General features: G+C 45.6%; 54 protein-coding genes and 2 riboswitches (2 of these 56 running past the window's edge). Of the genes, 40 read left to right on the top strand and 14 right to left on the bottom strand.

All coding sequences use genetic code 11. The features are described 5' to 3' along the window. The 3 genes from KAI37_RS21105 to KAI37_RS21095 all read left to right on the top strand — a co-directional run. A protein-coding gene (locus KAI37_RS21105) for a Cof-type HAD-IIB family hydrolase (protein ID WP_076294241.1) crosses the window boundary here: on the top strand, positions 1–361 show its 3' portion. 389 nt of this gene lie to the left of the window's left edge; only the last 361 of its 750 coding nucleotides appear in the window; its start codon lies off the left edge, out of view; its stop codon occupies positions 359–361. Positions 362–412: 51 nt separating this feature from the next. After that, entirely contained in the window at positions 413–892 is a 480-nt protein-coding gene (locus KAI37_RS21100) for a DUF456 domain-containing protein (RefSeq protein ID WP_023990190.1), read from the top strand. Between the two features lie 138 nt (positions 893–1,030). Continuing rightward, the gene (locus KAI37_RS21095) at positions 1,031–2,665 is read left to right on the top strand and encodes a putative polysaccharide biosynthesis protein (RefSeq protein ID WP_076294240.1); all 1,635 of its coding nucleotides are present in this window, start codon (positions 1,031–1,033) and stop codon (positions 2,663–2,665) included. Positions 2,666–2,682: 17 nt separating this feature from the next. Here the strand turns inward: KAI37_RS21095 and KAI37_RS21090 are convergent, their stop codons facing one another. After that, positions 2,683–3,972 (bottom strand): DUF2515 family protein, encoded by a 1,290-nt coding sequence (locus tag KAI37_RS21090; protein ID WP_220030165.1) that lies wholly within the window; start codon positions 3,970–3,972, stop codon positions 2,683–2,685. 239 nt (positions 3,973–4,211) lie between these two features. On the opposite strand from KAI37_RS21090, the gene KAI37_RS21085 reads away from it, so the two are divergent. The 8 genes from KAI37_RS21085 to KAI37_RS21050 all read left to right on the top strand — a co-directional run bounded on the left by KAI37_RS21085 (position 4,212) and on the right by KAI37_RS21050 (position 12,246). After that, positions 4,212–4,556 (top strand): thioredoxin family protein, encoded by a 345-nt coding sequence (locus KAI37_RS21085; RefSeq protein WP_023990187.1) that lies wholly within the window; start codon positions 4,212–4,214, stop codon positions 4,554–4,556. A gap of 173 nt (positions 4,557–4,729) precedes the next feature. Continuing rightward, a complete protein-coding gene (locus tag KAI37_RS21080) occupies positions 4,730–5,659 on the top strand; it encodes a COX15/CtaA family protein (protein ID WP_220030164.1) in 930 nt (309 codons plus the stop codon). Positions 5,660–5,788: 129 nt separating this feature from the next. Further along, on the top strand, positions 5,789–7,555 hold the full coding sequence (locus KAI37_RS21075; RefSeq protein WP_220030163.1) for a UbiD family decarboxylase: 1,767 nt from the start codon (positions 5,789–5,791) through the stop codon (positions 7,553–7,555). A 51-nt stretch (positions 7,556–7,606) separates the two neighbouring features. Next, complete coding sequence (locus KAI37_RS21070; RefSeq protein WP_220030162.1) at positions 7,607–8,335, top strand: Cthe_2314 family HEPN domain-containing protein; 729 nt, start codon at positions 7,607–7,609, stop codon at positions 8,333–8,335. A 122-nt stretch (positions 8,336–8,457) separates the two neighbouring features. Then, a riboswitch (SAM riboswitch) is annotated at positions 8,458–8,597 on the top strand. 136 nt (positions 8,598–8,733) lie between these two features. Continuing rightward, positions 8,734–9,756: a methionine ABC transporter ATP-binding protein gene (locus KAI37_RS21065; RefSeq protein ID WP_220030161.1), complete on the top strand. Its 1,023-nt coding sequence runs from the start codon at positions 8,734–8,736 to the stop codon at positions 9,754–9,756. Continuing rightward, positions 9,753–10,421, top strand: a complete 669-nt coding sequence (locus tag KAI37_RS21060; protein ID WP_025723588.1) for a methionine ABC transporter permease — start codon at positions 9,753–9,755, stop codon at positions 10,419–10,421. The genes KAI37_RS21065 and KAI37_RS21060 overlap by 4 nt, the downstream gene beginning before the upstream one ends. 74 nt (positions 10,422–10,495) lie before the next feature. Further along, a complete protein-coding gene (locus tag KAI37_RS21055; RefSeq protein ID WP_023990181.1) occupies positions 10,496–11,338 on the top strand; it encodes a MetQ/NlpA family ABC transporter substrate-binding protein in 843 nt (280 codons plus the stop codon). 143 nt (positions 11,339–11,481) lie between these two features. Further along, a complete protein-coding gene (locus KAI37_RS21050; protein WP_220030160.1) occupies positions 11,482–12,246 on the top strand; it encodes an SDR family oxidoreductase in 765 nt (254 codons plus the stop codon). Positions 12,247–12,338: 92 nt separating this feature from the next. Here KAI37_RS21050 and KAI37_RS21045 read toward each other — a convergent pair whose 3' ends face one another. Beyond that, positions 12,339–12,584: a NifU family protein gene (locus tag KAI37_RS21045; protein WP_013311836.1), complete on the bottom strand. Its 246-nt coding sequence runs from the start codon at positions 12,582–12,584 to the stop codon at positions 12,339–12,341. Between the two features lie 87 nt (positions 12,585–12,671). Between KAI37_RS21045 and KAI37_RS21040 the strand changes: the two genes are divergently transcribed. Continuing rightward, complete coding sequence (locus tag KAI37_RS21040) at positions 12,672–12,929, top strand: YuzB family protein (RefSeq protein WP_023990179.1); 258 nt, start codon at positions 12,672–12,674, stop codon at positions 12,927–12,929. A 116-nt stretch (positions 12,930–13,045) separates the two neighbouring features. On the opposite strand, the gene KAI37_RS21035 is transcribed toward KAI37_RS21040, so the two are convergent. After that, the gene (locus tag KAI37_RS21035; protein WP_071642830.1) at positions 13,046–14,113 is read right to left on the bottom strand and encodes an NAD(P)/FAD-dependent oxidoreductase; all 1,068 of its coding nucleotides are present in this window, start codon (positions 14,111–14,113) and stop codon (positions 13,046–13,048) included. Positions 14,114–14,317: 204 nt separating this feature from the next. Further along, positions 14,318–15,424: an aminofutalosine synthase MqnE gene (gene mqnE / locus KAI37_RS21030; RefSeq protein ID WP_023990177.1), complete on the bottom strand. Its 1,107-nt coding sequence runs from the start codon at positions 15,422–15,424 to the stop codon at positions 14,318–14,320. Positions 15,425–15,796: 372 nt separating this feature from the next. Between mqnE and KAI37_RS21025 the strand changes: the two genes are divergently transcribed. The 6 genes from KAI37_RS21025 to KAI37_RS21000 all read left to right on the top strand — a co-directional run bounded on the left by KAI37_RS21025 (position 15,797) and on the right by KAI37_RS21000 (position 23,565). Then, entirely contained in the window at positions 15,797–16,156 is a 360-nt protein-coding gene (locus KAI37_RS21025; RefSeq protein ID WP_013311832.1) for a HesB/IscA family protein, read from the top strand. Positions 16,157–16,651: 495 nt separating this feature from the next. Then, a complete protein-coding gene (locus tag KAI37_RS21020) occupies positions 16,652–17,956 on the top strand; it encodes a radical SAM/SPASM domain-containing protein (protein ID WP_220030159.1) in 1,305 nt (434 codons plus the stop codon). Positions 17,957–18,214: 258 nt separating this feature from the next. Then, positions 18,215–18,823 (top strand): response regulator transcription factor, encoded by a 609-nt coding sequence (locus KAI37_RS21015; protein WP_071642824.1) that lies wholly within the window; start codon positions 18,215–18,217, stop codon positions 18,821–18,823. A 76-nt stretch (positions 18,824–18,899) separates the two neighbouring features. Continuing rightward, the gene (locus KAI37_RS21010; RefSeq protein WP_220030158.1) at positions 18,900–20,636 is read left to right on the top strand and encodes an ABC transporter ATP-binding protein; all 1,737 of its coding nucleotides are present in this window, start codon (positions 18,900–18,902) and stop codon (positions 20,634–20,636) included. 408 nt (positions 20,637–21,044) lie between these two features. Further along, on the top strand, positions 21,045–22,619 hold the full coding sequence (locus KAI37_RS21005) for a sigma-70 family RNA polymerase sigma factor (protein ID WP_220030157.1): 1,575 nt from the start codon (positions 21,045–21,047) through the stop codon (positions 22,617–22,619). Positions 22,620–23,121: 502 nt separating this feature from the next. Further along, positions 23,122–23,565, top strand: a complete 444-nt coding sequence (locus KAI37_RS21000; RefSeq protein ID WP_048481564.1) for a ferritin-like domain-containing protein — start codon at positions 23,122–23,124, stop codon at positions 23,563–23,565. Between the two features lie 20 nt (positions 23,566–23,585). Here the strand turns inward: KAI37_RS21000 and KAI37_RS20995 are convergent, their stop codons facing one another. Then, positions 23,586–24,293 carry a DUF421 domain-containing protein gene (locus KAI37_RS20995; RefSeq protein ID WP_071642818.1) on the bottom strand — a complete coding sequence of 236 codons (708 nt, stop codon included), beginning with the start codon at positions 24,291–24,293 and terminating at the stop codon, positions 23,586–23,588. A 325-nt stretch (positions 24,294–24,618) separates the two neighbouring features. After that, entirely contained in the window at positions 24,619–25,497 is an 879-nt protein-coding gene (locus tag KAI37_RS20990) for a LysR family transcriptional regulator (protein WP_220030156.1), read from the bottom strand. A 148-nt stretch (positions 25,498–25,645) separates the two neighbouring features. On the opposite strand from KAI37_RS20990, the gene KAI37_RS20985 reads away from it, so the two are divergent. The 6 genes from KAI37_RS20985 (at position 25,646) to KAI37_RS20960 (ending at position 28,928) form a co-directional block, all read left to right on the top strand. Continuing rightward, positions 25,646–26,575 carry a DMT family transporter gene (locus KAI37_RS20985; protein WP_220030155.1) on the top strand — a complete coding sequence of 310 codons (930 nt, stop codon included), beginning with the start codon at positions 25,646–25,648 and terminating at the stop codon, positions 26,573–26,575. Positions 26,576–26,659: 84 nt separating this feature from the next. After that, positions 26,660–27,274 carry a hypothetical protein gene (locus KAI37_RS20980; RefSeq protein WP_076294229.1) on the top strand — a complete coding sequence of 205 codons (615 nt, stop codon included), beginning with the start codon at positions 26,660–26,662 and terminating at the stop codon, positions 27,272–27,274. A 9-nt stretch (positions 27,275–27,283) separates the two neighbouring features. Then, entirely contained in the window at positions 27,284–27,628 is a 345-nt protein-coding gene (locus KAI37_RS20975; protein ID WP_013311822.1) for a YkvA family protein, read from the top strand. Between the two features lie 30 nt (positions 27,629–27,658). Then, positions 27,659–27,985, top strand: a complete 327-nt coding sequence (locus KAI37_RS20970; protein WP_023990166.1) for a hypothetical protein — start codon at positions 27,659–27,661, stop codon at positions 27,983–27,985. 18 nt (positions 27,986–28,003) lie between these two features. Next, positions 28,004–28,294 carry a hypothetical protein gene (locus tag KAI37_RS20965; protein ID WP_071642810.1) on the top strand — a complete coding sequence of 97 codons (291 nt, stop codon included), beginning with the start codon at positions 28,004–28,006 and terminating at the stop codon, positions 28,292–28,294. Positions 28,295–28,607: 313 nt separating this feature from the next. Then, a complete protein-coding gene (locus KAI37_RS20960) occupies positions 28,608–28,928 on the top strand; it encodes a hypothetical protein (protein ID WP_023990165.1) in 321 nt (106 codons plus the stop codon). Positions 28,929–29,086: 158 nt separating this feature from the next. Here the strand turns inward: KAI37_RS20960 and KAI37_RS20955 are convergent, their stop codons facing one another. The 3 genes from KAI37_RS20955 to KAI37_RS20945 form a co-directional block, all read right to left on the bottom strand. Continuing rightward, complete coding sequence (locus KAI37_RS20955) at positions 29,087–29,944, bottom strand: 1,4-dihydroxy-6-naphtoate synthase (protein ID WP_220030154.1); 858 nt, start codon at positions 29,942–29,944, stop codon at positions 29,087–29,089. After that, on the bottom strand, positions 29,945–30,607 hold the full coding sequence (locus KAI37_RS20950; RefSeq protein ID WP_071642806.1) for a futalosine hydrolase: 663 nt from the start codon (positions 30,605–30,607) through the stop codon (positions 29,945–29,947). A 200-nt stretch (positions 30,608–30,807) separates the two neighbouring features. Further along, positions 30,808–31,053, bottom strand: coding sequence for a hypothetical protein (locus KAI37_RS20945; protein ID WP_007431922.1), 246 nt, complete (start codon positions 31,051–31,053; stop codon positions 30,808–30,810). 307 nt (positions 31,054–31,360) lie between these two features. On the opposite strand from KAI37_RS20945, the gene ppk1 reads away from it, so the two are divergent. Beyond that, positions 31,361–33,469, top strand: coding sequence for a polyphosphate kinase 1 (gene ppk1, locus KAI37_RS20940; protein ID WP_023990162.1), 2,109 nt, complete (start codon positions 31,361–31,363; stop codon positions 33,467–33,469). Here ppk1 and KAI37_RS20935 read toward each other — a convergent pair. After that, positions 33,429–34,964: a Ppx/GppA phosphatase family protein gene (locus KAI37_RS20935; RefSeq protein WP_220030153.1), complete on the bottom strand. Its 1,536-nt coding sequence runs from the start codon at positions 34,962–34,964 to the stop codon at positions 33,429–33,431. The genes ppk1 and KAI37_RS20935 overlap by 41 nt on opposite strands. 217 nt (positions 34,965–35,181) lie before the next feature. Between KAI37_RS20935 and KAI37_RS20930 the strand changes: the two genes are divergently transcribed. Continuing rightward, on the top strand, positions 35,182–35,838 hold the full coding sequence (locus tag KAI37_RS20930; RefSeq protein WP_076294225.1) for a YheC/YheD family protein: 657 nt from the start codon (positions 35,182–35,184) through the stop codon (positions 35,836–35,838). 281 nt (positions 35,839–36,119) lie between these two features. After that, positions 36,120–36,263, top strand: a complete 144-nt coding sequence (gene sda / locus KAI37_RS20925) for a sporulation histidine kinase inhibitor Sda (RefSeq protein WP_007431918.1) — start codon at positions 36,120–36,122, stop codon at positions 36,261–36,263. Between the two features lie 160 nt (positions 36,264–36,423). Here sda and KAI37_RS20920 read toward each other — a convergent pair whose 3' ends face one another. Then, complete coding sequence (locus KAI37_RS20920) at positions 36,424–37,428, bottom strand: NAD(P)/FAD-dependent oxidoreductase (RefSeq protein ID WP_068941838.1); 1,005 nt, start codon at positions 37,426–37,428, stop codon at positions 36,424–36,426. A gap of 236 nt (positions 37,429–37,664) precedes the next feature. Here KAI37_RS20920 and KAI37_RS20915 point away from each other — a divergent pair, with 236 nt between their 5' ends. The 4 genes from KAI37_RS20915 to KAI37_RS20900 all read left to right on the top strand — a co-directional run bounded on the left by KAI37_RS20915 (position 37,665) and on the right by KAI37_RS20900 (position 42,072). Continuing rightward, complete coding sequence (locus KAI37_RS20915) at positions 37,665–38,855, top strand: NAD(P)/FAD-dependent oxidoreductase (protein WP_025724040.1); 1,191 nt, start codon at positions 37,665–37,667, stop codon at positions 38,853–38,855. A gap of 135 nt (positions 38,856–38,990) precedes the next feature. Next, positions 38,991–39,497: a MarR family winged helix-turn-helix transcriptional regulator gene (locus tag KAI37_RS20910; protein ID WP_076294223.1), complete on the top strand. Its 507-nt coding sequence runs from the start codon at positions 38,991–38,993 to the stop codon at positions 39,495–39,497. Between the two features lie 113 nt (positions 39,498–39,610). Next, the gene (locus KAI37_RS20905) at positions 39,611–40,948 is read left to right on the top strand and encodes an HlyD family secretion protein (RefSeq protein WP_076294222.1); all 1,338 of its coding nucleotides are present in this window, start codon (positions 39,611–39,613) and stop codon (positions 40,946–40,948) included. Then, on the top strand, positions 40,945–42,072 hold the full coding sequence (locus KAI37_RS20900) for an ABC transporter permease (RefSeq protein ID WP_220030152.1): 1,128 nt from the start codon (positions 40,945–40,947) through the stop codon (positions 42,070–42,072). The genes KAI37_RS20905 and KAI37_RS20900 overlap by 4 nt, the downstream gene beginning before the upstream one ends. A gap of 87 nt (positions 42,073–42,159) precedes the next feature. On the opposite strand, the gene hemQ is transcribed toward KAI37_RS20900, so the two are convergent. Continuing rightward, positions 42,160–42,939, bottom strand: a complete 780-nt coding sequence (gene hemQ, locus KAI37_RS20895; RefSeq protein ID WP_023990152.1) for a hydrogen peroxide-dependent heme synthase — start codon at positions 42,937–42,939, stop codon at positions 42,160–42,162. Positions 42,940–43,283: 344 nt separating this feature from the next. Between hemQ and KAI37_RS20890 the strand changes: the two genes are divergently transcribed. The 4 genes from KAI37_RS20890 to uvrC all read left to right on the top strand — a co-directional run bounded on the left by KAI37_RS20890 (position 43,284) and on the right by uvrC (position 48,681). Then, the gene (locus KAI37_RS20890) at positions 43,284–44,801 is read left to right on the top strand and encodes a replication initiation and membrane attachment family protein (RefSeq protein WP_025724036.1); all 1,518 of its coding nucleotides are present in this window, start codon (positions 43,284–43,286) and stop codon (positions 44,799–44,801) included. Positions 44,802–45,046: 245 nt separating this feature from the next. Then, positions 45,047–45,994, top strand: a complete 948-nt coding sequence (dnaI, locus tag KAI37_RS20885) for a primosomal protein DnaI (protein WP_025724035.1) — start codon at positions 45,047–45,049, stop codon at positions 45,992–45,994. Positions 45,995–46,118: 124 nt separating this feature from the next. Then, entirely contained in the window at positions 46,119–46,436 is a 318-nt protein-coding gene (trxA, locus tag KAI37_RS20880; RefSeq protein ID WP_010347861.1) for a thioredoxin, read from the top strand. Positions 46,437–46,596: 160 nt separating this feature from the next. Then, positions 46,597–48,681, top strand: a complete 2,085-nt coding sequence (gene uvrC, locus KAI37_RS20875) for an excinuclease ABC subunit UvrC (RefSeq protein WP_220030151.1) — start codon at positions 46,597–46,599, stop codon at positions 48,679–48,681. Here uvrC and KAI37_RS20870 read toward each other — a convergent pair. Further along, complete coding sequence (locus tag KAI37_RS20870) at positions 48,650–50,380, bottom strand: CPBP family intramembrane glutamic endopeptidase (protein ID WP_076294219.1); 1,731 nt, start codon at positions 50,378–50,380, stop codon at positions 48,650–48,652. The two genes, uvrC and KAI37_RS20870, sit on opposite strands and share 32 nt — an antisense overlap. A gap of 261 nt (positions 50,381–50,641) precedes the next feature. Then, positions 50,642–50,794, top strand: a riboswitch (cyclic di-AMP (ydaO/yuaA leader). Between the two features lie 517 nt (positions 50,795–51,311). Between KAI37_RS20870 and KAI37_RS20865 the strand changes: the two genes are divergently transcribed. Together KAI37_RS20865 and KAI37_RS20860 are read left to right on the top strand one after the other, a co-directional pair. Further along, positions 51,312–52,652 (top strand): TrkH family potassium uptake protein, encoded by a 1,341-nt coding sequence (locus KAI37_RS20865; protein WP_025724032.1) that lies wholly within the window; start codon positions 51,312–51,314, stop codon positions 52,650–52,652. A gap of 165 nt (positions 52,653–52,817) precedes the next feature. Beyond that, positions 52,818–53,495, top strand: a complete 678-nt coding sequence (locus tag KAI37_RS20860; protein WP_023990146.1) for a potassium channel family protein — start codon at positions 52,818–52,820, stop codon at positions 53,493–53,495. A 4-nt stretch (positions 53,496–53,499) separates the two neighbouring features. Here KAI37_RS20860 and KAI37_RS20855 read toward each other — a convergent pair whose 3' ends face one another. Next, positions 53,500–54,405, bottom strand: coding sequence for a LysR family transcriptional regulator (locus KAI37_RS20855; RefSeq protein WP_220030150.1), 906 nt, complete (start codon positions 54,403–54,405; stop codon positions 53,500–53,502). Between the two features lie 226 nt (positions 54,406–54,631). On the opposite strand from KAI37_RS20855, the gene KAI37_RS20850 reads away from it, so the two are divergent. From KAI37_RS20850 to sdhB, 3 genes are all read left to right on the top strand, one after another. Next, positions 54,632–55,306, top strand: coding sequence for a succinate dehydrogenase cytochrome b558 subunit (locus KAI37_RS20850; protein ID WP_023990144.1), 675 nt, complete (start codon positions 54,632–54,634; stop codon positions 55,304–55,306). A gap of 93 nt (positions 55,307–55,399) precedes the next feature. Then, on the top strand, positions 55,400–57,145 hold the full coding sequence (gene sdhA / locus KAI37_RS20845) for a succinate dehydrogenase flavoprotein subunit (protein WP_013311796.1): 1,746 nt from the start codon (positions 55,400–55,402) through the stop codon (positions 57,143–57,145). A gap of 19 nt (positions 57,146–57,164) precedes the next feature. Continuing rightward, a protein-coding gene (sdhB, locus tag KAI37_RS20840; RefSeq protein WP_023990143.1) for a succinate dehydrogenase iron-sulfur subunit crosses the window boundary here: on the top strand, positions 57,165–57,671 show its 5' portion. It continues 261 nt past the right edge of the window; the window shows 507 of its 768 coding nt (coding positions 1–507); its start codon is at positions 57,165–57,167; the stop codon falls past the right edge of the window.

Below are 57,671 nucleotides of genomic sequence, written 5' to 3'. Positions count from 1 at the left end.
ATGGCTCAAATTCGGTTATAATACGGAAAATGACGAAATTCGCCACCAAATTTTGCTTAAGCTTCAGGACATGGGTGGACTTGAAATTTCCAATTCTTCAATGACAAATCTGGAAATTAACCCAGCTGGTATATCCAAAGCCAGTGGAATCGCTGAAGTGTGCGACCTGCTTGGCATTACTCTGGAGCAGGTGGTTGCCGTTGGCGACAGTCTGAATGACCTGGCTGTGATTCAAGCGGTTGGACTGGGCGTGGCAATGGGGAATGCTCAGGATACGGTTAAAGAAGCCGCTGATTTGGTCGTGGCTTCGAACAATGACGACGGCATTGTAGAAGTGATCCGTGATTATGTGCTTGTGTAATAAAATGAATAATGCAGCAGGCAGGATGAATGGACGAGAAGGAGGAGGCCCATGGACGTTGTAGGCTGGATTGTTGTTATTGTGCTGTTCATTGTGGGCATGGCCGGGGCGGTATATCCCGTATTGCCGGGGGCGCTCGCCATCTATTTTGCATTTTTTGTATACGGCTGGTTTTTCTCATTTGCTCCATACAATGCATTGTTTTGGATTATACAAACACTAATCGTCGTTGCCCTTTTTGTTGCGGATTATGCTGTGAATGCGTGGGGAGTCAAGCGATTTGGCGGCTCGCGTCTGTCGGCGATACTGAGTACCATCGGTATTATTATCGGCCCCTTCGTTATTCCGGCATTTGGCCTGATTTTGGGACCATTTATTGGCGCTGTGCTAGGTGAGCTGATAAGCAAAGCTCCGCTGGATCGAGCTATAAAAGTGGGCTTTGGCTCTGTATTGGGCCTTTTTACCAGCACCGTGATGAAAGTGATTTTGCAGCTTGCCATGATTATTGTATTCTTAATTTGGGTGTTATGACCCAAGATTCATTTTGGTTTATTATGATTTGCAGAGACAGAATCGACATGCGGCTCCGCACCGGTGATGGCTCAGGCCATGACTGTTTGTGCGGGGCTTTTGCATGCGTGTGAACAGCAAGAAAGAAGGGAACGCATTTTGTCCAATAAAGAAACATTCCTTAAAGGTACGCTTATTTTAGCCGCTGCCGCCTTGGTAGCCAGAGTACTTGGTCTGGTACAGCGTGTTCCATTGGAGCATCTGCTCGGTTCCGTCGGGAACGCCTCGTTTACCATTGCGAACAACGCTTATTTGATGCTGCTCACGGTCGCTACGGCCGGCATTCCAAGCACGTTGAGCAAAATGGTTTCAGAACGTTATGCACTGGATCGGCCTTCGGAAGCGCGACGTGTGTATCGTGCGGCTTTGATATTCGCGGCTGCGGCAGGCATTATCATTACAGCGCTGCTGTATTTTGGAGCGCCTTACTTTGCCGAGCATGTAGCGGGGGTTCCGCAATCCGCTTTGGCCATTCAGGCTTTGGCACCAGCATTACTGCTGTTCCCTGCCATTGCCATGATGCGTGGATACTTCCAAGGGCGCGGTAATATGACCGCAGGCGGTATTTCACAAATTGTGGAGCAGGTTGCACGGGTAGCGACCGCTATTGTACTCGCTTTTATTATTTTGAAGCTAGGTTATGGAGATCGCGAGGTTGCGGCTGGGGCCTCCTTTGGAGGTGTCATGGGAAGTCTTGGCGCTCTAGCGGTCATGTTGTACTACACGGTGAAATTGCGTCGCCAGGATCGACAGGATCGTCAAGATCAATTCCAAGAGGAAAGCTCCGCGCTACCGATGATGCGCATTTACAAAGATATTTTCAAGCTTTCCATTCCCATTGTATTGTCGTCTCTGACGGTTCCGGCGGTCAACTTTATTGATACGTCGATTGTGGTGAGATTATTGTCTGGTCAAGTGGGATTGGATCAGGCGACTACTCAGTTGGGTTATCTAGGCTCTCGGGCACAGAGTGTGGCGGGAATTCCGCCGATATTGGCCATTGCGCTCAGCCAATCGCTTATTCCAATCATTTCAGCGGCATTTGCCCGTAAGGATGAGCAGCATTTACAAAATCAGATGACGCTGGCTTTGCGTATCTCTATTTTGACTGGGATGCCGATTGTGCTGGCTTTATGTGTAACCGCCTATTCTATTAATGGTTTACTTTTTAGCTCGCTTGGAGGCAGTGGTATCATCGCTGTTCTGACACTCGGAACGATATTCCAGATTACGATGATGACTTCTAATTCGATACTGATCGGTATGGGCAAGCCGCGTATTTCAATGGTTAATGTCATGGTCGGTATCGTCGTCAAGTTTGCAGCGAGCTGGCTGCTGGCTGGTTGGATTGGGATTTATGGGATCATTGCCGCAACCGGATTATGTTTCCTCGTGATCACGTTGCTGAATTTGCGTGTGCTTAAAGGGATCGTCTCCTTTTCCATCATGGGCCGTCGCTGGGCAGGGTTCTTAACCGCGGTCGTCGTCTCGGGAGCTATCGGATACGGTGTAAATGAAGCCTGTATTCTGCTGGTGCATCTGATGCCTGCGCGTGTGGCCTTCTTGATCGCGTGCTGCATTGCCGGGGCAGCTGTACTGGTATGCTACTTGTTGTTGCTGGTTGTACTGCGCGTATTGCGTAGGGACGAGCTTGGCAACTATCCGCGTATGTTGCAAAAGGTACTGCGCCCGTTAATGCGTCTACAGCGTGAGTCCACAGGACAACGAGGCTAAAAGAGTCCCCCAGTCTTTCAGTGGAAAGGTTGCAAGCTGTTATGGGCAACGTGGGCCATTGCTGTTTTTTGAATGCCATGACGATGCTCATGGCGCATGGCAAATAACAGCGGTCGCCTTGGTTCGCTGAGATGTCCAAGTGTGGAGCCGTCCTGAAACCAATCATAACGGGGGATTGGATCATAAGCTGTATCGGACCAGACGGCGTTCAGCTCCGGACTGTACAGACGTTGTCCTGGCGGTAGCCATTCATGTGCTAAAAGCGTTGCACTTTCATCTGGAGAGTGCAGCGCTTTTTGTTCATTCTGGGTGAACAATCCGGGCCAATAGTCGCTGCGTGAACCTGTATGCGGCACACTGTTAGCGAATGCTGATACCTGGTCCAGCACCTGCTGATGGCCGAAGAGCATAGCATAGAGACTTTTGCCAAAGCCGATCCGCTCGTCCAAATGGCCGAAACGCTCCATCACTAGTCCAGCAAGTCCACCGTTCAGCCCAAGTGGAAATATAACCTGATTAAGCTGGAGCCAGTCATGCAAATAAAAGCCCGGCTTGTGTGTCACAAATTTTTGGAAATACGGATCTTTTACCACACGTCCTTCAATATAGTTTTGTTCATTAATGATGAGCGCCACAGTCAACAGAGAGCTATCCCGCCAAGCCCAGAAGCGTTCCCAAAAGGGCTTCATGAATGGCGAAACGTGAAAATAAGGCAACAAGTGAAAGCAACTCCGACCCAAATGACGGCTGTGCATGTAAAGTTGCAACTGCGGATAAGCGTCTTGAAAAATAAGGGCGTTACAACGCTCCAGTAGCCGATACAGCCATTCCTTTTCCTGTTCGCCGAACAAGTTGCCAATCAGTCCCCCTTTCAGATCGGTCATATTATAGCCGCCATTACGAGAAACCAGGTGGGCCAGTAATGCCCAGTGTAACTCCGGGTAGCCACGATAGCATTCAAGGTAAGCGGCAGTGCGGGTGACGTTGCTGCGATTCTCCTGTGCTGTATCGTTCTTGATCCGTTCCAGTAGCTCACAGTCTGTTTCACATAAGGGCATATTCAGAGTAGAGGGACGAGTAGCGGGTCCGTTCACCAGCATTATCGCTTCAGCTTCATTCATAGCGGCCTGTGCCGTATGATAATCCCACGCTAGTTCACGCAAGGGGTAGCGTAATTTGCGGGATTCGGTCCAAGCCGCCCGTTTGCCCTCCCAAGCTTCCTCTGCAACACGGGGAACGGAACCCAGTAACTTTAGTCCTCCTTGAAGCTGTCGAGATGCTGTATGGAGCCATTCGGTAAGAGACATGACTAAAAATAACCCTCCTTTCCAACTGCAAGCATCCCCGTATCCTGCCAAGTATGTTGGGTATGCTGTTAGGATGTCGTCGCTTATGTTGATTCTTAAGTATATCTTTAGTATGCCTCAATGAGAGGGCTTCCAATCGGCATGTGAGCAGAATGGGGGAGTGTGCAAAAGCTTCACTTGGCGTTACAATAGAAAGTGCAATCTTTTCAGCACAAAAAGAATTTAAGGAGGAATCATCCATGCAAAAAATCGTCTCTCATGAAGACTTTAATAAGGCAATATCTACTCCGGGCGTAACGGTGGCGGTGTTTAAGGCGGACTGGTGTAAGGATTGTCATTTCATCGATCCGTTCATGCCTGATGTGGAACATCAATATGCAGATAAGCTTACATTAATTGAGATTGATGTAGAACAGGCCGAAAGCGTCAGTCAAGAGCAAAATGTATTGGGGATTCCTAGCTTTATCGCTTACAGTGAAGGGCGAGAACTGGTACGTCTGGTGAACAGACTGCGCAAATCCCGCGAGGAGATTGAGCAATTTTTGGATCGGGCTGTTGAAGTCCACGCGAGCTTGGCAAAATAACATCAAGACATTCAGAAAGCCGCTTCCTTCTAAGGGGGCGGCTTTCTCACGGACACGTTCACATTTTGTCAACAAAGCTCGTATGTCAAGGAACGATATATCAGTTATAATTAATTTAAGTGATCATTTCACAACATATAAAGTGAATAAATATTATATTTGGAAGGATACGGGTGAATTTGAATAACAAAATTAGAATATTAAAATGGCTGGCACTCGTAACATGTATTGTCATGTTTTTGGCTACCTTCGGTGGAGGTGTCGTGACGCGGACGGATTCGGGTCTCGGCTGTGGTCGGGAATTCCCGCTGTGCAATGGCAAGCTGGTTCCGGCACATACGATTGCATCCCTTATTGAGTTCTCTCATCGCTCCGTCAGTGCCATGGCCGGGATTCTTTCTATCGCCTCATTTGTTGGCTTTTTGCTGTTTATGAAGCATCGGAAGGATTTGCAGCTATTCTCGCTGCTCACGCTCATGTTTGTCATCATACAAGGTGCAATGGGGGCGTTGGCTGTCGTCTTCTCCCAATCGGCTGCAGTCATGGGACTGCATTTTGGCTTTGCGCTTATCGCCTTTGCCAGTGCGACTATGATGACGCTGGGGGCCTGGCAGGAGCATGCAGATTCACGCCACACCCCGCGTCTGATTCCTGGGCCTGTCAGTCGGGGCTTTCGTAACTTTATATGGTTATCGACGGTCTATACCTATATTGCTGTCTATTCAGGGGCGTTGCTTAGTCACTCGGTCATCCAGAAGGTTGTAAATATTGGGGGCTTCATATCTCCACTGCTGCTTCATCAGATTTCAGCTGGTCTGCTGTTCGTCATTATCTTGGCTGTGGGTCATTACTCATACCGTTATCACCCGAATCACCGGGATATCCGTATATTGGGTGTCGTATCGGTCTTGTTAATCTTGCTTCAAGTAGTGATTGGAATTATCTTGTTGTACGTCAACAAACCTGAAATCTACATGTTTATCGTGCTGGGACATATGCTGGTGATTGCATCGTTATTCTCGATTTTGGCTTATCTGAGCTACCGTGTATGGCAATTGTCACCGGACCGCAAGTTTGTTTCGACCCAAGCACAACGTACCTAAGCATTTCATGAATCGTAGTGAAGCGGATTTTTGCCCAAGAGGCGTTTAAACACGTATAATAGCATATAAGAAACAAACCAGGCCCACGAGTTTCTCGAGGGCTTGATTTGCTTAGGAGGAGTCGTCCAGTTGATCTACCAGAATTTGCGCCAATTTATTGAAGCGCTGCGTAAAGAAAATCATCTTAAAATTATAGAGGCACCTGTCGATCCTTACCTGGAGCTGGCTGAGATTCATCGAAGAGTCATTGAGGAAGAAGGGCCGGCACTGCTGTTCACGAATGTAAAAGGAACCCCGTTTCCTGTAGCCAGTAATCTGTTTGGAACGAATCGCCGTGTGGACATGGCTTTTGGTCCGCGACCAGAGCAGCTGATGAATGCGATTGTAGGAGCGACCAAAACATTGTTTCCACCTACACCCAAAGCATTGTGGAATGAACGTGGCCTGATTAAGGACATGCTAAAAGTAGGGCTAAAAACAGTATCTCATAGCGAGGCCCCGGTATTGGGAGTTCGCCGTACAGAGGCTCCGCTGGCACCACTGCCTAAAGTGACCAGTTGGCATGAGGATGGAGGGCCGTTTATTACGCTTCCACTCGTGTATACCGAGAAGCCAGGTCAACCCAAGGATCATAATCTGGGGATGTACCGCATTCAGATTTATGATGATCAGACGACGGGCATTCACTGGCAAATTCATAAAGGCGGCGGTTTCCATTATCATGAAGCGGAGCAGCGTAATGAGCCGTTGCCTACAACGATTATTATTGGTGGCCCGCCTGCCCTGATTGCGTCTGCCATTGCGCCAGCACCGGAAAACTTGCCTGAGCTGTTGCTGGCTTCCCTTATTATGGGAGGCAAGCTGCCCATGACAGAAGACCCGCTTGGGGGTCACCGGATTCCAGCAGAAGCAGAATTTGCAATCAGCGGTTATGTACCGCCACATGAACGCCGTCCGGAAGGCCCGTTTGGTGATCATTTTGGATATTATTCATTACAGCATGATTTCCCTGTATTTCATGTCAAACATATGCATCACCGCAAGGATGCCATTTATCCGGCAACCATAGTGGGTAAGCCTCGGCAAGAAGACTACTATCTCGGTGAGTTTTTGCAACGTTTGCTGTCGCCTGCCTATCCGCTTGTGATGCCTTCCGTCAAGTCCCTGTGGGCGTATGCGGAAACGGGCGTACATGCGCTGGCAGCGGCAGTGGTGCGTGAAAGCTACTCCCGTGAAGCACTTGTATCCGGTTTTACCATTTTGGGTCAAGGTCAATTGTCGTTGACCAAGTTCCTGATGCTGACGGATCGAGTAATTGATTTATCGGACTTTAACCTGCTGTTGGAAACTATTCTGGAGCGATTTAATCCAGCAAGGGATTTATTTATTTTCAATCACACGTCACACGATACACTCGATTACACAGGCCGCAAGCTGAATCATGGCAGTAAGGCCATCCTGATGGGGATAGGTGAGCCTGTACGTGAATTGCCTCGTGCTTATGAGGGAGGCGATCTGCCGGGAATTCGTGAAATTGAGCCATATTGCGGAGGTTGCCTCGTCGTATCGGGTGCGTCCTTTGAGCAGGAGCCTGAGCTGGCCGCACGTGTTTTGGAGCGATTAGCAGCGGGTGAGCAAGAGTGGCCGCTCGTTTTCATTGTGGATGATGCCAAAGAAGTCGTTCGTTCTCAAGCCTCGTTCCTGTGGACGGTATTCACACGCTTTAACCCTGCTACGGATATGTACGCGGACAGCGAAGTGCGTTTGCATCATCTGAACTATAAGCTGCCGATTGTAGTGGATGCGCGTATGAAGCCGGGGTATCCGGATGAGGTGTTACCGCGTGAGGATATTGTTAAGCTTGTAGATCAACGATGGACGAGTTATTTCGCTTGACGCCCTAATTAAACCTACAGCCGGATTTTACATTTATAAGGAGGCGTAAGCATGATACGCAAGCTACTGGGTGAGCCACCACGTGTGAACAAAGGTATCCTGCTAGATGCCATGAATAGCATGTCAGCTATGTTGAACCTGCTGGAGCGGCAAATTCAGGCTGGTGGAGATCCGACCCACGATTTTCGGAAGGCGGATATTTTAACACGCGGTCTAATGTCATCTCTGGATGAACTGGAGCAGAGCCATCATGCTTCCGCCTTTTTTCGTATGAAAGTGAAAGCCGGATATGCTGAAGATATGAGTGAGGATGAAAAATCCGATTATGCATTATATGTTTTCTTTTATAAAGATGGGTTTGTTCGGGTTTTCTCTATTTTGGATAAGCTGGGTAACTGGCTGAATGATCTGTATGATTTAAAAACAGGGCAGTATAAGGCGCATTATTCGTATTTTACCGTGTTGCGACAGCTCAAGTATCTCAAAATGCATCCTGTATTGACCGATAATTTAAATGATATCAAGGACACTTACAACGATGCCATCAATCGGCTGCGTAAGCGTCGGAATACGGAGATACACTATATGAATACGGAAATGCAGGATGATCTCTGGCAACGACACCGAGCTTTGTATGGAAAAATCCAACTGGAGGATCTCGATCACCATTTGGAAGATTTGCAACAGGGCTTGGAAATGGTATGTCGGTCGCTGTCAAACGCCTTTACTTATACTGCGAAACAATGGGAGAACCGTGCAGTACGCCCAAAAATACGATAGAAAATATCCTTTGACAAAGCAAAGTAAACTATCTATACTGAAACCTAGTTTCAGAAAAATGCTTGAATTATGTTTTTTTATATAAACTTAACGGACAGCTAAAGCTGGAGTTTAACATATTTTTCTTATCCAGAGAGGTGGAGGGACTGGCCCGATGAAGCCCGGCAACCCGTTCTTTCCCGGTGTATTACACTGGGAGGGAACATGATGGTGCTAATTCCTACAAAACCGCTAGAGTTATAGCGATTTTGGCAGATGAGAAAAGGTTCGCAAGGTGGGGCCCTTTTCATTCTGTGAAAGGGGCTCTTTTTTGTATAAATAAATAGCGGTTTTATACAATCCTGAGAGATGACAACTGGTTAAAAGGGTAAGGAAGAAGTGAAGGGGGTCGCAGCACGTTGATAGAGCTTAAGCAGTTAACCAAGCATTATGGCAAAGGCAACCGACGCGTTAATGCGCTGTCTGGGTTGAATCTTTCTATAAAGCGTGGAGAAATATTCGGAGTGATTGGTCACTCCGGTGCGGGGAAAAGTACATTGATCCGCTGTATCAATTTATTGGAACGCCCTACTTCAGGTGAAGTATGGGTAGATGGGGTAAACCTCGCTACTGTGAGTCAATCCCAGTTACAGAAGCAACGTCGAAAAATCGGAATGATTTTTCAGCATTTTAATTTGTTGTCTTCGGCGACGGTGTATGACAATATTGCATTTCCTTTGCGGTTGGTAAACACCCCCAGGGAAAAGCTGGACATAAAAGTTCGTGAGCTGCTGGAACTGGTGGGTCTGGAAGAACACAGTGGAAAGTATCCGTCACAGCTCTCAGGTGGACAGAAGCAGCGGGTAGGAATTGCACGGGCGCTGGCTAGTGATCCTCATGTATTGCTATGTGACGAAGCGACTTCTGCGCTTGATCCGCAGACGACGGGGTCTATCCTGAAATTGCTGTTGGATATTAATCAGCGCTTTAATTTAACCATCGTGCTGATTACACATGAAATGCATGTCATTCAAAGCATTTGTGATCGAGTTGGCGTCATTCATCAAGGCGACATCGTGGAGCAAGGCCCAGTGGCGGAAGTGTTTTTGAAGCCACAGCACCAGGTAACCAAGGACTTTATCCAACGGGAGTCAGAACATCCCGAGGAGTTGCAAGCAGCGATTGCGGCAGCGGGTGGCGGCGAGTCGGCGCAGGTGGTACGTATCTCCTTCTTGGGCAGTAAAACATATGATGCGATTCTGTCGCGTACGGCTCGAAGCACTGGTGTTGATTTTGCGATCTTGCAGGGAACCATATCTACGATTAAAAATGTACCCTATGGACAGCTGATCGTTCGTTTTGAAGGAAACCATGAAGATATAGAGCATACGTTGCGCGAAGTGTCTGGGCAAGGACTTGATGTGGAGGTGATCGGACAATGAGCGAACTTGATTTTTCACAAGTGAGCTGGGAAGAGCTGGGAAATTCTACTCTGGAAACCCTTCAGATGCTCGGGGCGTCCGCATTGTTCACCCTCATTATTGGTTTACCGCTCGGTATATTATTGTTTCTGGCGAGCCGCTCCTCGTTGACTCTGATGAAGGTGATATACATTGTATTATCATTCATCGTTAACATTTTACGTTCCGTACCATTTATCATTTTGATCGTTGCACTTATTCCTTTTACACGATCGCTGGTAGGTACCTCGACCGGGGTGCTGGGAACTATCCCACCATTAGTTATCGGGGCTGCCCCATTCTTCGCACGTCTTGTCGAAACGTCTCTGCGTGAAGTGGACAAGGGCGTCATTGAAGCAGCACAAGCGATGGGTGCCTCGACAGGACAAATTATCCGGCGTGTGCTGTTACGTGAGGCACTTCCGGGTCTGCTCGCTGCATTAACCATTACCGTCGTTACACTCGTATCCTACACGGCAATGTCCGGGATGATCGGGGGCGGTGGACTGGGTACACTGGCTATCAACTACGGCTATTATCGTTATGAAACGGCTGTCATGATCGTTGCGGTCGTGCTGATGGTCGTATTGGTACAATTGCTGCAAATGGCGGGAGATCGTCTCGTGCGGCATTATACTCGAAAATAGGGAAAACATATAGATATCCTTATTGATCAGGACGTCTGCTCCTGAATATTACAAATTATTGGAGGGGTAATAACATGAAGAAATGGGTATTGGCTGTACTAAGCTTGACATTAATTGCGGTGCTGGCGGCTTGCGGTACAAAGAGCACAACATCGGATACAAACAATGCGACCGAAAATACAGGCGGATCACCACGTGAAGTGGAGCTGAAAATTGGAGCTTCTCCTGTGCCGCATGCGGAAATTTTGGAAGCGATCAAGCCTCAGTTGGAAAAAGAAGGGGTTCGTCTCCAAGTCGTTCAGTTTAACGACTATGTACAGCCGAACGTACAATTGTTTGACAAGCAACTGGATGCTAACTTCTTTCAACATGTACCTTACTTGGATGTGATGAACAAAGAGCGCAAAATGGATCTGGTTTCTGTGGGCGCAGTTCATTTGGAGCCATTCGGTATCTACTCCCAAAAATATAAAAAGCTTGATGAAATCCCAGATGGCGCAACTGTAGCCATTCCGAACGATGCGACAAACGGAGGCCGCGCATTGCTGTTGTTGGAAAAACAAGGTCTGATCAAGCTGAAAGACGCAAGCAACATTGAAGCTACGGTAAAAGATATTACTGAAAATAAGAAAAACTTGAAATTCAAGGAGCTGGAAGCGGCTATGCTGCCACGTCAGTTGCCTGAAGTGGATATTGCGTTGATCAACACAAACTACGCTCTGGAAGCGAAGCTGAACCCAACGAAGGATGCACTGGCACTGGAAGATAAAGATTCTCCTTATGCTAACGTTCTGGTAGCACGTCCTGATAATAAAGATTCCGAAGCGATTCAGAAGTTGATCAAAGCTTTGCAATCTCCAGAAACTAAAAAATTCATCGAAGATAAATACCAAGGCGCGATTATCCCGGCATTTTAAGTAGGGAACGAGAACGCATTGCACGCAAACCCCAGATTCTCTTAAACAAGAGGACTGGGGTTTCTTTTTGGATGGAGTTGTAGGGGAAGCTTAAATATTTTATACTTGGGGGTGACCGTTCTCTGTGAACAGGAGGAAAATTGTTGAGAGATAAAGTCGCATTCATAACGGGCAGTGCCAAAGGTTTAGGTAAAACGACCGCTTTGCGTCTGGCGGATGAAGGCTGTAATATTGCGCTAAATTATGTGCATAGCCAAGCAGAATCCGAAGCGCTTAAGCGAGTAATTGAGTCTAAGGGAGTACGCTGCTTGTCTTTACAAGGGGATATCTCTGTTCAGGAAGATATCACGAGGCTGATTGGTGAAGTACAGGATCGGCTGGGCGGAGTCGATATTATGGTGAACAATGCCGGACCGTTCATCCGCGAACGCCGTCTGTTTGCGGATTACAGTGTAACTGAGATTCATGCCATGATACAAGGGAATCTGGTCGGTACCATGTTGCTGGATCATTTGGTATTGCCCCACATGCGTAGCCAGCAATGGGGACGTATTATTCATTTTGGCTTTGGTCATGCTGGAGAAGCAAGGGCTTGGCCGCATCGCGCCGTCTACGCAGCCGCCAAGGTGGGGCTGGTGTCTTTTACGAAGTCACTGGCTGTAGAGGAAGCTCCTTATGGCATTACGGTCAATATGATCTGTCCAGGGGATATCCGAGGAGCAAATAAGGAAATGTCAATCGCCGATGTCATCGGCATGCAGGATAAAGAGACACCGCGTGGACGTCCGGGGAGCGGAGAGGACATTGCGCGAGTGATCGCCTATTTATGTGAGGAGCACTCGGATTTTATAACAGGCAATATTATGGATGTATCGGGAGGTTTAGACCCCATTCGGCCAACCATATAAGCTTAAGTGATCCTTCAGACGCTGTAACACAAAAAAGAGTCTTGAGCTTCGTTACCGAAGTCAAGACTCTCATGATCATTATGCATCAAGCATTAGAATACTTGTACCACTTCTTGGACGCCGTCGACTTCTTCGAGAAGAGCGCGTTCAATCCCTGCTTTCAGCGTAATTGTGGAACTTGGGCAACTGCCGCAAGCGCCTACCAGCTTCAGCTTAACGATGCCGTCTTCAACGTCAACCAGCTCAACGTCGCCACCATCGCGTTGCAGGAACGGACGGAGCTTATCCAGTACATCTGCTACTTCATCATACATTTGAACGCTTTGTGTTTCGCTCATTAGAATTCAACTCCTTTCCTATACCTTTATTATTATATTACAAAGCGGGCCAAATTAAAATGCCCGTAATCCAAAGCAGGTGAAAAAATGTTAAGACCTATTATTGAGTTTTGCACCAGTAATATGCATTGGGGTACCGATGAAATCATGTCCAAACTGGAGCAGAATCCAGATTATGATGTGATTGAATACGGATGCCTAAGCAATTGTGGTCAGTGCAACGCCGAACCCTATGCGATGGTCAACGGTGAGATTGTATCCGCAGATTCAGCAGAGCTTCTGTACGAAGTGATTATGAACAAAATTAAGGAAGCTGAAGCATGGGATAACCTAGATTTGGATTGAAATAGAATGATCCGTTTAGCCAGCTTCCTTTGTATAGGGAATATATACTCCATTCATGCAAGAAACAAAGAAGGCCTGCTCTGGGAGCGGGCCTTCTTTGTTTGTTTAGCATGTGATCAGCCAAAATGGCGTTTGGACTTCCAGAGCACACCGCTTTTAAGCAGGCGTGGTACTCGTCCGCGCAATGAGGTACTGCCCATAAAGCCATAGCCGAACCCGGCCTTCTTGCCAAGTGCGCCTAATGTACCGCGTAGCTTTAAAGGATGCGGGTGAGGCGTTTGGCCCTTCCACAGGTCGCGTACAATGTGTGCGATTTGCTCCCCTTGCACTTCTGCCGCTTGAGCGCTTGGAGAGTAGGGAAGGCTCGCACAGTCTCCGACCACATACACCTCAGGATGGTCCGGTATTTGATAATACTCGTTGAGCACGATGCGGCCCTGAGGGTCTTTAGGGACGGCTAAATCCTGCACAATTTTTACTGGCTGAATCCCAGCCGTCCATACCACTGCATCCGTTACAATTTGCTCGTCACGGTTATAAATAGCCCCCGGCTCAATACGGGAAACCGCAACATGGTTCAGGGCATTAACCTGATGCTCCTTGAACCAAGCATGTACATAGGCAGACAAACGTTGCGGGAATGCCGACAGCACCCGCTCGCCCCGATCCATAATGGTAATATTCAAATCCGTGCGGCTTTCACGTAACTCCGCAGCAATCTCAACACCGCTAAGACCGCCGCCTACAATATGAACATGTCCATATGGCTTGATTTCGTTCAAGCGCAGATAGGTTTGGCGGGTATGGTTAAACGACTGGATCGTACAGCTGTGTTCTTCAGCTCCTGGTGTATTGTGAAAGCGGTCGGTACAACCCAAAGCAATGACAAGCTGGTCATAGGGCAACGGTTCACCATCTAGAAAATGGACAATCTTATTCTCCAGATCCATCGAGGTGACCTCTCCATATTTACGAATAAGACGTTGCTCATCTGGAAAATGCACCCGCAAATCAAAATCAGAAACCGTACCTGCCGCGAGGGCATAATACTCTGTTTTCAACCCCTGAAAGGGCATTCGATCCACTAAAATAACTTGAACATCGTCGGGAATGTGCTTCTCCAACAATTCTTTGGCAATGGTAAGGCCGCCATAGCCGCCCCCCAGAATAACGAAATTTTTCATCAAAATCCGCCTTCCTTTCGCTACCGTGTCCCCGGCAAATGGTCTGGTGTCTCGTTGAGCTAACACAAGTTTTTGTTGTTATAAAACCCGTGAATCGGGCCTGCCTTTGGCAGGCAGACCAGCGTGTTCCGGGGCAGCATGATGCTGCATGGTGTGAGTAGTGGGGATGAAATGCTCGCGGGAAATCCGAATCCGATATTACATTTATTCGAAAACTTCGATTTCGTTATAGAAGGTGTCCCGTTCTACAGGTATGCGTCCGGCACCTTTGACCAGCCAGATTAGCTCTTTACGGGTCAATCCGGCAGGGGTCAACGCACCTGCGGCATGGCTGATCTGCTCACGCACAATCGTGCCATGCACGTCTGATGCGCCAAAAGTGAGAGCGACTTGCGTCAATTGCGGGCCAATATTAATGAAGTAAGCTTTGACATGGTCGATATTGTCCAGCATCAGGCGGCTGATCGCAATGGTTTTGAGATCCTCGTAAGCGGAGTTACGGCGCATGATGTTGGCGTTTTTGCTTTTCGGCTGCATGGACAGTGGAATAAATACCATAAATCCGTTCGTTTCGTCCTGCAATTCGCGAATTTGCAGCATATGTTCAATACGATCCTGATACGATTCGACCGAACCGTACAGCATAGTCGTATGAGTTTTCATGCCGAGATTGTGGGCCGTGCGATGTACTTCGAGATAGCGGTCCACGTTGGCTTTCGTAACACGCATCTTCTTCCGATATTCGTCGGACAAGATTTCCGCGCCACCACCAGTCAGAGATTGAAGTCCAGCCTTTTGCAGCTCCTGAAGCACTTCTTTAATACTCAAGCCGCTTATGCGTGTGAAAAAGTCAATCTCCGCTGCAGTGTAAGCTTTCAGTGTAACGTGGGGATACTTTTCATTCAGTGCCTTCAATGAGTCTACATAGTATTGGAAAGGCACATGATTATTATGACCACCGACGATATGGAATTCTCTTACTCCCGGATGGATGTGTTGCTCTACATAATCAATCATTTCCTGCCCGGACAACGTATAAGAGCCGTCCTCCCCCTGATCCTTGCGGAAATTGCAGAACGCGCAGCGCGCTTCGCATACATTGGTGAAGTACAGGCTCATGTTTTCGATAAAATAAACCTTTTTTCCGTTCTTGCGTAAATTAGCTTCGTTAGCCAACTGACCCAGTGTGAGGATATCGTCAGTTTCATACAAATATATACCGTCTTCAAGGTTCAAACGAATACCGTTCTGTACCTTTTCTACAATTTCCGCCATTCTGCGGTCTGTAAAAGGTGTAACTAATGTGGACATGCCTATTCCTCCTTCAAGTTGCTCTGTGCGAGGCTGTCCGCCAAATCAGCGGCACAAGCGCTAGATGCGCACAGGATGTCCCGTTCCGTCGGTAAGAATCCGGCAGCGCGGATATACGATATGTGAAAAATGTTACAATGCCAGGCTACAATGATGAATGTCTCAAAATATCGCCTTTGAAATGACAAATTTCCGACAGTTTCTTTTACACACTCTTCACCTATTATAAACCTCACACCACCGGTGTTCAATACAAACGAATAGAAAAACAGGTCTTTAAGCCTGTAAGGGAAGGACATTACATGACTTGAGCACCTGCAAATAGTGGAGTATACTGAAGGAGAACATGAAGTAAAAGAGGAGGATGGAGCTATGATTAACATCACCGATTCCGCTGCTGAGCGTTTGAAAGATATGCTGGAGCAGCAGGAAACGCCGAATATGTTTTTACGTCTAGGTGTTACGCCGGGCGGTTGCACCGGATTTTCGTATGCAATGGGCTTTGACGACAACGAGACGGATCAGGATATATATATGAACGTACAGGATATGAAGATTGTAGTGGAAAAGGAAAGCATCCGCTACCTGGACGGTCTGGAAATCGACTTTGAAGAGTCCGGAATGTCAGGCGGCTTCACGATTCATAACCCGAATGCTGTAGCTACATGCGGTTGTGGTTCAAGCTTCCGTACGGCTACGGATGCTGGGAAACCGAACGAAGAGCCTTGTTAATTAATTCGGATTTTTCGAGTGGTGGTATGAAAATAAATCTGAACGATAATTAATACAAAGAATTGCAGATTATGTGTGGTTATTGAGTGTGCTTGAGCGCGTACAATCTTGCATGATGAATGCTAACAATTACGAAATGTAAATATTTATTTTAGTTTGTGAGTTAAGACCTCCAGCGGTATAGCGCGTACTATATCGTTATGGAGGTTTTTGTGTTTTTGTTTCTGCCAGTGGTTAGAAACAGGGGAAACTAGGGGGCCACTTTTGTTAAATAGTCTGTCTTACACTCTATGATTTTATCTTTGCTTTATTTATATTTTGCGGTTAATTTGCGGTGATTTTTAAGAAAGATAATGGTAAAATATAATTAAATAGATGAATGAATGGTTATTGATTATCCACATGTAAAATGATCTAATAAATAGTTATTTGGTTTAGTTCATTGTGGAATTAGATCAATCTAGTACTTAATAATAAATGATAGAAGGGGTACACATGAAAATTTCTTCTTACAACGAGTACTTGAAACTAGATGAGGAAGGAGATGGGAAATACTTAATATATAACAGTCTGACTAACGGGTTAGGAGAAATAAAAAAGGATTTATACGATGCCCTCGTTAATGAAGATTTTTCCTATCTAACGAGTTGTGAAGAGTTAGAACATTTGATACAAGGACGATTTTTATATCTGAATCCTGTTAATGAATTAGAGATAATGGAGAATTCATTCACTACAACTAGATATCAAAAAAGCACATTACACCTTACCATTTTACCTACGTTTAATTGTAATTTCAGATGCTCTTATTGTTATGAGAATTTAACTGAGAAAACAGGTAATCATTCTTTTACTGACCAAGTTCAGCAAGATATTTTGAACTATATAGAAACTGCAATGGAAGATACAAATTTGAAACATATTACTGTCAATTGGACAGGCGGAGAACCATTGCTTGAATTTAAAAAAGTTACTCGGCTCATGGATCAAATGAATACTATGGCAGCCCTAAAACATATTGAAATAGCGCATTACATGGTTAGCAACGGATATTTACTAACTAAAAGTCGTGCTGTTATTTTACGAGATTTAGGTTTGAGAAGTATTCAAATTACGATCGATGGTAATAAGGTAAATCATGATAAGAGAAGGGTTTTGGCGAACCAACAAGGGACATTTGATCAAATAATAAATAATATTAGAGAATCATGTGATTTTATTCACATAAATATACGCTCAAATGTAGATTTGAACAACGTAGCTTCAATGGAAGATTATATGGATTATTTAGGGCAGCAAGACTTTAGGGGAAAAGTGAATATTTATTTTTCTGCCACCACTGATTATGTGGCAGGAGGTTGTTCAAGTAGTAATAGCTGCTTTGCCAATCAAGAATTCTCTGGAGTTATTCTGAGCTTGTATGAGAAAGCATTGGAAAAAGGGCTTAATATTTCTTATTACCCTCAATATGTACCTGTTGTTTGTGCTGCTATTGCAGATAATTCAATTGTAGTGCAGCCAGATGGCTGGATTCAAAAATGTTGGAATACGGTAGGAAACGCAAATTATGCGATAGGTCATATTAGTAATGGTATAAATTCTAATGAACGTACGGAGAAGTGGCTTAATTATTCCCCATATAAAATTGAAAAATGCCGAAGTTGCTCAGTGCTGCCGTTATGTGGCGGAGGTTGTGCCCAGCAAGCGTTTGAAAGTATCGACAAACAGCCTGTTTGTTGTGAGTACAAGTACAATTTAGGTGAAATGCTTAAATTTAATTATCACCGACTTGAAGTATAAGTATTAACTTTCTATTATTTCGCTCTTTTGTAGTTTTGAAAGGAGGTGAGAAATATGCGTTGGATTGTAGAGCCAAAAGCAGCCCAAAGTTCTGTTGAACCTGCCAGTACTTGTTGGTATTATCATGGTTGTATTATTTTCTCCTGGTAATCTTCTTTATTATGAAACCGCCTGTTTATCTTTAGTAGACAGGCGGTTATTTAGCTACTTTGTCGAGAATTATATTAGTAAGTATAAAATACGCAGGAGGTTAGTCAAATGTACAGCATTTTACTTATTGATGATCATCCTGAATTAGGAGAGGTTACCAAGTCGTGGATTGAACAAGATCAATATATACATGTCACACTTATCAGAACTATTTTGGAAGCAAAAGAGAACTTAACTAAATATAATTTTAATCTATGTATCTATCATTTGAATAAAATGCTTCCTGTAGATTTGGAATGTATCCATCTAATTCAGGATATACCCATACTATTTATTGGACAGGTTCATACATATACAATGATGGATAAACTCTTAAACCTGGGCGTTATAGCATTTATTGAAAATGATCCTTCGCACGATCAACTAATTTGGACTATAAGAAACGTGTTAAACGGTATTTCCGTTTTACCCGTAACCTTACTGAAACAGCTTCATCACCGTGAAGGAGTAATGGACTATGTAGTGCTTAACAACAAGGAACGATCTATTTTGGAATGCGTCGCAGAGGGGAAAAGCAATAAGGAACTGGCAGTCATTTTCTGTGTTAGTCAAAGGACTGTGGAATATTATTTAACTAATATTTTCAATAAATTTGAGGTGCATTCGAGATTAGAAGCTGTAGTTGCTGCTAAAAATAGAGGGATGATTAATGTGTGAAAATTATAAATTAAAATATACAAGAAAAATCTCGCAGTCAATGATCAGCAAAAATATATTCTAATGGGGGTTAGTGATGAAGCTTTTTTTGTTTAAGTATAGATTTCAGTTAATATTACTTATCATTTGCATCACTTTATCAAGCCTCATGAATATGTATATGGCTTTTATCTTTAAGAAATTGGTAGACACTGTTACAACCGGAAGTGAACAAGAATTTGTTAAATCAGCTTTTTTGGCTGTATTTTTAATCATTCTGGGTGCAATACTTCGATTACTAACGAATTTATCTCATGCTTCTTATATGAGGAAGACCATGCTTAATCTAAAAGAAATTGTATTTGGGCATATTTTAAATAAAAGTCTAACACAATTTTCTTCAAATCATAGCGCCAAGTATATTTCTATTTTTAGTAATGATATAAAGATGATTGAAGATGATTATTTTAAAAATATATTCTCGTTAATTGGGACATTTATATCTTTTTCAGCATCTTTGTTAGCGATGTTTTTACTCAGTCCTACAATTGTCATAGCCCTTGTCTTATTAACACTGTCATCTATGTTTATCCCTCGAATGTTTGAAAAGAAACTTGTAAATTGTAAGAGAAAAGTAGTTGAAGCTTTAGAAAAATTTATGATTCATACGAATGATATGTATTCAGGATTTGCAGTTATTAAAAGCTTTGGTATTGAGGGACATGTACAAGGGCAATTTAATGGTATTAATCAGGAGACGGAAAATCAAAAATATAGATTTCAGAAATTGAGTGCTTGGGTTACCTCTATTAGTGAAGTATTTGGTGGATTTATGTTTATTTCAGTATTTATTATTGGGAGTTTCCTTACTTTACGGCAGCTTATCACGTTGGGAACTATGATTGCTTGTGTTCAACTAACTAATAGCATCGTTAATCCGATACAAATGAGTATTCAATATATAACTCAAATCAAGTCGTTACGTGATATATCGGCAAAGATTACACAACTTTTACATACAGAGCCACAGGACAAGATTTACATTCGCAAACCGACTATCCAGGATAAAGTATCGTTAAAAGAAGTATCTTTTGGTTATAAAGAAGACTGCTATAATGTACATGGATTAAATATGGATTTGGAGTTAGGGAAGAAGTATGCCTTAGTCGGGCCGAGCGGGTCAGGAAAATCAACGGTATTACGGCTTTTAATGAAGCAATATGAGAACTACAAAGGCAGGATCAGTATTGATGAAGTAGATTTAAAGGAAATCAATATGGAGGATTGGTGCAGACTGGAGTCTGTCCTGCATCAGGATGTTTTTTTATTTGATAGTAGCATTAAGGAAAATATTGTATTACACCAGATATTTTCTGATAAGGAAATTGAAGATGCTATTCAAAAATCTGGTCTGAGTATGCTAATTAATAAGCTACCCAATGGAATGGAGACACAGGTTGGAGAGAAAGGAAGTTTTTTGTCTGGAGGTGAAAAGCAAAGAATAGCCATTGCAAGGACGTTAATACGTCGCACTCCCCTATTGTTAATGGATGAGCCGACTTCGTCACTTGATCAGGAAACAGCAAATGCTGTTGAAGAAACAGTTCTAAATTTAGAGAATACTACATGTGTGATGGTTACTCATCGGTTATCAAAACCAATATTAGAGCGCTATGATATGATATTTGTATTCGCTGATGGAGCAATTATAGAGAGAGGGACATTTTGTGAATTAATGGAGCTTCAGGGTTGCTTCTATCATATGTATGGATTGGCAGAGGAGTCGACAATGACACAACATAAAGACAGCCCAATCTCTTACGTGGTAAATTAATTAGTTTTTAAATTGACTCACTAAATGAGTGTTTGGCCAATTAAAGGCGGACACCTTTTAGTGTTTTTTTATGGCTGTACATTTAATCAGCATTTGTTATTGCATAACTTCTTATAGTGATAATTTATCTTCTCTATAATTTTAGTATGCGCTTTTAAATGCAGAAGGATAGGGATAATGGAATTGAGCTTAACCTCGTGAAAAATAAAGGATGATATATTTCTGTTGAAAACCAACAGCCTGTAACTACATTATGCTTCTATTGAGAAGGAATCTGTTAATATGGTTGCTGTGTTCAGTGACGCTCTTTATCAATCATTTCATTTTTCCATCAACATGATTTGTAACCTTTCCCCACTGAGCCGGCACTTAAGATTAAGAACACGAAAGAAAAGAGGCTAGGAACGTATGAGGGAGTGGGTTGAAAAGGCGCGGCAAGGGAACGCGGAAGCGTTCGGGCAGCTGATGCTGCATTTTCGCGGGATGGCCTATGCGGTGTCCTATGACATGCTGAAGGATGTTCATCTCGCGGAAGATGCCGTGCAGGATGCGTTCATAGAGGCTTATCAGAATCTGGAGAAGCTACAGAACCCGTCCGCTTTTCCAGGCTGGTTCAAGACCATTGTCGTAAGACAGTGCCAGCGGATGCAGCGGCGCAAGCATCATTCGATGCTTCCTCTGGATGAGGCTGCGCAGGTTTCCGGAGGAGTACCGGGTGTAGCAGAAATTGCGGAGCGTAGGGAGGAGAGCCAAGTTCTGCAACAATCGGTGAAGGCACTGTCTGCCAAGCTGCGCGTGCCTCTGCGATTGTTTTATTTTTACGGCTACTCTCTGCAGGAAATTTCCGATTATCTGGGCACTCCGGTCCCGACGCTTAAGAAGCGGCTACACGATGCCCGCCGAAAGTTGAAAGGTACACTCCCGGTAGCTGACCTCGTTTCCGTGTTCAATCATTTGTATGAGGGAGGGCAAAACATGCTACATATTGTTAACGGTGATGTTGTAGGCGAGATGTTGAAGCAGGGGGTTGTACAGGGTGATGTGCTTGTATGGAGAGAGGTGTATCCGGCAGGACCGATATTTGCAAATCCAGCGGGGACGGAAGAACGGGCATTGCGGGCCCGGGTCTTGGAAGAAACGATGGGTATTCCGACCAACGAATATATTACGGGTTGTGAGGAACAAGAGCAGAAACTTCGTGAATTTATTAAGTATGATGAAGTCGTGTTGTGGTTTGAGCATGACCTGTTTGATCAGAGCATGCTCACCTATCTACTCCACTGGTTCAAAAGACAGAAACTGGGCCGCACGAAGCTGAGCCTGCTCTGTATTGGGGAGTTTCCGGGAATCGAACGGTTTCATGGTCTGGGACAGCTCACTCCGGCACAGCTTCAGACATTATCCGGTACCTGGCGGACTATTGGGCGGCAAGAAATGGAACTCGGAAGCGAGCTTTGGCAGGCGTATGCTTCTCCTGATCCTGTTCAAATGGCTAATCTGCTGGAAGACAAGAAGGCAGAACTGGCAGCATCCGGCCTGCCTTTTGCCTATGAAGCTTTCACAGCGCATCTCAAGCGGCTGCCCTCGGAGCAGAATGGTCTTGGCATTGTGGAACAGACCACGCTTCAGGCCGTTCATAATGGAGTGAATACGGCATTGGAATTGTTTCGTCAGGTAACTGACGTTCTGCATGTGCTTGGTATGGGTGATCTCGAATACTGGAAATTTATTTCTGCTTTGGCGCAAGGCGAACATCCTTTGCTGATCATTGACGGGGATGAGGTCGGCTTGGATTTCAGACAAATTCCGGATTTTCTGAACCGAAAGGTAATTCTTACAGAGTTGGGTAATGAGGTACTGAATGGATCAGTGGACCGCATTGCAGTTCTAGGAATCGACGAGTGGTTTGGGGGGCTACATCTCCATGGACATGAGGTTTCTTGGCGATGGGATGATTTGGCTGGTGGATTGGTCCGACATTGAAGAAAGTATAGAAGCAGATTGTTTAAAGTGCGAAAGAGTTTTCCGTTTATGGAAAACTCATTTTTATTTTTTTTAGTAGACCATATTAAGACAAGAAAACCAGCTAATGTTTGTCAAGGAGTCCCTCGTCTATTTCTCTGTAGCTTATAGCTTGCGTACCCGTATCACCTCGAAACAAGCAGTATGGACATTAATAGGTGCTTTTGATTATCTGGAAGCAATAGAAGTAGCGCTTTCAACTATGACACAAATCGTAATTAATTTTTTAGTGAGTTCTTCCCTGGTGTTAGCTATCATCAGTATAATCAACCCAGTATGTTGGTAAGTCAAATAGCCGCCAGCATTACTTCACTAGAAAAGGGCGACTAGGAGTGTGCGAAACAGTCATTTTTCCTAATGTTAGGAACCGACATGGGCAGATGTGCATATACTTTCTAAAAACTAACATCGGGAGGAGATAAACTTGTATCAAGTACCTTCTTACTGGGGAAATTCATACTATATGCGTACCAATTTTGTACCTATCTGGAACACAGGATTTCCGAAAGCAGTACAAATGATAAAGGAAGCGGTACAAGGGGAGCGTAACGATGAGTTGTTCTACGATGAATTGATCAATTTGGCACCCTCACAAGAGCAGGTGGCTATTATTGAAAGCATCCGTAATGATGAGCGCGGTCACAATAAAATGTTCAGAGAGATGTATCGTGCTTTGACAGGACAGGAAATTTCAGGAATCAGTAGTGAGCAATATGAGAGGGTGCAATCCTATACAGAAGGTCTACAGCGCGCCTTGATGGGAGAGTTGGGTGCGGTGGAACGATATCGCAACATCTGGTTTGGTTTGCCTGCTGGCATCTATAAGGACACGGTGTACGGTATCATATTGGATGAGCTTAAGCACGCTGCCAAATACAATTATCTGATTACGTTGAATCTCAGGTAACTATTGACCGGAAGTCAATACTACTCCACATCAATTGGATGCTGGATTTTATCCTTATATTCATCCACATAGAGTTGGCCGTTGCTGCCTTTAACGGCATAGAATACGTCCTCTAACTTTTTGTCGCGGGCCTTCAGTTGAGACAGCAGCCATGATTCGGGAATATGATTGGAGTTTAAATTGCCATGCAAAAGCTGTCCGTCGATTACAAGCTCAATTGGGAACTGTGTGGCATTACCTGCATTCAACTGCAGGTCTTTTAATGTCACGGCTTGCAGTTCCTTTTTCTTTTGAACAGATAGTTTTCCGTTAATCTCAAGGAGGGCGTACTCCACTTCTTCTATATTAAAAATTTCTTTCTGGCGAAGCTGTTGATTTAAGGAATCTAATGTCATATTATTTTTTTTTAAGTTATCCTCGAGAATGAACCCCCCTTCTATGAGAACGGTGGGTGCTCCCTCTGTCCACATCTTAAAGTTTCTGAATTTCAAAAAAAACTTGGATAAAACATAAGAAGTAATTGTAAAAACAGACAGGGCTATTAATAGGTGGACAACTTCTATTTTTTCGTTAAAGGCAAAGTTGGCTGCTATAGCCCCTAATATGACTGCCGTCACGAATTCGTGAAAGTTCATATTGGAGAGGGTTTGCTTCCCCAGTATTCTCCCAATTAGCATGAGGATAACGAATGCAGAAAAACTTCTGATCAAAATAACGAGATGGTCCATGCAAAACCCTCCTAGTTTAAAAATTGCAGGTAATCAGCATATAGGTTACCCGCCCACTAGAATAATATACCAGTGGAATTAATGTATTATATGTGATGTATAAGCTTGTTGGCGCAGGCGATCCCAGCTACCTTGTAAGACTTGCCTGTGCGTTCTTGTAGTTGTGTAGCTACTTTGCCTATACGACGAAATCCTTGCTATTTATGAGAATTTTTTCTTATTTACCCAAAAAAACCGTAAATAGGTCGTAAATTTAGCTATTTGGTCGAATGATTTGATTTCTCTGCATATGAATAGACCTCCTTATGATCATAATCCAATGCTTCTACTGCTTCGAATCCGTAAATAGCTCCTGCGCGGTTCGCACAAATAACTGTACAGCAAGTGAAGCATTATGCAGGGATGGTACAGCGATACCGATTTGACGTGTGATCAGAGGTGAGGTCTCCTTGACGGTCAGATCATGGGGGAACGTGGACAAGGCGAGTGAAGAGACAATACCCATACCTAGTCCCTGTCGAACCATGCTGACCAAGGTGCTGATATTATGAGTAATGAACTGTGCCTGCAACTGACTTTGCTCGCGTTCAAAACCTTCCATAATGGCGACCTCATGTCCACCTTTACAAAAGATCATATCCTGTTCATTCAAGTCTCGAATGGCGATTTTGTTGTGCGATTGTAGAGGGTGACCGTCTGGCAGGAGAATAACCATGTCATCCTGACATAAAGGGATGACATCTACCTGAGGGTCTGGTAACAGGATGATGCCCGCTTCGATTTCTCTGGTATGAACCCACTCCTTGATTTCATTCGTGGAGCCTTCATGTAGGTCGAAAACAAGGTTCGGATAATGCTGACGAATATGATGAATAATCGGGGGCAGAAAATAGGCTGAGGCAGAAGGAAAGGCACCGATCGTGATCGTGCCCACGTCTAGACCTTTTTCAGCAGCCACCTGCTGCTGTACCTTTTCCATGCTTTGCAGCATCATACGGAATTGCAGCAGTACCTTATTCCCGATATCTGTCAGCAGCACTCCTTTTTTTCGGTCGCGCAGCAATAGCTGGACATCCAGCTCGTTTTCGATGCTGGCGATGGCATGGCTGACCGCGGGTTGCGTCATATGCAGCTCATGGGCAGTTTGGGTGAAGCTTAGCGTTTCAGCTACGCGAACGAAGATCATAATTTGAGTAATGGTCATAAGTGAAAAGTTATCTCCCTTATTGAAAACATTCATTTTATTTATTAGTGACCACAGTATACGCTAGTAAAGCAAAACATTGCAAACGGCTATTCAGATTTTAGTCGGTAGCAATGAGCGATGAAAATCTAAGGGAGAGAAGACATCTATGAAAAAATTAACACCTAAAGCTACACTGTGGCTTGTCTTGATATTAGTGATGGTATGGGGGATCAACTGGCCGTTGACCAAGCTGGCATTGCCAGATACACCGCCGATATTTTTTTCAGGAATCCGTACCCTACTGGGTGGTGTGATTCTGCTATTGTTCGCTATGCGTCGTCGGGAAACCTTGCGCTTTAGACAGAATGCGTGGACTTATCTGGTGCTGGCCATATTTAATATTGCAGGCTACTATGGCTTGCAGACGGTGGGGCTGCGTTATTTGCCTGCTGGATTATTTTCCACTTTAGTATTCCTTCAGCCGATCCTGTTGGGATTATTCTCCTGGATGTGGTTGGGGGAGCGCATGTTTCCCCTGAAGGTCATTGGACTGGTACTGGGTTTTGGCGGGGTGATCGTGATTAGCTCTGGTGGGATGGCAGGTCACTTGTCGATACTGGGCATTGTGTTGGGGCTAGCTTCAGGACTGTGCTGGGCGCTCGGAACAATTTATATGAAGAAAAAAAGCCAGCAGCTGGACTCCATTTGGGCGGTGACGATGCAGCTCGTTTTGGGAGGAATTATACTCAATGGGATTGGATTTACGACCGAGAAATGGAGCGATATTCACTGGACGACCTCCTTTATTGCAATTTTATTGTTTATTTCGATATTCGTGATTGCGATGGGCTGGATGATTTATTTTAAACTGATCGACAACGGAGATGCGGGAACCGTCGGCTCCTATACGTTTATGATACCGGTGTTGTCCACGGTCTTTAGTATGGTAATGCTCAAGGAATCACTTACTTTGACGTTTGTTGTGGGACTGGTGCTGATTGCAGGCAGTGTGTATCTGGTAAATACAGCATCTCCCGGAAAACGAAAGAACCGAAGCTCAAAGACTGATGAAACGAATTCCTGTACAAATGCATAGCAATATTGAATTAGGAAAAATATACTAGATTATCAGAGAGGGGAATAGTAAAATATGACTATATAAGTAGAGAGGAAGCTTGGTATGGGAGAATTAAGCAGTCATACTCAGTCTGTGGAGCCGCAAACACATTCTGTTCGTAAGCTCGCAGTTGTAGCAACAGTCATTTCAGGAGTAGCCGTACTAGGATGTATAGCCTTGGGGGTATGGAATTATAATCTGAATACGAAGGTAAATATTTTAACTAGTGCGAACGCTTCACTAAATAAGACAACACAAGCATTAACGAAGCAACAAAACGATACAGCGGCGCTACTGGAACGAGTTAGATTAACAGCAAACCTGTCAGCCATAACGCATATGTTAGAGCAGACATCTGTCGTCACCGATGATTTTGTATTGGAAAAAGTGACTTTTGATGTAACAGAAGATGGCACGTTGAAGGGTGTGCTGCTGAATGTGAACAATCAACCTAATCTCGGTTTTGGCGGTGCTTATCAAGGTTATGGTAAATATAATATGTCCTCTGCTGCATTGACGAAGAAGGCAGAGGAAGTCATAAACATAGCTATGAAAGGGTACGGTACATCTGACAAGCTTCCGGTGTGGGATAAGAACACGAAGGTGGAAATGACGGTTCAAAATTATCCGCTTGGTAAGCGGGAAGGTGGCACTTTCAAACTCACCGGTCAGCAATAGGAGGAACCTATGAAGGATTTTGACGTAACCAAAGCCAAGTATGATCCAAAACAGGAAGAACAGGTGAAAAAGGGATTTTTCAACAAGGTAAAGTCCACGGCTGGAAAAGTTCCCTTTGTGAAGGATGCGGTGGCTATGTACTATTGTGCGATAGATCCTGAAACGCCTCTGTATGCCAAAGGGGTAGCATTCGGAGCCTTGGCATATTTTATTTCTCCATTAGATGCTATATCAGATGTTATTCCGATGTTGGGTTTTACAGATGATGCGGGGGTTGTGCTAGCAGCTTTGAAAGTGTTGGACATGCATATCAAGCCTGTCCATCGGGAGAAGGCGAGCGAATTTTTGTCTTAAGGAATGCAAGTGGAGCGGGGGAGCTAAGGAATGGACAGATATACACCTACAGCGAGGGAACGCTGGCAGATGAAACAGAGTGAGCCACAGCCGCAGGGCTGGGTGCTCGCTCTATTTGGTTGGATTTTTGCAGGTTTGGGGTTCGTATTTAGTTTTTTTGTCGTTGGAGGCTTGTTGGGGATCATAGGTCTTGTTTTCGGAATTTTGACTAAAAAGATGGAACAAAGAGACACGCAGGGTATCTTCATTATCGTAATCAGCTCCGTAGCTATTGGTATTGGACTATTGATTTTTATGATTTTTTTTGCACAAGGTTTTGTAGAAGGTCTGAGAGAAGGGTATAATGAGCATTATTAGGTCAGGGAGGTAACAGCATTGAGCGTCATTATTTCACAGCAGATCTCGGCAACGGGCGTGAAGGAATATACGAAGGTGATGAGAACATTTGATTCCCAGTTTACACCTTTGGTTGGACAGAAAATCAGGGATACGGCATTTGGCGATATGCAATATTACGATGTCGAGGACGTATTTATTGATCTAGCGGAGAATGAATATTGGGTAATTCTACCTGCCGTTTTGCTGCATTCTGATGATATTGAGGATATACGAGACGCTGTGCGTGAGTATCGTTCACACGGTTGGGAATGTACGAAGCCTCTGTAAATGCATACCACTTAGGCATCTATACGGAAACGTCTTTCTTTTGCGAGATAGGCGTTTTTTTGTGTATTTGTGTATAAACTATTTCTAATGATTGGCATGAAAAGAAAGAATTTATGCTGAAAATGCGCAAATTGTATCATTTTTTATCATAAAACGACAAGTTGGGAAATGAAAACGGCCTTAATGTGTTATACTTAGTATATCAAAGGACAAGAGTCTAAAACGACCGGTAAGGCCCTTTCTTTGAAGAGCCTCTGAAAGGTTCAACGTTTATCCAAAATAAATGGTCAAAAGGAAAAGGGGAAATGCTAACGTGAGAGTGAATTTGAAATTTACCAACAAAGGGCAAGTTGCAGTTGAGAAGTTCAACAATGAGGAGCTTATCGAAATCTTTACCCGCTACATTAAAACGTTAAGCAAGAAGTATGATATCTCGGTTACCGTACCGGAGGATCTGAATGAGCAGATCTTGGAAGAGGGTACCGTGAAGGTCGTGTTGGATAAGATTAATTGTGACATGGACGCTTTTTTCAAGGAGCTGAGCCGGGATATCAAGGTGCCGCTGGTCAAAAGATTGGGTACCAAACTGGATAACGTATTTAAGACCGAGGTTGTGGAGCAGGAACAGAACTAAGAATGAGGATCAAGCGAGTTCCAAATGAGGATTCGCCATACGAAATGATAAAACCTCCCGAATGGGGCGCACGGCTAGGCCATGTGCTCGTTCGGGAGGTTTTATATGTTTAAACTACTCTATTCCGAAGGAAAACATGCATGGCATGTCTACCCCTTTTAACGTGTTGTTGTGGAAGTAGGGCGCAGAAGGGCTAAATCAAACGAAGGTACCAGCCCTTCCTGCGCAGCACGACCGAGCAAAGCTTCGATGGCGGCATATCCGCTGTCGCCCAGATTGGCGGTAAAATCGTTTACGTACAGGTCGATATGCGATTGGGCGACATCGGGTGAAAGCTCCTGCGCATGAGACAATACATATTCACACGAAGCTTCGGGATGCTTCCAAGCGTATTCGACAGAGGCGCGTATCCAGTTTGTGATCGCATCCAGATCCAGCGTACGGCGGGCAATAATAGCTCCGAGCGGGATCGGCAGCCCTGTATCTTCTTCCCACCAGTTCCCCAAATCGACTTGCTTACTAAGTCCGTAGGACGGATACGTGAACCGTGCTTCATGAATAACCAGTCCGGCATCTATCTCCCCGTCACGGACAGCAGGCATGATTTGGTCGAACGGCATCACGACGATCTCGCCGACACCCCCAGGCACATGCTTGGCTGCCCACAGGCGGAACAGCAGATAGGCAGTGGAACGTTCACTCGGAACGGCTACACGCTTGCCGGACAGGGCTTCCGGGCCTTCGACGGTGGAACCTTCCTTGGTCAGCACGAGCGGTCCACAACCTCGGCCCAATGCGCCCCCGCAAGGCAGCAGGGCATATTTATCCAGCACCCAAGGGAGTGCAGCATACGAAATTTTCATGATTTCCAGTCCGTCTGGTGTGATCGCCAAATTGTTGGTGATGTCGATATCGGCAAATGTAATGTCCAGCGCGGGTGCGCCCGGAATCAATCCATGCGCCAGGGCATGGAAGACAAAAGTGTCGTTAGGACAAGGTGAAAAAGCAATTTGCATCTATATAACCTCCGTTAATGTAGAAAATGCGGCTTCCAACGCTTGCAAAGCCTCTTTGATGCGCCAGGCTGCACGGTCACGTGGACCAACAGCATTGGAAATCGTGCGGATTTCCATCGTCGGCAGTTCCAGCCTATTTGCCGCCACGGCTACGCCGTAGCCTTCCATCGCTTCCGCAGCGGCTCCGGGAACGCGCTTGGTCAGCCGTTCCGCTGTTGCCGCCGTGCCGGTGGCTGTTGAGACAGTCAGGATCGGCCCCGCGACAGCAGCCTGTCCGGCGGCACGCAGCGCCTGAACGAATCGCTGCGCGTTGGCAACGTTCACGGCAATTCGGCTTGAGCCGAAACCCAGCTCGTCCACGCTGCTGAAGCCCTCTGCCGTCTCGGCCCCCAGGTCGGCGGCAATGATCTCATTAGCAACAACGACGCTCTCCAGTGCAGCGACCTCCGCGAAGCCGCCACCAATTCCGGCGCTGATAATCAGGCGGTAGTCACCAGCCGCCGCCAGTGCTAGCGCGGTTGAAGCCGCTGCGGACGGAGCGCCCACGCCAGCCAGCTCGACCACAAAACGGGTATCGCCTTTCAGGCCCCGCAGCACAGCTTCCCGTTCGCCTTCAACCGCGGTCATAACCAGGATGCGTCCATCTGATGTTGTATGCTCCATCGGTTGATTCCCCTTTAAATTTAGGTAATATGCTCCCTTATCATACTGCTTTTCGAAACGATGTTCAAAAAAAGCCGACAAAAAAAGCGCTCTGAGGCGCTTTTTGGAAAAACTGCAAGATTCAGCAGATATGAAAATCGGTAATTGTAACATAAAACAATTCTAATCTGGAAGAACAGCGCAGGCATAGCATATAATAATTATATCGGCTGATCCTTCGTGATTAACTGAAACATGGTAATATTGCGGTCATAATGGCTTGGGGTTCCATCTTGATTGCGCACCCGAATCATCTCGCTACTGAATAACTCGATATATCCACAGCCAATCTCACAGTATACACCTGTAGGGTCCTCTTGCCAGACCGAAACGAGGTGTTGAGATAGCGCCGCGGTGAAAAATTCGATGTTTTTTTGCAGTACGCGTGGCGTTTTCTTGGGTTCCATAACGTAAATCCTCCCTATATCATGCCATTTGAAAATCAGCAATTGAACGTGGCTTCTAAATGGTTACTACACATCATAATGAACATAAACAACTGAAAAAGGAACGGTTCGTCAATCTACTCTATGAAACAGACGTAAACACTGTACCGCTTAATGCTATTTTTGTAAAGCATCCGATTGACCTTTTCAAATATCCAGTTTGTGTTTACACACATTTTACATTGCGTTTACACTGCTGTGATGCTAGTGCGTTTCATCTAATAGTACAATAAAGGGTAACTATACTGCATGAATTGATGGAGGCCATATGTTGATAGAGAGTCAGAATAAGGATAAAGCCGGGTCAGAACGTTACTTTAACCGAGATTTAAGCTGGATTGAATTTAATCGCCGTGTGCTTCAGGAAGCTCAGGATGCAGATACACCGTTGCTGGAGAGAGCCAAATTTTTGGCGATTGTATCTAGCAATTTGGATGAGTTTATGGCTGTACGTGTTGCAGAGACGCGCGAGAAGATCAAGGCGGGTTTTATGCAAAAGGATTTTACGGGATATACCCCCTCCGGTTTGTACAAACGCCTGATCAAGCGTACCGTCTCGATGGTATCGGAACAATACCGGACCTATCGTGATATTTCTCGCCTCTTGACGAAAAAGGGTCTTTTACTGCTCGAATATGAAGGCTTAAATACGACACAGCGCAAGTCGCTGGATGCATATTTTCATGAAATTATATTTCCGGTGCTCACGCCGATGGCGGTCGATCAGAGCCGTCCTTTTCCACTCGTTCACAATAAATACGTATATTTAGCGGTCGTTTTGAGACGTCCCGGGGATACGGAGGAGGATAAACCGCTTTTTGCCATTGTGCAGGTGCCTTCGAATATTCCACGTGTTGTTACGGTGCCTTTGCGGTCGAACAGCAAGAAGAAATCATTTATTTTAATTGAGGAACTAATCAAGCATCACATCCAAACGCTGTTCACCGGATATGTTCCGGAGGCGGTTCATGCCTTTCGTGTTACGCGTAACTCCGATTTGTCCATTAATGAAGAAGAGATCGAAGATTTGCTCGAAGAGATTGAAAAAGAGCTGCGTCGAAGACGACGGGGGGCGCCGGTAAGACTGGAAGTAGAAAAAGGGATTCATCCCTATGCCCTGATGGAGCTTCAACGCGAATTCAAGCTGTTCGATCATGTGTTTGAGATGGACGGGCCGTTGGATCTGACGTTTTTGTCGTCTTTTGCCGATCATTTGGAGGGGTATTCGCATTTGAAATTTCCGGCAATCAAACCACTGTATCCGGAAGAACTGCCCCCGCAAGAGGACATTTTCAACGTACTTCGCAAACGGGACGTGCTCGTGTACCATCCGTATGAATCATTCGATGCGGTAACTGATTTTATCATTGAGGCATCAGAGGACCCGGATGTGATGGCAATCAAAATGACCCTGTACCGTGTCAACGGGGAATCGAAGCTGATTCCGGCATTGGCACGTGCGGCTGAATCGGGCAAGCAGGTAACGGTAGTGGTGGAGCTGAAAGCCCGTTTTGACGAGGAACGTAATATTGCCTGGGCGCGTACGCTTGAAAAAGCAGGCTGTCACGTAGTGTATGGGCTGGTTGGCTTGAAGACGCACGCCAAAATCATTCTTGTAATACGCCATGAGCGTAACGCACTCAAACGATATGTGCACGTAGGCACAGGCAATTATAATGAAAGCACGGCGCGCGTGTATACGGATATCGGATTGTTTACGTCGGATCCGGTACTTGGCGAGGATGCCTCCGAACTGTTTAATGAAATTACGGGATTCTCTGCGCTCAAGACTTTGCAAGCTTTTACGGTGGCTCCAACGGGAATGAAGAACAAGCTGTTTGAACTCATCCGTAGGGAAGCTGAGCAAGCATTAGCAGGTAAGCCCGCCCGGATTATTGCCAAGATCAACTCTTTATCCAATCAGGAGATGATCGATGAACTATATGCGGCTTCCCAAGCAGGTGTGAAGATTGATCTTATCATTAGAGGGGTCTGCTGTTTGCGTCCGGGTGTGGAAGGATTCAGCGAGAACATACGTGTCATCAGTATTGTAGACCGCTTCCTGGAACATTCCAGATTGTTTTATTTTGAAAATGGAGGCAATTCCGAGTTGTTTCTGTCCAGTGCAGATTGGATGACGCGAAATTTGACCCGCCGAATTGAACTGATGTGCCCGATTTATGATGACGGGATCAAAGAAATGCTGGCAGATATTCTGCATTTATCGTTAAGAGATAATGTGAAGGCACGCCAGCTTATGCCTAACGGCAGCTATCAATTTGTGTCCAGAAACGACAAAGAGGCTCCCATCAGGAGCCAATCTGAAGCGATGAAGGTTAGAAATTGGAAGAAGGTAGAATGGACCACGACAATGTAAGATTCCACGCCTTTTGGAAATCCTTGGCAACTGATTCTAGCTCCCGTTGTTCTAATATGGGTTCACTCTTGCTTTCCAGACGAAGATGCAGTGCATCATCCCCTGTAGTGGGATTGATGCTGCTAATCATTCCGGACTCACTCCGATCCATGCCAATCGCGAGCTGGAGCAGCGAGCCGAGCCGATGTACACGTTCCTCGTCGGAAGGCTCCAAAATATCTGCATGTGTGCGTAGCAAACGGGGTGTTCGGTTCTTGGGATGGTAATCCGCGATCAACGCGGCTAGTACCGTTTCCCTATGGGATAAACCGCCAATGCCTGCATGTAAGATCCAGAACACGGAATTCTGGCGGAAATGATAGTAATTCAAGGCAGCTCCCGTTTTGTAAAGAGTTGCTGCGGTCAGTAACAAGCGTTTGTCCATAGCCGCTGAGGTTCCGCTAGCTAATGTGTCATAGAGCCGGACGGCGTACTCGTTAACCCGCTTGACATGCGCTTCGCTAACCGGGACAGCAAACGAAAGGATATTGCGAATGGATGTGATAAGCGGATTAGCTACCACGGGCTGTTCAGCGTTGACCAGCTCATGAAATAGGCCGTCTCGCAGACCCGCTCCACTGACCAAATACGCGGAGCCTTGAGCAGCTTCAAATATCGTTTTCAATATAATAAGACCCGGTACAATGATGTCGGCTCTGTCCTTGGACAGGCCGGCTGTTTTTTTGCGTTTTTCATAGGGAAGATGGGGCAGACTGCCATAGAAGTAATCTACATCTTCTATCGTCATTTCGTAATGGTGCGTCACAGGAAGTGAGTAATCCAGTCGTTTCTGATTGATTTTAGCCAAAGTACGCAGGGTTCCACCTAGCCCGATGAATGGCAGACCTGGATTGGAGAAGATCCAATCATGATTTTGCAGTGAAGAACGGACAAAGCTCTCCATTTCCTCAATCTGCTGAGGAGACCATTCGCCATTCCTGACCTCACGTCCAAAGCGCCAATTCATATTGACGGCGCCAAAGGGAAATGACACAGTATGCAGTCGCTTTCGATCACGGAACAGCGTAATTTCGGTACTGCCACCCCCGATGTCAATAATGATTCCGTCACTCACATTCATAGTGTTCACTACGCCCAGAAAACCGGCATAGCCTTCTTGCTCTCCGCTCAGTATTTCCAGTGTTAAATTTGTCTCCTCCGCGATCCATTGGACGATTTCGTCCGAATTCGTGGCATTGCGGATGGCTGCTGTTGCTGCTGCACGCATACGGACAACCCCGTGCATATGGCATACCGCCATAAATTGGCGCAGCAATGGAGTGATGCTTCGAATCGCCTCCCGTTCCATACGGCCGTTGGCCCCAACCTTTTCGCTCAGTCGGGCAGCTTCTTTGCATTCCTGCACAATTCGATAGGCTCCTGTCTCTGTCATTTCATAGATCACCAGACGTATGGAGTTTGAGCCAATGTCCATGATGCCAATTTTGCTATTCATGAGTTGACCTCCTTGTTGAACAAACGATTTGCCGGTAATTTCCGCTGCTCCGTGCAAATGGTAGTAGATTATTGTCATTGTACCAGTGATGTTCGGTGCATGCTACCGTTCGCCATGATCTTGTCGAAATAGACACATGCCGCGGACAATCATCCAAGAATAGAACATTCCTGTTGAGTATGTATAAGTATACCTGACGGCGAAAGGAGAGGGTTAGATGAGGCAACTTGCAAGCAAATGGCTCAAGACGAAGGCGCTGCTGCACCATCCACATACCGCCGTTTATATACCGGAAACCTGTCTATATAGTGAAGATCAATTGCGCATGATGCTACGGCGGCATGCTTTTGTATTTATAAAACCTGTAAAAGGAGGCGGAGGAATCGGAGTCATGCGTGTGGCAAAGGAGCGTAGGGGATACACTTGTACGCGTATGGAGCATACACACCGGTTCAGTCATTTTAGAGCACTTGTATTCGGAATCAATAAGCTCCGAATCCAACGCCCATATCTCATTCAACAAGGCATCCAACTGGCAAGTATACAAGGTAGACCTGTCGACTATCGAGTCAAAGTTGTGAAGGAAGGGCAGAGATGGGATTTCCGTGCGGTAGTTGCACGTCATGCTCGTCCCGGGCTGGTCATTACTAATCTGTGCAGAGGGGGAACTTTGCTGAAGGGAACAGAGGCGCTTCGGATGATATATCCCCGGCGGCTTGCTACTCAAAAGCGGCGAGAGATCATTCAACTTACACAACGCTGTATTCCTGTACTGGAAAGAAGCTTTCCCGGAATCGGACAACTGGGATTTGATTACGGGCTTGATCAGAATGGACGGGTATGGATTTTAGAGGTTAATACAAGACCTCAATAATTTCTGTTTTCTTTAAAAAAATTCCAATTTAATCTATTAACAAGACGCTAAATATAATATATTTATATAAATAATAAAAATATTTTTTTTGTGTTCAAGCGTCAAAATTCTGTGTATAAATATTGTCCACATAATCCCCTGTCACATATATGGGTTAACGACACTTACCAACAATTTATACACAGGATTTCCACAATTGACTGTGGATAACAGAACGCTTGTTCCGTTTTTGGTATTTTGATAGAATAGATTTTGAAATAAAAGGAAAGGTTGTGTCGAGGATGGCTATGCTGACGGATGAAATGCTTTTGGATTCCTATCAGATGGCAATCGAGCTTAAACTTGAATGTGACTTCATTGCACTGTTGCTGGCTGAGATTCACAAAAGAAATCTAGAGATGAATACAGCCGTAGTCCTTCATTAGACCGGACAAGCTCTCGTACTGCGACTGTAAAGTCATTCAGGGTTCGAATGATTTTACGGACAATCACTGCAACGAATAGGCACACCGTAAAAAAGGGTATTTCACTCCAAAGATTCAAATTTGGAGTGAAATACCCTTTTTTGTCATAGTCTAAACTAGACTACAATTTCATGTTACTGCTGTGACCGGGAGACAACTTGGCATCTGGATCTACATAGACCTTGGCGTTGTTGACTGCCGTAGGAGCTTCACCAAAGCCGACCGCAATCAGCTTGAGCTTGCCTGGATAGGTCGTAATGTCCCCAGCGGCGAAAATGCCGGGAATATTTGTTTCCTGGCGAGAATCGACCACGATAGAGTTACTTTCGATTTCAATTCCCCATTCAGCAATCGGGCCAAGTGTGGATACAAATCCAAAGTTAACGATCACATCGTCCACTTCGATTTCCTGTGTTTCTTTGGTTTTTACATGAGCAAGAGTGACTTTCGTAATCGTGTCTTCTCCATGCAACTCTGTAATTTCCGTTGGTGTAATAACGTTTACTTTGGAAGCGAGGAGGTTTTCGACACTGTGTTCATGCGCACGGAATTTGTCACGGCGGTGAATCAATGTAACCTGTTCTGCAATCGGTTCCAGCATAAGTGCCCAGTCTACAGCAGAGTCACCACCACCGCTGATTAGCACTTTTCGGCCTGCAAATTTGCTCAAGTCGCTGACAAAGTAATGCAGGTTCGTTTTTTCAAAACGTTCGGCACCTGGAAGCTCCAGTCTGCGCGGCTCGAAAGCACCCACACCAGCGGTAATAATAACCGCTTTACCATGATACTCGCCACCTTTGTCTGTTTTCACGATGAAGTGGCGTTCTTCCTTTTTCTCTAACGATACGACTTTCTCTTCTAGCTGCACCTCTGGATTAAAGTGGTTCATTTGTTGAACCAAATTGTTAACCAGTTCTTGTGCAGTCACTTTAGGAAAGCCAGCGACGTCATAAATATATTTTTCAGGATAAAGGGCTGCAAGCTGGCCGCCCAGTTGGGGCATACTTTCAATTAAGGTGACGGATGCCTGACGCATTCCCCCATAAAAAGCGGCGAAAATACCGGCTGGACCGCCTCCGATAATGATCAGATCGCGGATCTCCGCACCTGTAGATTGATCTGTCACTCTAAAAACACCTCCGAAAGGGATAGTATGGGATTTGTAGATATTGAATCAGCCGCATAGAGGTTCAGATAGCCGCCGAACGCATGATTCACTGTTTATCATTATAAACTGCTGGGTTCCGCTTGCAAAGTTAAAGCGATTAATATTTGATGAAGACTTTTCTGTGTATAAATTAACCGTTTTGAGAGAACAGCTTTGAATAATTAATGATTATGTATATCGGAAGGGGTAGAAGCATGAGCAGTATTCCCAAAATTGTCATTGTGGGCGCTGGATATGGCGGTATATTGACGGCTCAGCAATTGCAAAAGGAGCTCAAGCACAATGAGGCGGATGTCACGCTGATCAATCGACATGATTACCACTATATTACGACACATCTTCATATGCCTGCGGCAGGTACGGATACGATCGAGCATTCAAGGATTCCGATTGCCCAGCTAATCGATGAGTTCAAGGTGGATTTAGTCAAAGGAACGGTTAAGGAAATCATACCAAAGGAGAAAAAAATCGTGCTGGAGGATGGCTCGCTGTCCTACGATTATTTGGTCATCGGACTAGGCGGGGAACCAGAAACATTCGGTATTCCAGGGATGGATAAGTTCGCGCTGACGATTCGCAGTATTAACTCGGTTCGCCTAATTCGTGAGCATATTGAATACCAGCTGGCCCTGTATAAAAATGACGGTAAACCAGGTCGCCTCAATTTCGTCGTAGGAGGCGCTGGTTTTAGTGGCATTGAGTTTGTAGCGGAGTTGGCGGATCGATTGCCACAGCTGGCCAGAGCCTATGACATCGATTTTAACCGGATTCAAATCATTAACGTCGAGGCAGCTCCTACGGCGCTGCCAGGGTTCGATCCTGAACTGGTGGAGTATGCGATGGATGTCCTTAAGCGTAAAGGGGTCACCTTCCGCATTGGAATTCCGATTAAGGAATGCTTGCAGGATGGTGTAATCGTTGGTGAGGGTGAGAAAATTGAAGCCTGCACGGTGGTATGGACGGGAGGGATCCGTGGGAACGGATTGATCGAGAAAGCCGGATTCGAAGTGATGCGCGGAAGGGTGAAAATCGACGATTTTCTGCGTGCACCGGGCCACGATGATATTTTTATTATCGGGGACAGCTCCCTGATGTTTAATCCTGAAGGACGCCCTTATCCACCGACTGCCCAAATTGCGATGCAGCAAGGGGTCCTTTGTGCCAAAAATCTGGCCGCTACTCTTCGCAAAAAGGAGCTGCACAAGTTCGTATTTTCCAACAAAGGGACGGTTGCTTCTCTTGGAAAAGGCGAAGCCGTCGCCGTGGTGGGCAAACGCAAAATAAAAGGTTGGGTGGCCGCACAATTGAAAAAAATTGTGGATCTCCGCTATCTGTTCATCATTGGTGGAATTCCACTGGTACTGAAAAAGGGACGGTTTTTCTAAAGGTAGAAAGGTTTCCTTGACTCCTAAAAAGGAGCATGGAGACCTTTTTTATTTAGGGGAACAAAAAAAGGTATTGACTCATAACTATTTGACGACGTATAGTATGGTTACTAATTACAGAGGGGGAGCTTCAGATTGAATTCTGATTTTAATATCAATGCTGATCCCAAGAGAATAAATTTATTGGCAGAAAAGTTTCCAAATGCGGACTCCCAATCGTTGAATACGTTGGTACTTTTCGTGCAGGCAGCGCATGAAGTATACAATGGAGTGTCTTCCAGACTGTCGGAATATGGGCTATCTGTAGGCAACCTGAAAATTTTAATGCCATTGTTTCTTCATGAACGTGCATTGACTCCATCCGAGCTGGCTGAATATTCAGGAGTTACTCGTTCAACAGTAACCAGTGTAATTGATAAGCTGGAACGAGACGGCATCATCCGGAGAAGTACGCTGACGGATCGACGTATGACTGCAATCTCCTTGACTAATGAAGGTAAACAGTTAATGACGGAAAGAATTCCGTTGTTTATGCAGCTTTTTTCTGATTTGATGAATGAATTTACGAAGGAAGATCATATTCTATTTGCTACGTTATTAAATAAGCTTTCCTCAGGACTTGAACAGATAAAACGGGAATAAAAAAATCTCCCAACTCAAATAGTTAGACGTCGTACTATCAGGTTTCTTATTAGTTTTCGACTATTAATTTTTAACTATCATTGCTAAATCATCATGAAGGAGAGTTTATTGTAATGAACAAAAAGATCATTGTGTACGTATTACTTGTTGTCGCGTTAGGTACCGGGGGTACGCTAATGGCAATGAGCGGCAAGGATGCTGTGAGTATGGCAGCCCAACAAAAAAATACACTGCTTACGGCAGATACCGTGAATGTTGCTTTTCAGGGCGTAGGGGGAAGAGTAAACACGATTGAGGTGAAGGAAGAACAACAGGTGAAAAAAGGGGATGTGCTCATGACCCTCGATCCTGTAGACCTTGATTTGCAAATTGAGAAATTAAAAACGGATATCGCACAGGCTGATGTGAAAATAAAACAGGCTAAAGACGGGCTGCAAAATCAGTCGGAGAAAATTTCGAATTCAGAAAAACAGGGGCAATTGGACATTCAAGCCGCGCAAGCGGGAGAGTCCTTATTAAACCAAGGCACACGTGCGGAGGATATTGTAAGACAAAAGCTGGCTATTGAAGCAGCACAGCAATCGTTGGACGCAGCTCTGACAGGAGTAGAGACAGCCAAAAGAAATGCGGAAATCGCGCAAAAAACAGTAGCATCCAGACAACAGGCTCTGGACTTGGCTAAAGTGAATTACAACCGTATCCAAGCGTTATATGATGCCGGAGCTGGAACCAAAGCAGAACTGGATAACGCCAAAAACCAACTGGATAATGCCCAAATCGCGTTAGATACAGCTAAGGATCAGGTTGAAATTGCCAATAACCAGATTACAGCGGCTAGCAAACAATCGGACATTGCTAAAAATGGGATCGCTCAGCAGCAAACCGCTTTGGACAAAATGGAGGCTGGCGCAACTGCTGAGGAACGCCAGCAGGCTCGTATCAAAACAGAAAAAGCCAAGGAAGCCCTGACTCAAACCTCGCAAACACGAAAAGATGTTAAGAATAGCGAATACAATGTGGATCTTCTGGCTCAACAAAAGCAGGCATTGAGTGTTCAACTTAAAACTTTGGAATTGCAGCGCGGACGTATGGTGCTGAAGGCATCTACAGATGGTAAGGTGGCACGTATTGTACCTAAAATGGGAGAGATCGTTTCTACGGGGGCAACGGGCGCCGTTATTGAAACCAATCAGCTATACTACGATATTTATGTGGGCGAGGATTCCATATCACAGTTTAAAGTTGGGGGAAATGTGACTTCGCACGTTGTAGCTTTAGATAAAGGTGTCCAAGGCAAGGTGAGGTACATTACTTCTGCCCCTCTGTATACCAACATGAGAATGAGTCGGGACAAAGGTCTGTCGGATATAAGCTCCTTCCAAGTACGGGTGGATGTCCAGCGAACATCTGAATTATTGCCTGGAATGACGGTAGAGGTTGTGACGAAATGAAGGCGTTTATAGAAGAATGGAAGCTGATGATCAGCGGCAAGATGGTTTTTATTATGCTGCTCGTTCCTATCGTGGTAGCTGTTGCCTTTGGATTTGTTTTTAAAAATAATCAGCTTAACGATGCCTCTGTAGCTGTAGTCGATTTAGATCATAGCAGTTATAGCCGACAGCTTATTAATAAATTAGATGCATCGCAGTATATTGATGTACGCCATGTGCAAGAGAACGAAACCGATCCGAATTTACTTTTATATAATGAAAAGTTTTTTGCGGTGATTTACCTTCCAGCTGGGTTGGAGGAAAATAGGATTAAAGGGGTTCAGAGCAACATCGGTTTTTATGTAGATAATACGGTAGGTCAGGCTACTGGAAATCTACGCTCGGCAGTCACAGAGATCATGGCGACGGAAAATGCGATGCTGGCTGGTGGTGGATTAAAGGGTATGGGAATGAGTGACAGTCAGGTTACAGGGCTTACTTCCAATATGCTGCTTCAGCAGCGCCTGTTATATAATCCTACCAATGCTACTTTGATGACCTCGGTTATGGGGTTCATTAATACGGTCATGATTTCACTGATTGGTGCTACTGTACTGACAATTGTCCCGCGATTGCGGGAGCAAGGAAGATTAAAAGAGGAGCTTCAGCATTCGTATGGCTTGATTCTTAGGGTGTTGCCGTATGCGTTAGTAGGATGTGTGTCCTTTTACCTGTCTATTGGTTTACTTAAGCAAATTGGCGGACTACGCTTTGAAGCGAATGTATGGCAGCTCAGTATTCCATTTCTCCTGTACACGTTTACGTTGGGTTTGTTTGCGATGGCTTTAGGATGGAATGCGGCCAATCCTGGAAAAGCCTCCCCACGCCTCATGCTAATTATACTGCCTTCGTTTTTACTGAGCGGCGCTCAATTGCCAGTGGCTATGCTGCCTCCATCGCTGCAATATGTAAGTAACATCCTCCCATTAACCTGGCATTTCAAGTTTTTGAGAGGTATGGGCTTCAAAGGTGGGAGCTTAAAATATTTTATTCCCGAGTTGGGAGGCTTTTTGATCTTACTAAGTGGTTTGCTGCTTATTATCTTTATTCTGATTGCTCTGGAGAAAAGAAAGCTGGCGCATTGAGGTATATAAAAAAGGATTTCGTTCGTCCCGAAAGTGGGAGTTTACGAAATCCTCGGTTTTTTTCAGTAAAGAGTTGATGTCTGCGTCTTACAGCTTCAACATGTCTTCAAATGTCTCTTCATTCAACACGCTGCCGACATAGAAGGAGCCGAATTCACCGTAACGGGCACTGACTTCATCAAAACGCATTTCGTAGATTAGCTTCTTGAACTGAAGTGCGTCATCGGAGAACAGTGTTACGCCCCATTCCCAATCGTCAAAGCCGACGGAACCGGAAATGATTTGCTTTACTTTGCCAGCATAGCTGCGTCCAATTAAGCCGTGGCTGCGCATCAAGGTGCGACGCTCGTCCATCGAAAGCATGTACCAGTTATCGTCCAGGTCACGTTTTTTGTTCATTGGATAGAAGCAAATATAACGGGCCTTGTTTAGTACAGGCTTCAAGCGTGCGACAATTTGTGGATTTTGCATGGGATCTTCATCTTTGCTCAAATAATTACTTAGTTCCACCACACTCACATAAGAATAGGTTTTGGTTGTATATTTGGCGAAGGTTGTTTTGTTAAAGTCATTTTCCAGCTTATTGAGGTCTTCCAGCGTTTCGCGCAGGTGCATCATGACAAAATCAGCCTTTTGTCCGACAACAGTATAGACAGCTGAACTGCCCAGACCCGCTTCCTCGGTAACGTTCCATTCCTTCATAAACTCTTGAAGCTCGTCCAGTGCTCCGGCGCGCTCTTCATCGTCTGCGGTCTTCCATGCTGTCCAGTTGATGGACCGGAAATCGTGAAGCGCATACCAGCCTTCCAGTGTGGAGGCTACTTCGTTGGGAGTTGCTGGGGTTTGTTGAGGTTGATGTTGACTCACGATCTACACTCCTTTGCGTCTGTAAATGATAATCGGCTTAGCCGAAATATGTGTACTTCCTTATATCATTCCTGTATCCAATGCGTGATGCTTAACCATTATATTGTAGCTCAAAGTAAAGCTTTTCACCAATGAAAGAAGTGTGAAGAATTTTATTTTTACCATGATACAGGTCACAAAGTCTTAAAATAGTTAGTATTCTCGAAAAAAGTAGAACTCAGACGAATACGGCTGCCAAAAAGGAGAACAATTGCCCTTATTTTGTTGGTCCCACGAGAAGGCAAGTATGATAGAATAGAAAAACATCTTGGAGACCGTTATGTCAGGAAAGGAAGAATGTTGGAATGCGGATGAAAAACCTGCTGCACTATACTGAGAACCACCGCTACTGCGTTTATCGGGAATTTGGCTTGAGCGCACTGGATGAATTGATGCTGGGAAGCGTCTATCAGCCGATGGTAGGCGCATTTGCGGTCAGTCTGTATCGACTGTTGTTCCAGCATGTGCCAGTCGGACAAATCGGTTATTCGCCGTTGGAACAGCAGCGTCGCCTTTTTCTGACACTGGGACTGGAGCCGAGTGAGAAGGGACGCAAGTATTTGATTGAACAGACCTCCAAGCTGGAGGCCGTCGGTCTGTTACAGACGTCCAGGCTGTATGCACCCGAAACGGACGACTATATGTATGAATATGAGATGCAGCCGCCGCTCGCACCTGCTGAATTTTTCAGAACACAGCATCTCACCCTTTTGTTGAGAGACAAGATCGGTAAGTTTGCAGTGCTCTCTCTGAGAGAATCGTTGTGGAGTAGGGAATCTAGCGAATGGTCGCAATCTTCCTATAATAAAGAGAATATTTCGATTCCTTTCTACGAGTTATTTGAATTGAATACCCATGTTATAGATTATGAACTGGAACAGGCGCTGTCCGAGGTGTCCACTAGCCGTCAGACTGGACCACTAGCGTCAGAATCGGAGGAAGCATTGAATTATGCAGATATTATTCTCCGTTTTCCGCGTGAATCTGCCAATCGCAAGCATGTCGAGCGTCTCAGGTTTGAACACGAGCAGTTAGGCATGGTCAATTACGTTGTTCGCAAATTTGACCTTTCTGTACAGGATATTAGTCGCTTGCTGGATGAGGATGGTATTTTTACCGAAGCAGGCGATTTGTTGCTTGACGAGCTTCAGCTTCGGGCTAGTCAGCACTCCAGACAGGATCGGAAGCGTCAGGAGGAACAGCAGGTACAGGCCGCCAAAGTGGTCGCCTTGCGCCAGAGGGAAACTTCCACATCTGAAGAGCCGCCTGCCGAACAGGCTGTGGAAATGGAATTTTATGTGGAGGTTCCACCACAATTCACAGCCAAGTGTGACATTCACCAATATAATATGATGTTGCGCAACGAGCCTTATCGCCGTTTGCTGCAAACCTTTTTCCCCGGCACGGTTCCCGGTAACCTGCTGGATATATTCGAGAAAATTGATATCAGCTATAAGCTGCCCGGTGAAGTCATCAATGTGCTGATCCATTATTTGATGTCACTGCTCGTATCTGGGAGCGATCAGCGGATTAACCGCAACTTTGTCGAGGCCGTTGCTTCCAACATGCTGCTTAAGCAGGTAAACACTTACGAAAAAGCCGTTCAATATATAAGGGATCAAGCCAAGGTAAAAGGAAAACAGTCCTCTGCTTCTCCTTCCGGCGGCCGATCCCGCGCATATGCCAAAAATAGCGGGCCAGCCAAGCCATCCATTCCAATCGTTCAGGATCACCCTTCCGAGGAGTCTGTATCTGAGGAAGAATTGGATGAACTGCTGCGTCTGGCCGAACGAATGCAATCCGGAAAACAGAAAAAAGTCTAGTGGATTTTAGGTTTTATAAAACTATTAAGCGAAGCCAATTCAAATAGATGTCGACTTTATGGCGGTCGGCAGCGGAGCGGGCAGAATTGTTCTGAAGAAGCGAAGCGTTTGCCTTTATCCCCGGATTTCAACTTTTGAAAATTATAATTCATAAATTCGGAGATAACAGCAATCGGAAGAACAATCTGCACGCGTAGCGTCGTCTCCCTCCATAACTCTGCACATTTTAGAAAGGAGGAGCGTTCTTGGAATCACTGGGCGATTTGCTACAGCAGATGCAGAACCCTTCGTTTCGCCAGCGCACTCGCAATGTAGCCGATCAAGTTCTAAATGATCCGCTCGTGCAGGAATTTTGTGCTGCGCATCCTGATGTGGACGAAACACAATTGCGACTCAACATGAGCATGCTCTTTCAGTATGCCCGGGATCGTCGAAATTGCGACAATTGTCCGGGGCTGGAACGGTGTCCTAACGATTTTCAGGGCCACTTTTGTAAGCTGGGCGTGGAATATCCGAATGGAACAGCTGAAATCGTGGACATTCGGACCCCATGTGCGAAGCTGGTTGCCTCCCAACATGAACAACGGGTGCGTCAGAGAATTAAAAGCTTTTATGTGGATGAACGCGCACTTCTGGAGGGATATAACGCTCTTGAAATTGCACGCAAAGATTCACAACGTATGCCTGCCGTCACACAGCTATTCCGTTACATTGAAGAAACGAAAAGTCAGGGTCTATCCAAAAAAGGACTGTATCTGGAAGGTACGTTTGGTACGGGTAAAACTTTTTTGATGGGCTATCTATTGCATGAGTTGGCTCTGTCAGGTCTGAACGGTGTGATCGTGTATATGCCTGATTTTGTGGAGGACTTAAAGTCCATGATTCAGGACGGGCAGAAGCTGAAGGAAACGACCGAAATGCTCAAAAATTGTGATCTGCTCGTATTTGACGATATTGGTGCCGAAAATTTAAGCCCGTGGGTACGGGACCATGTGATGGGCTCCATACTGAATTACCGAATGAATCGCAAACCTACCTTTTATACTTCCAATTACTCATTGCAGGGGCTGGAGAAGCATCTTAGCTTTACGAGCAAGGACGGAGAGGAAATGTACAAAGGACAACGCTTGATGGACCGGATTCGTCCTTTTGTAGATGTCATTACCGTAAAGGGAAAAAATCAGCGGGGGTAGCGTTTTTCCGTCTGCTATTTTGATATCTTACAATTAAAAGACTATTGTGATATAATTAAAAGGTGTCGAAACAGACATTACAGGTTATAATAATCTTGACTTTTCTATAAAGGAGGAACATACAATGGCAATTGTTAACGTGTCCGATCAATCCTTCAACGCAGAAGTCGAAGGCACAGGAACCGTTTTGGTTGATTTTTGGGCGCCATGGTGCGGTCCTTGCAAAATGATCGCTCCTATTCTGGAGGATTTGTCCACAGAAGTTGGCGACAGCGTCAAAATCGCGAAGGTGAACGTGGATGAAAATCCAGAGTCTGCTTCCCGTTTCGGCGTGATGAGTATTCCTACCCTGATCGTTTTCAAAGACGGACAGCCTGTTGATAAAGTGGTAGGTCTGAACTCCAAAGAAGCGCTGAAAAGCATGCTTACTAAACACCAATAATCATCGCATGTGACCCATGCTCCTGCGGGGGCTTGGTGGAGCGGCCATGAAAGGTCAATGCCTCCGGTTGTAAATACCGGGGGCGTTTTTGTGTATTATTCCTATATATTATAAGTAGTTAGTTGAGTAATCATTAAGAATGGAAGGAGGAACCGGGCGAATGAAACCTTATGCGGAGGACTTGCAGAATCAGGAGAAGGCGCTGGAGAACATACGGCACAAATTAGCGTTACTGCCGGATGCATCAGGCTGTTACCTGATGAAGAATAGCGAAGGCACCATTATTTATGTCGGCAAGGCCAAAGTGTTGAAAAACCGGGTCCGTTCCTATTTTACAGGTAGCCATAACGGCAAGACGCAGCGACTGGTTTCCGATATCCGTGATTTTGAATATATCGTTACAGGCAGTAATATGGAGGCGCTCATTTTGGAGTGCAACCTCATTAAAAAGTACCAGCCGCGCTATAACGTGCTATTGAAGGATGATAAAACCTTCCCATATTTGAAAATTACGAACGAGGCACACCCTAAGCTGGAGGTGACCCGTCGCGTTCTGAAAGATAAAGCAAAATATTTTGGACCGTACCCCAATTCCTACGCGGCACATCAGACGAAGAAGCTGCTGGATCGTATGTATCCGTTACGCAAGTGTGGTGTGATGCCAAAAGAAGTGTGTCTGTATTATCACATGCATCAATGTTTGGGGCCTTGTGTGAAAGAGGTCGAGAAGGAAACGTATGACCAGATTGGTCAGGAGATTGGTTCCTTTTTGAGCGGGGGACATGAGGAAATTAAAAAGGATCTTCAGCGTAAAATGCAGGAGGCCGCAGAGGAATTATATTTTGAGCGGGCCAAGGAGCTGCGAGATCAGATTATCAGCATCGACGCGATGATGGAAAAGCAAAAAATCACCACATCGGATGCGAAAGATCGAGATGTATTCGGTTTTTCAGTAGATAAGGGCTGGATGTGTGTACAAATCCTATATGTCCGCAAAGGTAAAATGATCGAGCGCCATATGTCGACTTTTCCTTTCTACGGTGAGGCTTACAGTGATTTTATGTCCTATGTGACGCAATATTATAGTGACAACCCGGCAGTGCCGCAGGAAATATTGCTGCCGGATTCTCCTAAGCTGATGCAGGCGGAACAGGTCAATGTCGATCAACCGGTTGCGGCAGAAACTGCACTCCACAGTGCACCTACAGCCGATGCTACCGGACAGGCAGATGACAAAGCGATACAAACGGAGACAGAGCATTCTGCTGACTCACTGCTGGTGGCTGAAGAACGAGCAACTTATGCAGCAGCAACGAATCAAGACCAAGTTGGTGACCAAGACACTGGAGTAAAGGAAACAGAAACCCAACTATCCGGTGGACTGGAGGACCCAGCTACGGCGGCTCTCGCTCTGGCTGAATGGTTGGATGTAAAGGTACTTGTACCGCAGCGTGGACTGAAAAAGCAAATGACAGGCATGGCGACGGAAAATGCACGTGTTGCTTTGGATGAGAAATTTAAGCTAATCGAGCGGGATGAGGAACGGACATCCAAAGCTGCAAGCAATCTCGGACGTGCCATTGGGCTGGATAGCTTGCACCGGGTGGAGGCGTTTGATAACTCCAACATCCAGGGTTCCGATCCAGTCTCCGCCATGATCGTGTTTATTGATGGCAAGCCTGCCAAGAAGGAGTATAGAAAATATAAGATCCGTTCTGTGCAGGGACCAGATGATTATGAAACGATGCGTGAGGTTATTCGGCGTAGATATGAACGTGTGCTTAAGGAAAATCTGGAACGTCCCGACTTGATCGTTGTGGATGGTGGACGTGGACAAATTAAGGCGGCGACCGATGTACTGCAAAATGAGCTGGGTTTGTTCATTCCTGTGTGTGGTCTGGTGAAGGATGCCAAACATAGAACTTCCCAACTATTAGTGGGAGAGTCCTCTGAGGCCGTGACACTTGCACGCAATAGCGAAGAATTTTATCTGCTGCAACGGATTCAGGACGAGGTTCACCGTTTTGCCATCACGTTCCACCGCGAGCAACGCGGCAAATCTATGGTAACTTCCCGGCTGGACTCTATTCCAGGCATCGGCGAGAAACGGCGTAAGTTACTGCTTAAGCATTTTGGATCACTCAAAAAAATAAGAGAGGCCAGCGTCGAAGAATTCCGGCCTCTCTCTATTGGGGATAAGCTTGCGCGTCAGATTATAGCTGCCCTTCGGGAGGAGGAGTCGTAGAATACGGCTCCTCTTTTTTGATAGGTTCAAACATAATTCGATTTGGCTTTTTAGGACTAAACCAATAAATGATGTAACCCACAATGGCTGGAAGTAAGATCCAGAATAGACCAGCGCTCACATTCACAGTGTCTCCCAGACTCATCACACTAAGCCCCATTAGAATGCTGTCAAAAATAACGTGGCTGAACATGGCGGCAATAAAACCGTAACGCAGGAACACAAAACTGAACAGCAAACCAAGAAAAGTCAGCTCAATAGGTCTAGAAATCACCGGATAGATTGGATAAAGTGTATGTCCCAGTGCCCAAATCAGCGTGGTGATCAGACAAGCAACAAAAGTGTTTTTTACTATTTTTTTGACCATCGGAATACCAAACAGACGGTAGACAGTCTCTTCTCCAATACCTGCCATCCAGGCCATAATCGGCAGTAACCATGGATAAGCCATATTGTAAGGGGATTGCGTGGCATCGGTTGTGGAGAATGTATTAAATGTGCGCTCCAGTATAAAGAATAAGATGGATTGTACCCCGAGTAAAATAAAGGCCCACAAGTAGCCAACATACATACTGCGAAGCACATACAGCCCGTAGCCCGGCTCTTTCGCACGCGGCCATGCATTCAGTCCAACCTGACGCATAAGTCCGTCACCGCCGACCAAGGAGAAGTAGAGCGCTACCGCCATGAAGAAGGTAACACCAATCTGGAACACCATAAGAAATATAAGCATGCCCTTACCGCCTGCTTCTGCTTGCAATAAAGGCAGCATGTTCATTGTCCCAGCTATACTAGCAATAAAGTATATAATTGACAGAACAATCCCACGTACAAATGAAGTATGTCGTCGGGTGAGTGACGCATACACAATGGCAAGTACGCCCAGCACAAAACTAAATAGGGCATAACCCGCATAGGTCATCCAATTCGCCCAAAATGTTTGCTTTTCGATATAATCGGTATAGGACGACGGGGCCGAAAAGCTTTGAGAGAAGGAGCGAACATCACCGTCTTCGAAAGTAAAAGCCAGTGTAAGTACCGAGGCGCCGATTTTTTTATCGTCTACGGTATACTTTAATCCGCCTTCTTTTTCAGTGGTGGCGAGCTTCAAGTCCGACGGCTTAAAGCCAAAGCGCTTGACCCATACTGCGGCCGCCTGCTCCTTCGCTTCAAGTGTCATGCCGTCCTCAGCTACACGTACAAGCCTGTTACGTGCTTGTTCATCCGTAGAAATATCAGCCTGTGTGTAATTGGTACTGGAGGTGATCCGTTTAAAGCTAACGACCTTCCCAGTGGATAAATCTACATGAATTTGTAGTTTGCTTTTCGCTGAGGATTCAGGCAGATCAACCCGAAAGGTTTCGTAAGGGTAATTTTTCTTCCATGTACGGTCGTACTGTTGAAGCAGTTTTTCTCTAGATAAATAACCGTACAAATCTGTTTCGGCCTGATAGGTCACGACAGGCTCCTCTGGCTGTGATTCAGTATAGCCCAACTCGGAGCGGGCAAAGTCCAATGCGTGTATGACCGCTTCTTGTTTGCTGATGACCTTTGCGTTCATTACTGATTCTGGACTCGGATTGCTAAGCGAGGGAATAAGCAATTGAAAGATAAAAAAGCAAATCAGGCCAATCCCGCCCAGCAAGCCTAATTTTTTGAAGTTGGCCGTGAGCACGACCGGTTTCCCGATAGGATTCATGAGTTTCCTCCTTAATCTGTAAATAAGAACATCCATTAAAGATATCATACTGCACAGGTTCCCGCCAACAGACCAGCGATATTCATGAAAATAGAGTGAAAGCACTTTAAAGTTCCAATAAAATAAGATAAGCTGCGATTAAACGATGCCCATTCGCAAAATAAAGCCAATTTCACGTTTTTTCGGCGAAATCGGTTTTGTGATCTGGATATAGAAGGATTATAATCTTGAGGCAATGCCTATGAAATACATAGGTAATGATATACAGTTGAGCCGAATTTCTATGGGAAAACGGGGGAACCATGTTACTGGGGTGAATTTTACAGCCGATCCTGGTGGATCGGAAGTGTAAATAGGGCATACTGTGCTGCCCGAATCCGTCAGCTAACCTCGTAGGCTGTGAGCAGGAACCAAGTCAGGCACTCGGTTTTCCGGTGTCTTTTTTTGTGTGTATAAAAGTGTATGGATTGGTTAGACCGCTGCGGGTGCAGATTATTCTTCCGATTGCTGTTATCCCCGAATTTTTTGATTGTATAACCACTTTAATGGTTAAAATCCGAAGATAAAGGCAAACGCTTCGCTTCTTCAGAACAATTCTGCCCCCTTCGCTGCTGCCCGCCAATAGCACAGGGGGCCGAGTAGTGCTTGACATGCATTCTTCTTTATCCAGGGAATGCTAAATTATAGTTACTTTGTCACCCTTACGATAAAACCGTGGTTTTAAGGCGGTGGGTAGCGAAGCGGTCCATTTGAATCTGTAGAAGCGGTAGCGTTCGCCTTTGCCTCTGAATTTTAACCTTGTCAAGGTAAAGAAAATCAAAAAAATTCATGGGCAACAGCGATCGGAAGATCAAATGGAACGCGTAGCGGGCTTACACCGTATTAAATCACTGTTTTTATAGTTTTAAGGAGTAGGAGAAGTGATGAATAGATGAATCCCAATGCAAGCTGGCTCCGTCTTTCTCCACCGCAGATATTCGTTGCGGGCTTTGCCATTATCATTCTAATAGGTAGTTTATTGTTAATGCTGCCGATCTCCAATACAACAGGAAAGCCACTTGCGTTTATAGACGCTTTGTTTACTGCCGCTTCCGCGACCTGTGTTACAGGGCTTGTCGTAAAGGATACGGGGACCTTTTTTACAACCTTTGGTCAAGTTGTTATCGCTGCGCTCATTCAGATCGGCGGCCTGGGCTTTATGACTATGGCTACCTTGATCGCGCTGGTGTTCAAACGTCGGATTTCCTTACGGGAACGCCTCATTTTACAGGAAGCGATGAATCAGACCTCTGTCGAAGGAATTGTCGGATTGATTCGTAAGGTGCTGCTGTACTCGCTGGTCATTGAGGGCGTATGTGCTGCAATATTTGCGATTCGCTGGTCGTTTGATATGCCTGTAGGCAGGGCGATTTATTTTGGGATTTGGCATGCCATCTCCATGTTTAACAATGCTGGTTTTGACTTATTCGGGCACTTTCGCAGCCTGACAGGTTATGTATATGATCCGATTGTTAATTTTACAGCTATGTTCCTGATTATTTCAGGCGGCATTGGTTTTGTAGTGATGTCGGACCTGGCAGAATATCGCAAGCGCAAGAGACTGTCCTTGCATACTAAGGTGGTACTCAGCATGACGGGCGCTCTGATTGTAGTCGGCACGCTCGTAATTTTTGTATTTGAATTTACGAATCCAAAGACTCTTGGCTCGCTTGATTGGGGTGGCAAACTGCTGGGATCTTTATTCCAGTCCGTTACCCCTCGTACCGCAGGTGCCAATACACTGGACATTGCAGGCTTGCGGCAGGCTACGCAGTTTTTTATCATCATACTCATGTTTATCGGAGCTTCTCCTGGCTCTACTGGAGGCGGGATTAAGACCACAACATTCGCGCTGCTCATTGGAGCCGTGATTTCGATGCTACGGGGACGTGAAGATATTGTGCTGTTCAGGTACCGACTTGCGCAGGGACGAATTTATAAGGCTTTGACCATTACCCTGCTGGGGCTGCTGTTCGTGATCGGGGTGACCATGATTTTGTCGGCAACCGAAGATCATCATTTTTTGATGATCTTGTTCGAGACGGTGTCTGCGTTTGGTACGGTGGGGCTGTCGATAGGGCTTACACCTGATTTGACAGTCATAGGCAAACTGGTAATTACCCTGACGATGTTTGCAGGTAGACTGGGGCCACTCACGCTAGCTTATGCACTAGGGCCGAAAAAGGGTAAAGAATTATATCGTCATCCGGAAGGCAAAATGATTATAGGATGAATCCATTTCATAATACCCTCAGTAGCTTTGATAAGGAGTACATATAGATCAAAATGGTTTGATTTTGTCTATATGCACTAAATAATTCGTTGGTTTAATCATTTCAGGATTTTGCAAAATCCTCATTTATGAAATTGATTCAGATAAGGGAGTTTTCGAATAGATATGAAAACGCAGCAGTTTGTAGTTATTGGCTTGGGGCGGTTTGGCTCAAGCCTGGCTTTGCAATTGGTGGATATGGGGTGCGAGGTGCTAGGCATCGACCGGAATGAGGATGTGGTGGACAGTATGAGTGAGATGTTGACACATACTGTCGTGGCCGACGCTACTGATGAAGACTCATTGCGATCACTGGGCATCCGTAATTTCGATTGCGGCATTGTTGCTATTGGTGATGACATTCAAGTAAGCATCCTGACCGCCATTTTGCTGAAGGAGCTGGGTGTGAAAAAAGTCGTAGCCAAAGCCATATCTGTGCTGCACGGGCGTGCGTTAGAGAAGCTCGGTGTGGACCGGATCATTTATCCAGAACGGGATATGGGTATCCGGGTAGCTCATCAGCTAGTCACGCCTAATTTGCTCGATTATTTGGAGTTGTCCAAAGAATACAGTATTGTGGAACTCAATGTACCTGCATGTCTGAATGGCAAAACGCTAGCAGAGCTAAATGCCCGTACTCGCTTTGGCTGTAGTGTCGTGGCGCTTCATACGGCGAACGGTATCCTGATCGCACCGACGGCTATGGATCGGCTAAAAGCAGACGATATTATGGTTATCATCGGCTCGAATGACAATATCGGTCGCTTTGAGGATGAGGTTGTTAATGTTAATGAAGAGGGTTAACCCTCTACACCATACGGTAGCCTGCAAACGACGCACGTGTCTCGCTAATCCAGCGTCGTGCTGTCGGACCGAGATCGGTCGTCTCCGAGTAAATGAGGGAGGTCGTTCGGCGTGTCTCCTTCAAATCGGGCAAGTACAATGCAGTGAGTCCATTATCCCGCAGCAGTTCGCTGCGCAAATAGGATTTGGGTAGCAAGGCAGAAGCCTTACAGGTTGGAAGCAGGCGTACAATCGCCTCAAAGGAGTCGATTTCCATTCGGATATCCGGCATGATGCCGCTGCGCTGGAACAAGTCATCCGTCAGACTGCGGTACCAGGTTCCTTTGGAGAATATAATCATCGGCAATCCTTGCAGATCTTTCATCGAGGCCGTTTCTGTCTTGACGGTTAATTCATGTCCAATGGGAACAACGAGCTCCAAATGATCATCAAATAGCGGAATGCAACGCAGCCCGGCTTCATGAATGGCAGACCCGACAATACCGGCGTCTGCTTTTTTATCACGTACAAAGGCGACGATTTCATGAGTTTTACCGGTGAGCAGCTTCAGCTCAGTTTGAGGATGCTTGCTCATGAAAGCTTCGACGAGGGTAGGCAGCGTCGTTTGGAGTGTCGTGAGGCTTGCGCCGAGTGTAAGCATACTCTGGGCTTCATTTTTGTGCTGGGACAGCTTTTGTAAAAAGCGAAGCTGTCGTTGCCGTTGCTCTAGCGCGAATGTATAAACAAATCGGCCAGTGGACGTAATTTCGAGCCGTTTGCCCCGACGATCAAAGAGATTCACACCCAGCTCTTCCTCCAGCTTGGAGATTTTGCGAGACAGGGCAGGTTGGGACAGATTCAGCAGTTTAGAGGCTTTATTCAGGCTGGACTGCTCGACAATGACGGCAAAAGCGTTCAAATCCTCAAACAAATCATCCACTTCCTCTCTATATGCAAAAAAGACATAATAATTAATACGTATATTGCAATTCCATTATAAGCCGAAAAGGAGTAACATGAAAGCGACACAAGATGTTCACACTTTTGTTTTTCCTAATAAGGGACACCTTGTTGGACATTTCCTGTCGGGAACTGTCATTTTATATGTTATATTACTATTGAAAACGCTATTATTGGGAGAAGGGAGCATGACCTAGATGAGAGGATTTTATTCCAGAAAGCTGCATTCGCTTCTTGGCGTCATTCCGTTGGCTCTATTTTTTGTTGAGCATTTGGTGACGAACTTCACAGCGGTGGAGGGCGGCAAGGAAGGATTTAATCGCAGCGTGGCTTTCCTGAATGGTTTGCCGCTGGTTATTGTGCTAGAAACGTTATTCATCTACTTGCCATTACTGTTCCACGGAATCTATGGCTTGTATATCGCTTATCAGGCTGACCCGAATGTCAAAAGGTTCGGCTATTCACGTAACTGGCGCTTTCTGTTCCAGCGTATTTCTGGCGTCATTACATTTGTATTTATTATCTGGCACGTATACGACACACGCTTTCAGGTGGCTCTGGGTAAAGTAACTCATGAGGAGCTAGGCGGCGTTATGCATGGCATCGTGACGAACCCGGTTTATTTCATTTTGTATTTAATCAGTGTCGTTTCGGCATCCTTTCACTTTGCTAACGGACTGTGGGCATTTATGGTCAGTTGGGGGATTACTGTGGGACCACGTGCGCAAAAAGTATCTTCTTATATCTGTATGACCCTGTTCGTGGTGGTGTCTATCGGCTTCATCGCTTCCCTGCTTGCATTCCGCAGCGCGGAATTTCAGGAAACGGCAACTGCCTTGGTGCAATGCAGCGCTTTTAAACAGCTACTGTAAATGAGTCATATCCATTATACATCGTGTTGAGATTCTATTTTTAAACGTAAAAGGGGATTTTGTTAAAATCCTGAAAAAAAGGAGTGAGCAGAAATGGCAGCATCCAACATTATTGTCGTGGGCGGCGGTCTGGCAGGTCTAATGGCTACGATCAAGGCGGCAGAGGCGGGAGTTCACGTTCATTTATTTTCTTTGGTTCCGGTCAAAAGGTCCCACTCCGTTTGTGCTCAAGGCGGCATCAATGGTGCGGTAAATACCAAGGGTGAGGGAGACTCACCCTGGATTCACTTTGATGATTCGGTCTATGGCGGGGACTTTCTGGCCAACCAGCCTCCGGTAAAAGCGATGTGCGAAGCGGCTCCGGGGATCATTCATCTCATGGACCGCATGGGCGTCATGTTTAACCGGACACCGGAAGGACTGCTGGACTTCCGCCGCTTCGGTGGTACCCAGCATCATCGGACCGCCTTTGCTGGTGCGACGACAGGACAGCAGCTTCTGTACGCTCTCGATGAGCAGGTACGGCGCTGGGAATCTGCTGGTTTGGTGACCAAGTATGAAAACTGGGAGTTTTTACAGGCTGTACTGGATGATGAAGGCATCTGTCGAGGGATTTGCGGGCAGGATTTGCGTACGATGGAAGTGAAGACTTTTGCGGCGGATGCAGTTATTTTGGCGTCTGGTGGCCCCGGGATTATTTTCGGTAAAACCACGAATTCCGTCATTAATACGGGCACAGCTGCTGGTGCGGTGTATCAGCAAGGCGTACGCTATGCGAACGGTGAGTTTATCCAGATTCATCCGACGGCTATACCAGGGGATGACAAGCTGCGTCTCATGTCCGAGTCGGCACGGGGAGAGGGCGGTCGTATTTGGACGTATAAGGACGGTAAGCCATGGTATTTCCTCGAAGAAAAGTATCCAGCTTATGGAAATTTGGTTCCTCGCGATATTGCGACACGTGAAATATTCAGTGTATGCGTTGATGATGGACTGGGTATTAATGGCGAGAACATGGTCTACCTTGATCTGTCCCACAAGGACCCGAAAGAGCTGGATGTAAAGCTAGGCGGCATTATTGAAATCTATGAAAAATTCGTCGGTGACGATCCGCGCAAAATCCCGATGAAAATATTCCCGGCTGTTCATTATTCAATGGGCGGCATGTGGGTCGACTACAATCAGATGACGAATATACCGGGCTTGTTCGCGGCTGGTGAGTGTGAATTCCAATATCACGGAGCGAACCGTCTGGGTGCGAACTCGTTGCTGTCAGCCATTTACGGCGGGATGGTAGCTGGACCTAAGGCTGTGGAATATATCAAAGGCTTGAAAAAATCTGCACAGGATATAGCTACTTCCGTATTTGATGCGGCAGTTAATCAGCAGACGGAGAAGTATGAGCGTATTTTGCATATGGACGGAAAAGAAAATGCTTATGTTCTTCATAAAGAGCTGGGCGAGTGGATGACGAACAACATGACTGTGGTTCGTTATAATGACAAGCTGGAAGCTACGATCCACAAGATCAAGGAGCTGAAGGAGCGTTACTCTAACATTAACATCAATGACGCTTCGCGCTGGAACAATGCGGGTGCGGCGTTTACACGGCAACTGTGGAATATGATGGAGCTGGCCGAAGCGATGACCAAAGGTGCGCTACTGCGCAACGAAAGCCGCGGGGCCCATTACAAACCAGACTTCCCGGATCGCAACGATGAGGATTTCCTGAAAACGACGATTGCGGACTGGACACCGGAAGGGCCACAAATCTCGTATGAAGCGGTGGATGTTTCGCTGATCAAGCCGCGTATTCGGGATTATTCCAAGAACAAATAACGGAAGGGAGTGTATTTAGATGTCGGAGCAAGCAGTGAAGTCGAATAAAACAGTGAAGTTCGTTGTGACCCGTCAAGCTGATCCTAAAGCCAGTTCCTATACGGAAGAATTTGAATTGGCTTATCGTCCGGGGATGAATGTGATTAGCGCGCTGATGGAAATTCAGCGTAACCCGGTGGACAGTCATGGTAAAGAGACGGCTCCGGTGTGCTGGGAGTCGAATTGCCTAGAGGAAGTATGCGGAGCATGCTCCATGGTGATTAACGGCAAGCCGCGTCAGGCCTGTGCGGCGCTCGTCGATAAGCTGGAGCAACCGATTACGATTGCGCCGATGAGCACGTTCCCGGTAGTTCGGGATTTGGTCATCGACCGCAGCCGGATGTTTAATGCGCTCAAGAAGGTCAAAGCGTGGATTCCGATCGACGGTACCTACGATCTAGGCCCTGGTCCTAGAATGGCAGAGAAAAAGCGTCAGTGGGCGTATGAGCTGTCCAAGTGCATGACCTGCGGTGTCTGTCTGGAAGCT

The sequence above is a fragment of the Paenibacillus sp. S25 genome (assembly GCF_019454085.1).
In the GTDB taxonomy this organism is placed as follows: domain Bacteria; phylum Bacillota; class Bacilli; order Paenibacillales; family Paenibacillaceae; genus Paenibacillus; species Paenibacillus polymyxa_B.
Note: the sequence above shows the minus strand (reverse complement) of the source record. Positions and strands in the feature narration are given on the sequence as shown.

Coding starts and splice junctions, on each gene's coding strand:
- KAI37_RS21085 (WP_023990187.1), top strand. CDS start 4,212: ATGCAAAAAATCGTCTCTCATGAAGACTTTAATAAGGCAATATCTACT.
- KAI37_RS20980 (WP_076294229.1), top strand. CDS start 26,660: ATGGGAGAATTAAGCAGTCATACTCAGTCTGTGGAGCCGCAAACACAT.
- KAI37_RS20950 (WP_071642806.1), bottom strand. CDS start 30,607: ATGGAGCATACAACATCAGATGGACGCATCCTGGTTATGACCGCGGTT.
- KAI37_RS21100 (WP_023990190.1), top strand. CDS start 413: ATGGACGTTGTAGGCTGGATTGTTGTTATTGTGCTGTTCATTGTGGGC.
- KAI37_RS20990 (WP_220030156.1), bottom strand. CDS start 25,497: ATGACCATTACTCAAATTATGATCTTCGTTCGCGTAGCTGAAACGCTA.
- KAI37_RS20945 (WP_007431922.1), bottom strand. CDS start 31,053: ATGGAACCCAAGAAAACGCCACGCGTACTGCAAAAAAACATCGAATTT.
- KAI37_RS20970 (WP_023990166.1), top strand. CDS start 27,659: ATGGACAGATATACACCTACAGCGAGGGAACGCTGGCAGATGAAACAG.
- KAI37_RS20850 (WP_023990144.1), top strand. CDS start 54,632: ATGAGAGGATTTTATTCCAGAAAGCTGCATTCGCTTCTTGGCGTCATT.
- KAI37_RS20865 (WP_025724032.1), top strand. CDS start 51,312: ATGAATCCCAATGCAAGCTGGCTCCGTCTTTCTCCACCGCAGATATTC.
- KAI37_RS20995 (WP_071642818.1), bottom strand. CDS start 24,293: ATGGACCATCTCGTTATTTTGATCAGAAGTTTTTCTGCATTCGTTATC.
- ppk1 (WP_023990162.1), top strand. CDS start 31,361: ATGTTGATAGAGAGTCAGAATAAGGATAAAGCCGGGTCAGAACGTTAC.
- trxA (WP_010347861.1), top strand. CDS start 46,119: ATGGCAATTGTTAACGTGTCCGATCAATCCTTCAACGCAGAAGTCGAA.
- KAI37_RS20985 (WP_220030155.1), top strand. CDS start 25,646: ATGAAAAAATTAACACCTAAAGCTACACTGTGGCTTGTCTTGATATTA.
- KAI37_RS20935 (WP_220030153.1), bottom strand. CDS start 34,964: ATGAATAGCAAAATTGGCATCATGGACATTGGCTCAAACTCCATACGT.
- KAI37_RS20900 (WP_220030152.1), top strand. CDS start 40,945: ATGAAGGCGTTTATAGAAGAATGGAAGCTGATGATCAGCGGCAAGATG.
- KAI37_RS20890 (WP_025724036.1), top strand. CDS start 43,284: ATGCGGATGAAAAACCTGCTGCACTATACTGAGAACCACCGCTACTGC.
- KAI37_RS21055 (WP_023990181.1), top strand. CDS start 10,496: ATGAAGAAATGGGTATTGGCTGTACTAAGCTTGACATTAATTGCGGTG.
- uvrC (WP_220030151.1), top strand. CDS start 46,597: ATGAAACCTTATGCGGAGGACTTGCAGAATCAGGAGAAGGCGCTGGAG.
- KAI37_RS21045 (WP_013311836.1), bottom strand. CDS start 12,584: ATGAGCGAAACACAAAGCGTTCAAATGTATGATGAAGTAGCAGATGTA.
- KAI37_RS21005 (WP_220030157.1), top strand. CDS start 21,045: ATGAGGGAGTGGGTTGAAAAGGCGCGGCAAGGGAACGCGGAAGCGTTC.
- KAI37_RS20870 (WP_076294219.1), bottom strand. CDS start 50,380: ATGAATCCTATCGGGAAACCGGTCGTGCTCACGGCCAACTTCAAAAAA.
- KAI37_RS21000 (WP_048481564.1), top strand. CDS start 23,122: ATGCGTACCAATTTTGTACCTATCTGGAACACAGGATTTCCGAAAGCA.
- KAI37_RS21015 (WP_071642824.1), top strand. CDS start 18,215: ATGTACAGCATTTTACTTATTGATGATCATCCTGAATTAGGAGAGGTT.
- KAI37_RS21040 (WP_023990179.1), top strand. CDS start 12,672: ATGTTAAGACCTATTATTGAGTTTTGCACCAGTAATATGCATTGGGGT.
- KAI37_RS21025 (WP_013311832.1), top strand. CDS start 15,797: ATGATTAACATCACCGATTCCGCTGCTGAGCGTTTGAAAGATATGCTG.
- KAI37_RS21090 (WP_220030165.1), bottom strand. CDS start 3,972: ATGTCTCTTACCGAATGGCTCCATACAGCATCTCGACAGCTTCAAGGA.
- sda (WP_007431918.1), top strand. CDS start 36,120: ATGGCTATGCTGACGGATGAAATGCTTTTGGATTCCTATCAGATGGCA.
- KAI37_RS21020 (WP_220030159.1), top strand. CDS start 16,652: ATGAAAATTTCTTCTTACAACGAGTACTTGAAACTAGATGAGGAAGGA.
- mqnE (WP_023990177.1), bottom strand. CDS start 15,424: ATGTCCACATTAGTTACACCTTTTACAGACCGCAGAATGGCGGAAATT.
- KAI37_RS21010 (WP_220030158.1), top strand. CDS start 18,900: ATGAAGCTTTTTTTGTTTAAGTATAGATTTCAGTTAATATTACTTATC.
- sdhA (WP_013311796.1), top strand. CDS start 55,400: ATGGCAGCATCCAACATTATTGTCGTGGGCGGCGGTCTGGCAGGTCTA.
- KAI37_RS20905 (WP_076294222.1), top strand. CDS start 39,611: ATGAACAAAAAGATCATTGTGTACGTATTACTTGTTGTCGCGTTAGGT.
- KAI37_RS20955 (WP_220030154.1), bottom strand. CDS start 29,944: ATGCAAATTGCTTTTTCACCTTGTCCTAACGACACTTTTGTCTTCCAT.
- KAI37_RS20975 (WP_013311822.1), top strand. CDS start 27,284: ATGAAGGATTTTGACGTAACCAAAGCCAAGTATGATCCAAAACAGGAA.
- KAI37_RS21070 (WP_220030162.1), top strand. CDS start 7,607: ATGATACGCAAGCTACTGGGTGAGCCACCACGTGTGAACAAAGGTATC.
- KAI37_RS21035 (WP_071642830.1), bottom strand. CDS start 14,113: ATGAAAAATTTCGTTATTCTGGGGGGCGGCTATGGCGGCCTTACCATT.
- KAI37_RS20915 (WP_025724040.1), top strand. CDS start 37,665: ATGAGCAGTATTCCCAAAATTGTCATTGTGGGCGCTGGATATGGCGGT.
- KAI37_RS20860 (WP_023990146.1), top strand. CDS start 52,818: ATGAAAACGCAGCAGTTTGTAGTTATTGGCTTGGGGCGGTTTGGCTCA.
- KAI37_RS20930 (WP_076294225.1), top strand. CDS start 35,182: ATGAGGCAACTTGCAAGCAAATGGCTCAAGACGAAGGCGCTGCTGCAC.
- KAI37_RS21060 (WP_025723588.1), top strand. CDS start 9,753: ATGAGCGAACTTGATTTTTCACAAGTGAGCTGGGAAGAGCTGGGAAAT.